The organism is Nonomuraea sp. NPDC047897 (genome assembly GCF_043204415.1).
Taxonomy (GTDB): Bacteria; Actinomycetota; Actinomycetes; order Streptosporangiales; family Streptosporangiaceae; genus Nonomuraea.
Window position 1 is genome coordinate 369,875 of the sequence record NZ_JBIDCC010000008.1, and the last position, 45,001, is coordinate 414,875.

Annotated in this window: 41 protein-coding genes (1 of these 41 only partly in view); 23 read left to right on the forward strand and 18 right to left on the reverse strand. The window is 73.6% G+C overall.

The window, feature by feature from the left end; translation table 11 throughout:
* Together ACGF0J_RS20530 and ACGF0J_RS20535 are read right to left on the reverse strand one after the other, a co-directional pair.
* A protein-coding gene (locus tag ACGF0J_RS20530; protein WP_393147977.1) for a pyridoxamine 5'-phosphate oxidase family protein crosses the window boundary here: on the reverse strand, nucleotides 1-204 show its start. It extends 270 nt beyond the left edge of the window; only the first 204 of its 474 coding nucleotides appear in the window; it begins with the start codon at nucleotides 202-204; its stop codon lies off the left edge, out of view.
* A 19-nt stretch (nucleotides 205-223) separates the two neighbouring features.
* The gene (locus tag ACGF0J_RS20535; RefSeq protein WP_393147979.1) at nucleotides 224-682 is read right to left on the reverse strand and encodes an anthrone oxygenase family protein; all 459 of its coding nucleotides are present in this window, start codon (nucleotides 680-682) and stop codon (nucleotides 224-226) included.
* Between the two features lie 192 nt (nucleotides 683-874).
* Between ACGF0J_RS20535 and ACGF0J_RS20540 the strand changes: the two genes are divergently transcribed.
* Genes ACGF0J_RS20540 through ACGF0J_RS20600 form a run of 13 tightly spaced genes read left to right on the forward strand, consistent with a single transcriptional unit; the run spans nucleotide 875 to nucleotide 10,167 of the window.
* Entirely contained in the window at nucleotides 875-1,300 is a 426-nt protein-coding gene (locus ACGF0J_RS20540; protein ID WP_393147981.1) for a cupin domain-containing protein, read from the forward strand.
* Entirely contained in the window at nucleotides 1,297-2,568 is a 1,272-nt protein-coding gene (locus ACGF0J_RS20545) for a beta-ketoacyl-[acyl-carrier-protein] synthase family protein (RefSeq protein WP_393147983.1), read from the forward strand. The genes ACGF0J_RS20540 and ACGF0J_RS20545 overlap by 4 nt, the downstream gene beginning before the upstream one ends.
* Nucleotides 2,565-3,821, forward strand: coding sequence for a ketosynthase chain-length factor (locus ACGF0J_RS20550; protein WP_393147985.1), 1,257 nt, complete (start codon nucleotides 2,565-2,567; stop codon nucleotides 3,819-3,821). Before ACGF0J_RS20545 ends, ACGF0J_RS20550 begins: the two co-directional genes overlap by 4 nt.
* The gene (locus ACGF0J_RS20555) at nucleotides 3,818-4,069 is read left to right on the forward strand and encodes an acyl carrier protein (RefSeq protein WP_393147987.1); all 252 of its coding nucleotides are present in this window, start codon (nucleotides 3,818-3,820) and stop codon (nucleotides 4,067-4,069) included. Before ACGF0J_RS20550 ends, ACGF0J_RS20555 begins: the two co-directional genes overlap by 4 nt.
* A 2-nt stretch (nucleotides 4,070-4,071) precedes the next feature.
* The gene (locus tag ACGF0J_RS20560; protein WP_393147989.1) at nucleotides 4,072-4,536 is read left to right on the forward strand and encodes an SRPBCC family protein; all 465 of its coding nucleotides are present in this window, start codon (nucleotides 4,072-4,074) and stop codon (nucleotides 4,534-4,536) included.
* Nucleotides 4,533-4,994 carry an anthrone oxygenase family protein gene (locus tag ACGF0J_RS20565; protein WP_393147991.1) on the forward strand — a complete coding sequence of 154 codons (462 nt, stop codon included), beginning with the start codon at nucleotides 4,533-4,535 and terminating at the stop codon, nucleotides 4,992-4,994. Before ACGF0J_RS20560 ends, ACGF0J_RS20565 begins: the two co-directional genes overlap by 4 nt.
* Before the next feature lie 39 nt (nucleotides 4,995-5,033).
* Nucleotides 5,034-5,771 (forward strand): SDR family NAD(P)-dependent oxidoreductase, encoded by a 738-nt coding sequence (locus ACGF0J_RS20570; RefSeq protein ID WP_393147993.1) that lies wholly within the window; start codon nucleotides 5,034-5,036, stop codon nucleotides 5,769-5,771.
* 1 nt (nucleotide 5,772) lies between these two features.
* Complete coding sequence (locus ACGF0J_RS20575; protein ID WP_393147995.1) at nucleotides 5,773-6,105, forward strand: antibiotic biosynthesis monooxygenase family protein; 333 nt, start codon at nucleotides 5,773-5,775, stop codon at nucleotides 6,103-6,105.
* Nucleotides 6,102-6,410: an antibiotic biosynthesis monooxygenase family protein gene (locus tag ACGF0J_RS20580; protein WP_393147997.1), complete on the forward strand. Its 309-nt coding sequence runs from the start codon at nucleotides 6,102-6,104 to the stop codon at nucleotides 6,408-6,410. The genes ACGF0J_RS20575 and ACGF0J_RS20580 overlap by 4 nt, the downstream gene beginning before the upstream one ends.
* Nucleotides 6,388-6,546, forward strand: coding sequence for a hypothetical protein (locus tag ACGF0J_RS20585; RefSeq protein WP_393147999.1), 159 nt, complete (start codon nucleotides 6,388-6,390; stop codon nucleotides 6,544-6,546). Before ACGF0J_RS20580 ends, ACGF0J_RS20585 begins: the two co-directional genes overlap by 23 nt.
* Entirely contained in the window at nucleotides 6,543-8,213 is a 1,671-nt protein-coding gene (locus ACGF0J_RS20590) for an acetyl-CoA carboxylase carboxyltransferase subunit alpha (protein WP_393148001.1), read from the forward strand. The genes ACGF0J_RS20585 and ACGF0J_RS20590 overlap by 4 nt, the downstream gene beginning before the upstream one ends.
* 38 nt (nucleotides 8,214-8,251) lie before the next feature.
* Complete coding sequence (accB, locus tag ACGF0J_RS20595; protein WP_393148003.1) at nucleotides 8,252-8,770, forward strand: acetyl-CoA carboxylase biotin carboxyl carrier protein; 519 nt, start codon at nucleotides 8,252-8,254, stop codon at nucleotides 8,768-8,770.
* The gene (locus ACGF0J_RS20600) at nucleotides 8,767-10,167 is read left to right on the forward strand and encodes an acetyl/propionyl/methylcrotonyl-CoA carboxylase subunit alpha (RefSeq protein ID WP_393148005.1); all 1,401 of its coding nucleotides are present in this window, start codon (nucleotides 8,767-8,769) and stop codon (nucleotides 10,165-10,167) included. Before accB ends, ACGF0J_RS20600 begins: the two co-directional genes overlap by 4 nt.
* A gap of 69 nt (nucleotides 10,168-10,236) precedes the next feature.
* Here the strand turns inward: ACGF0J_RS20600 and ACGF0J_RS20605 are convergent, their stop codons facing one another.
* The gene (locus tag ACGF0J_RS20605; protein ID WP_393148007.1) at nucleotides 10,237-11,004 is read right to left on the reverse strand and encodes a BTAD domain-containing putative transcriptional regulator; all 768 of its coding nucleotides are present in this window, start codon (nucleotides 11,002-11,004) and stop codon (nucleotides 10,237-10,239) included.
* Between the two features lie 186 nt (nucleotides 11,005-11,190).
* Nucleotides 11,191-12,726 carry a peptide MFS transporter gene (locus ACGF0J_RS20610; RefSeq protein ID WP_393148009.1) on the reverse strand — a complete coding sequence of 512 codons (1,536 nt, stop codon included), beginning with the start codon at nucleotides 12,724-12,726 and terminating at the stop codon, nucleotides 11,191-11,193.
* A 180-nt stretch (nucleotides 12,727-12,906) separates the two neighbouring features.
* On the opposite strand from ACGF0J_RS20610, the gene ACGF0J_RS20615 reads away from it, so the two are divergent.
* Both ACGF0J_RS20615 and ACGF0J_RS20620 read left to right on the forward strand, forming a co-directional pair.
* The gene (locus ACGF0J_RS20615; RefSeq protein ID WP_393148011.1) at nucleotides 12,907-13,242 is read left to right on the forward strand and encodes a TcmI family type II polyketide cyclase; all 336 of its coding nucleotides are present in this window, start codon (nucleotides 12,907-12,909) and stop codon (nucleotides 13,240-13,242) included.
* 47 nt (nucleotides 13,243-13,289) lie between these two features.
* Nucleotides 13,290-14,312 carry a methyltransferase gene (locus tag ACGF0J_RS20620; RefSeq protein ID WP_393148013.1) on the forward strand — a complete coding sequence of 341 codons (1,023 nt, stop codon included), beginning with the start codon at nucleotides 13,290-13,292 and terminating at the stop codon, nucleotides 14,310-14,312.
* Here ACGF0J_RS20620 and ACGF0J_RS20625 read toward each other — a convergent pair.
* Nucleotides 14,242-15,372 carry a glycosyltransferase gene (locus tag ACGF0J_RS20625; protein WP_393148015.1) on the reverse strand — a complete coding sequence of 377 codons (1,131 nt, stop codon included), beginning with the start codon at nucleotides 15,370-15,372 and terminating at the stop codon, nucleotides 14,242-14,244. The genes ACGF0J_RS20620 and ACGF0J_RS20625 overlap by 71 nt on opposite strands.
* Before the next feature lie 211 nt (nucleotides 15,373-15,583).
* Here ACGF0J_RS20625 and ACGF0J_RS20630 point away from each other — a divergent pair, with 211 nt between their 5' ends.
* Nucleotides 15,584-15,793 (forward strand): hypothetical protein, encoded by a 210-nt coding sequence (locus ACGF0J_RS20630; protein ID WP_393148017.1) that lies wholly within the window; start codon nucleotides 15,584-15,586, stop codon nucleotides 15,791-15,793.
* Nucleotides 15,772-16,431: a DedA family protein gene (locus tag ACGF0J_RS20635; protein WP_393148019.1), complete on the forward strand. Its 660-nt coding sequence runs from the start codon at nucleotides 15,772-15,774 to the stop codon at nucleotides 16,429-16,431. Before ACGF0J_RS20630 ends, ACGF0J_RS20635 begins: the two co-directional genes overlap by 22 nt.
* A 16-nt stretch (nucleotides 16,432-16,447) precedes the next feature.
* Here ACGF0J_RS20635 and ACGF0J_RS20640 read toward each other — a convergent pair whose 3' ends face one another.
* Genes ACGF0J_RS20640 through ACGF0J_RS20660 form a run of 5 tightly spaced genes read right to left on the reverse strand, consistent with a single transcriptional unit; the run spans nucleotide 16,448 to nucleotide 25,494 of the window.
* Nucleotides 16,448-19,933: a hypothetical protein gene (locus ACGF0J_RS20640; protein ID WP_393148021.1), complete on the reverse strand. Its 3,486-nt coding sequence runs from the start codon at nucleotides 19,931-19,933 to the stop codon at nucleotides 16,448-16,450.
* Nucleotides 19,930-20,742: a carbohydrate ABC transporter permease gene (locus ACGF0J_RS20645; protein ID WP_393148023.1), complete on the reverse strand. Its 813-nt coding sequence runs from the start codon at nucleotides 20,740-20,742 to the stop codon at nucleotides 19,930-19,932. The genes ACGF0J_RS20640 and ACGF0J_RS20645 overlap by 4 nt, the downstream gene beginning before the upstream one ends.
* Nucleotides 20,739-21,671, reverse strand: coding sequence for a carbohydrate ABC transporter permease (locus ACGF0J_RS20650; RefSeq protein WP_393148025.1), 933 nt, complete (start codon nucleotides 21,669-21,671; stop codon nucleotides 20,739-20,741). The genes ACGF0J_RS20645 and ACGF0J_RS20650 overlap by 4 nt, the downstream gene beginning before the upstream one ends.
* A complete protein-coding gene (locus ACGF0J_RS20655; protein ID WP_393148027.1) occupies nucleotides 21,668-22,972 on the reverse strand; it encodes an extracellular solute-binding protein in 1,305 nt (434 codons plus the stop codon). The genes ACGF0J_RS20650 and ACGF0J_RS20655 overlap by 4 nt, the downstream gene beginning before the upstream one ends.
* The gene (locus ACGF0J_RS20660) at nucleotides 22,969-25,494 is read right to left on the reverse strand and encodes a glycoside hydrolase family 78 protein (protein WP_393148029.1); all 2,526 of its coding nucleotides are present in this window, start codon (nucleotides 25,492-25,494) and stop codon (nucleotides 22,969-22,971) included. Before ACGF0J_RS20660 ends, ACGF0J_RS20655 begins: the two co-directional genes overlap by 4 nt.
* Before the next feature lie 183 nt (nucleotides 25,495-25,677).
* On the opposite strand from ACGF0J_RS20660, the gene ACGF0J_RS20665 reads away from it, so the two are divergent.
* Together ACGF0J_RS20665 and ACGF0J_RS20670 are read left to right on the forward strand one after the other, a co-directional pair.
* Nucleotides 25,678-26,415: a DeoR/GlpR family DNA-binding transcription regulator gene (locus tag ACGF0J_RS20665; RefSeq protein WP_393148031.1), complete on the forward strand. Its 738-nt coding sequence runs from the start codon at nucleotides 25,678-25,680 to the stop codon at nucleotides 26,413-26,415.
* A gap of 187 nt (nucleotides 26,416-26,602) precedes the next feature.
* Nucleotides 26,603-28,030, forward strand: coding sequence for an arabinose isomerase (locus tag ACGF0J_RS20670; protein WP_393148033.1), 1,428 nt, complete (start codon nucleotides 26,603-26,605; stop codon nucleotides 28,028-28,030).
* A 100-nt stretch (nucleotides 28,031-28,130) separates the two neighbouring features.
* Here the strand turns inward: ACGF0J_RS20670 and ACGF0J_RS20675 are convergent, their stop codons facing one another.
* The 3 genes from ACGF0J_RS20675 to ACGF0J_RS20685 form a co-directional block, all read right to left on the reverse strand.
* Entirely contained in the window at nucleotides 28,131-31,118 is a 2,988-nt protein-coding gene (locus tag ACGF0J_RS20675; RefSeq protein WP_393148035.1) for a BTAD domain-containing putative transcriptional regulator, read from the reverse strand.
* Nucleotides 31,119-31,433: 315 nt separating this feature from the next.
* Complete coding sequence (locus ACGF0J_RS20680; protein ID WP_393148037.1) at nucleotides 31,434-32,867, reverse strand: MFS transporter; 1,434 nt, start codon at nucleotides 32,865-32,867, stop codon at nucleotides 31,434-31,436.
* Nucleotides 32,868-32,902: 35 nt separating this feature from the next.
* Nucleotides 32,903-34,396: an aminotransferase class III-fold pyridoxal phosphate-dependent enzyme gene (locus ACGF0J_RS20685; protein ID WP_393148039.1), complete on the reverse strand. Its 1,494-nt coding sequence runs from the start codon at nucleotides 34,394-34,396 to the stop codon at nucleotides 32,903-32,905.
* Nucleotides 34,397-34,594: 198 nt separating this feature from the next.
* On the opposite strand from ACGF0J_RS20685, the gene ACGF0J_RS20690 reads away from it, so the two are divergent.
* Nucleotides 34,595-35,134 carry a GNAT family N-acetyltransferase gene (locus ACGF0J_RS20690; protein ID WP_393148041.1) on the forward strand — a complete coding sequence of 180 codons (540 nt, stop codon included), beginning with the start codon at nucleotides 34,595-34,597 and terminating at the stop codon, nucleotides 35,132-35,134.
* A gap of 55 nt (nucleotides 35,135-35,189) precedes the next feature.
* Here the strand turns inward: ACGF0J_RS20690 and ACGF0J_RS20695 are convergent, their stop codons facing one another.
* Nucleotides 35,190-35,876 (reverse strand): TetR/AcrR family transcriptional regulator, encoded by a 687-nt coding sequence (locus tag ACGF0J_RS20695; protein WP_393148043.1) that lies wholly within the window; start codon nucleotides 35,874-35,876, stop codon nucleotides 35,190-35,192.
* Nucleotides 35,877-35,999: 123 nt separating this feature from the next.
* Here ACGF0J_RS20695 and ACGF0J_RS20700 point away from each other — a divergent pair, with 123 nt between their 5' ends.
* Together ACGF0J_RS20700 and ACGF0J_RS20705 are read left to right on the forward strand one after the other, a co-directional pair.
* Nucleotides 36,000-36,701, forward strand: coding sequence for an NAD(P)-dependent oxidoreductase (locus ACGF0J_RS20700; RefSeq protein WP_393148045.1), 702 nt, complete (start codon nucleotides 36,000-36,002; stop codon nucleotides 36,699-36,701).
* Between the two features lie 118 nt (nucleotides 36,702-36,819).
* Nucleotides 36,820-37,557, forward strand: coding sequence for a LuxR C-terminal-related transcriptional regulator (locus ACGF0J_RS20705; RefSeq protein ID WP_393148047.1), 738 nt, complete (start codon nucleotides 36,820-36,822; stop codon nucleotides 37,555-37,557).
* Here the strand turns inward: ACGF0J_RS20705 and pabB are convergent.
* The 4 genes from pabB to ACGF0J_RS20725 are packed head-to-tail and all read right to left on the reverse strand — an operon-like array spanning nucleotide 37,514 to nucleotide 42,529.
* Nucleotides 37,514-39,724 carry an aminodeoxychorismate synthase component I gene (gene pabB, locus ACGF0J_RS20710; protein WP_393148049.1) on the reverse strand — a complete coding sequence of 737 codons (2,211 nt, stop codon included), beginning with the start codon at nucleotides 39,722-39,724 and terminating at the stop codon, nucleotides 37,514-37,516. The two genes, ACGF0J_RS20705 and pabB, sit on opposite strands and share 44 nt — an antisense overlap.
* A 15-nt stretch (nucleotides 39,725-39,739) precedes the next feature.
* A complete protein-coding gene (locus tag ACGF0J_RS20715; RefSeq protein WP_393148051.1) occupies nucleotides 39,740-41,281 on the reverse strand; it encodes an AMP-binding protein in 1,542 nt (513 codons plus the stop codon).
* The gene (locus ACGF0J_RS20720) at nucleotides 41,274-41,837 is read right to left on the reverse strand and encodes a hypothetical protein (RefSeq protein ID WP_393148053.1); all 564 of its coding nucleotides are present in this window, start codon (nucleotides 41,835-41,837) and stop codon (nucleotides 41,274-41,276) included. Before ACGF0J_RS20720 ends, ACGF0J_RS20715 begins: the two co-directional genes overlap by 8 nt.
* A complete protein-coding gene (locus tag ACGF0J_RS20725; RefSeq protein ID WP_393148055.1) occupies nucleotides 41,816-42,529 on the reverse strand; it encodes a Phenylacetic acid catabolic protein in 714 nt (237 codons plus the stop codon). The genes ACGF0J_RS20720 and ACGF0J_RS20725 overlap by 22 nt, the downstream gene beginning before the upstream one ends.
* 286 nt (nucleotides 42,530-42,815) lie before the next feature.
* On the opposite strand from ACGF0J_RS20725, the gene ACGF0J_RS20730 reads away from it, so the two are divergent.
* Nucleotides 42,816-45,001, forward strand: a 2,186-nt coding sequence (locus ACGF0J_RS20730) for a condensation domain-containing protein (RefSeq protein WP_393148057.1), incomplete at its 3' end; no start/stop codon positions are given.

Consider the following 45,001-nt stretch of genomic DNA (forward strand, 5'->3'; position numbering starts at 1 on the left):
CTTGTTGCCGCCGTGGGTGGCCATCACCAGGCGCGTCCCGTCCCACACGCACGCCAGCGGGATCAGGTGCGCGCCGGAGGGGCCGGCCGTCGCCAGCCAGGTGTGCCTGTCGGCCGCGAGCCGCTGCAGGACGTCGGCCTTGCGCTGGGCCGTGTCGCGGGCGGGCGGCAGGCCGACCCCCCGCGCGGCGCCGGTCACGGACATCCTGTCTCCTCTCCTGCGGTCAGCCGGCCGAGACGGCCGCCGCCGCGTTTCCCACCAGCGCGAGAACGGCGAATGTCGTACGCAGCAGATTCCATTTCCCCCAGATTCCTCTCGGGTCGTCCCAGTCGGCCGGAATGGCGTCGGGGTCGAGTGCCTTGACGCGCCGGTTGATGGGCACGTTCCGCGTCTGGGACACCACTCCGACACCGGCCAGGAAAATCGCGGAAGTCGCGTAGAGAAAACGGGACGTGGCATTTTCGGACAGCGCGAAGAGGATGACGTCCAGCACCAGTGACGTGCTCACGATGATCGGCATCATCGGGTCGTAGGCGCGGCCGAGGAGCTTGTGCGCCGCCACGTAGCGGTCCGGTGTCATGGCCTGCATCGCAGGCCAGACCCCTACCGCGTGGGTGAACAGCACGCCGGCCGCGATCCCGCTGCTGACCAGCACGACGGCGGTGAGAATGTGGGCAATCACGTGTGCCGCTCCTTGTCTCGGTCACCGCACGGAGTATCGCGGCGGCGGCTTGAGACGGACTCGAATGTAGCTGGGGAACCCTCTTCGCGGCCTTTCCGGCGCCGGGCTTCAAGCGCGATTCGAGGTCGCTTCGAGGAAGGGCGGTGATGATGACGCCCGGCGGAGGAATCCGCTTCGAGAGGAGATCTTCTAATGGCGACAGCACGATCGAAGGTCAGTGCCGGCGACATCACGCCCAACCGGCGGCGCGGTGGTGACATTCGCGTCCTGCTCGGCCCCGCCACCGTGGGATCGACCTCCGGATTCATGGGGCAGTTGACCCTTGAGCCGGGCGAGTTCGTGTCCGAGCACTACCACCCGTACTCCGAGGAGTTCCTGTACCTCGTGCGCGGGGAGCTGACGGTGCGGCTGGACGGGGAGCCCGTCGCCCTGGCCGCCGGTGACGCGCTCATGGTCCCCATCGACGTCCGGCACCGGGTCGAGAACACCGGCACGGAGCAGGCTCTGGCCGTGTTCCAGCTCGGCCCGCTGGCGCCGCGGCCGGACCTCGGCCACGTCGACACCGAGCCGCTGCCCAACGCGGCGGAGCCGTCCCTCAGCGTGGGGGACGGCCGATGACGCATCGTCGGGTGGCCGTCACCGGCATCGGGGTCGTCGCCCCGGGCGGGACGGGCCGCAAGGCGTTCTGGGAGCTGCTGACGGCGGGCCGGACGGCGACGCGGGCCGTCTCGCTGTTCGACGCCGGCGGCTTCAGGTCGCGCATCGCCGCCGAGTGCGACTTCGACCCGGCGGCGGAGGGCCTGGGCGCGCGCGAGATCCGCCGGATGGACCGCGCCGCGCAGTTCGCCGTCGTCTGCGCGCGCGAGGCGATCGCCGACAGCGGCATCGAGCTGCCGGACGTCGAGCCGTCCCGCGTCGGCGTGACGCTGGGCAGCGCGGTCGGCTGCACCATGAGCCTGGAGGAGGAGTACGCCGTCGTCAGCGACGCGGGCCGCGACTGGCTCGTCGACCACTCCTACGGCGTCCCCCACCTGTACGGGCACCTGGTGCCGAGCTCGCTGGCCGCCGAGGTGGCGTGGACGTGCGGCGCCGAGGGTCAGGTGACGCTCATCTCGACCGGCTGCACCTCGGGCCTGGACGCCGTCGGCTACGGCGCCCGGCTGATCGCGGAGGGGACGGCGGACGTCGTCCTGGCCGGCGCGACCGACGCGCCGATCTCCCCGATCACCGTGGCGTGCTTCGACGCCATCAAGGCGACCTCGCCCCGCAACGACGAGCCGGCCCGCGCGTCGCGTCCGTTCGACCGGGACCGCAACGGCTTCGTGCTGGGCGAGGGGGCGGCGGTGTTCGTCCTGGAGGACCTGGAGCGGGCCCGGCGCCGCGACGCCCACGTCTACTGCGAGGTCGCCGGCTACGCCACGCGCGGCAACGCCCACCACATGACCGGGCTGAAGCCGGACGGGCGCGAGATGGCCGAGGCCATCCGCGTGGCGCTGGACGCGGCGCGGGTGGACCCGCGCGACGTCGACTACGTCAACGCCCACGGCTCCGGCACCAAGCAGAACGACCGGCACGAGACGGCCGCCTTCAAGCGCAGCCTCGGCGACCACGCCTACCGCACGCCGGTCAGCTCGATCAAGTCGATGATCGGGCACTCGCTCGGCGCGATCGGCTCGATCGAGGTGGCCGCCTGCGCCCTGGCGATCGAGCACGGGGTGGTGCCGCCGACGGCCAACCTCGACACGCCCGACCCGGAGTGCGACCTCGACTACGTGCCGCACACGGCGCGGGAACAGCCGATCGACGTGGTGCTCAGCGTGGGCAGCGGCTTCGGCGGGTTCCAGACGGCGACCGTGCTCACCGCTCCCGGCCGGGTGACGTCGTGAGCGCGGCCGCGGTGGTCACGGGCATCGGCGTGGTCGCCCCGACCGGGCTGGGCGCGGAGGAGCACTGGGCCGCGACGCTGCGCGGGGCCGGCGCGATCGACGTGATCAGCAGGTTCGACGCGTCCTCCTACCCGGTGCGCCTGGCCGGGGAGGTGCGGGACTTCGTCGCCGCCGGGAACGTGCCCGGCCGGCTGATCCCCCAGACGGACCACTGGACCCACATGGCGCTGGTGGCGGCGGACATGGCGCTGGCCGACGCCGGCGTCGTCCCCGCCGACCTGCCGGAGTACGAGATGGGCGTCATCACGGCCAGCTCCTCCGGCGGCGTGGAGTTCGGCCAGCGGGAGATCCAGGAACTGTGGAGCAAGGGGCCGCGGCACGTCGGCGCCTACCAGTCGATCGCCTGGTTCTACGCCGCGACCACCGGCCAGATCTCCATCCGGTACGGCATGCGCGGCCCGTGCGGCGTCGTGGTCGCCGAGCAGGCGGGCGCGCTGGAGTCGCTCGCCCAGGCCCGCCGGGTCCTGGACGACGGCGCCCGCCTGGTCGTCAGCGGCGGCACCGACGCCCCGTTCAGCCCGTACGGCCTGACCTGCCAGATGGCCAACGGCCTGCTGAGCACCCGTCGTGACCCGAGGCGGGCGTACCTGCCCTTCGACGCCGACGCCAACGGGTACGTGCCCGGCGAGGGCGGCGCGATCCTCATCGTGGAGGACGCCGACAGCGCCCGGGCACGCGGCGCCCGCCGGTACGGGGTGGTCGCCGGGCACGCCGCCACCTTCGACCCGCCGCCGGGCAGCGGCCGTCCCCGCACTCTGGACCGGGCGATCCGGGGCGCGCTCGCCGACGCCGGCGTGGAACCCGGCGAGGTGGACGTGGTCTTCGCCGACGCCGCCGGCACGCCGGAGGCGGACCGGGCCGAGGCGGAGGCGATCGCGGCCGTGTTCGGCGACCACGGGGTGCCGGTCACGGCGCCCAAGACGCTGACCGGCCGGCTGTACGCCGGAGGGCCCGCCCTGGACATCGCCACGGCCCTGCTGGCCATGCGCGACTCGGTGATCCCGCCGACGGCCGGCGTCGCCGGTCCGGCGCCGGGCTGCCGGATCGACCTCGTCACGGGCGAGCCGCGGGCCGGCCGGGTGCGCACCGCGTTGGTCCTCGCCCGGGGCTACGGCGGCTTCAACGCCGCGCTCGTCCTGCGGGCCCCGACCGACCCGTCCGACCACTCCACCGACGACAGGAGCGACCGATGAAGGACTTCACCCTCGACGACCTGCGCGGCCTGATGCGGGCCAGCGCCGGCGTGGACGAGGCCGTCGACCTCGACGGCGACATCGCCGACGTCCCGTTCACCGAGATGAACTACGACTCGCTGGCGGTGCTCGAACTCGCCGGCCGCATCGAGCGGGACTGGCAGATCGTCGTCCCCGACGACGTGATCATGGAGCTGAAGACGCCGGCCGAGGTGCTCGGCTACGTCAACCGCCAGAAGGTGGCCTAGCCGTGGCCGGGCACACCGACCGGTCCGTGGTCATCGCCGCCCCGATGGAGCTGGTCTGGGACATGACCAACGACGTCGAGTCGTGGCCGGAGCTGTTCAGCGAGTACGCCAAGGCGGAGATCCTGCACCGCGACGGCGACACCGTGCGCTTCCGCCTGACGATGCACCCCGACGACGACGGCAACGCCTGGTCGTGGGTGTCGGAGCGGACCGCCGACCCGAGGACCAGGACCGTGCGGGCGCACCGCGTCGAGACCGGCTGGTTCGAGTACATGAACATCCGGTGGGAGTACCGGGAGGTGACCGGCGGCGTCGAGATGCGCTGGACGCAGGACTTCCGGATGAAGCCCGACTCGCCGGTCGACCTGGAGGCGATGACCCGGCGGATCGACGCCAACTCGCCCGTGCAGATGAACCTGATCAAGGAGAAGGTGGAGCGCGCCGCACGGGAGGCCGAGCGCGGATGACGCAGGTGCTGCTGCCGCTGGCGCTGCTCGCCAACGGGCTCGCCGCCGGCGTGCTGGTGGCGACCGTCCTCGGCGTCGTCCCGTTCTACCGGACGCTCAGCGCCGACCTGTACGTCAGGGCGCACGCCTTCGCCGTGGGCCGCTACGACCCGTTCCAGCCGGCGTGCCTGCTGGTCACCTTCGCCGCCGACACGGCGATCGTGCTGACGGAGCCGTCGGGGGCGGGCCGGGCGCTGTGCGCCGTGGCCGCCCTCACGGCCGGGTCGGTGGTGGCGGTGTCGCTGACCCGCAACGTCCCGATGAACCGCTGGATCAAGGCGCAGGACCCGCGGGCGCTGCCCGCCGGCTGGGACATGGAGGCGTTCCGCAGCCGGTGGGCGCGGTGGAACAGCACCCGCACCGCGCTGGCCGTGCTCGCCCTCGTCCTGAACGCCGCCGCGGCCGCCGTGCTGCTGTGACCGCCCGCCGACCGACGCAACCACCCACGAGGAGCAACGATGAGTTTTCAGCTTGACGGCAGGAACGCGCTGGTCACCGGCGGTACGCGGGGAATCGGCCGGGCGATCGCGCTCGGCCTGGCCCGGGAGGGGTGCAACGTCGTCGCCTGCTACCGGGGCGACGAGCAGGCCGCGCGGCGGCTCGAAGCCGACCTGGAGGGCACCCCGGGCAAGCACCGCGTCGTCCAGGCCGACGTCAGCCGGCCCGCCGACGTGGACCGGCTGCTCGACGAGTGCCGCACCGCCCTCGGCACGCTCGACGTCGTCGTGCACAACGCGGGAGCCGTCAGCCACGTGCCGTTCACCGAGCTCGAACCGGACGAGTGGCACCGGGTGATCGACACCAACCTGACCGGCATGTACCTCGTGGTGCGCGGCGCCCTGCCGCTGGCCGCCGAGGGGGCGTCGGTGGTCGTCATCGGCTCCAAGGCGGCCATGGTCGGCGTGCCGCTGCGCGCCCACTACACCGCCTCGAAGGCGGGCGTGCTCGGCCTGGCCCGCACGCTGAGCAAGGAGCTCGGCCCCCGCGGCATCCGGGTCAACGTCGTCGCGCCCGGCATCATCACCACCGACGCCGCGGCGGGCCTCAGCGAGCAGCAGGCGCAGCGCTACCGCTCGATGACCTCGCTCGGCCGGCTGGGCGAGCCGGAGGAGGTCGCCGACGTGGTGCTGTTCCTGGCGAGCGGCCGCTCCCGCTACATGACCGGCGAGACCGTGCACGTCGACGGAGGGATCTGACATGAAGAGCACGAACGCGTTCCGGGTGATGCTGCGCATGCAGATCATCCCCGGCAAGGAGCAGGACTTCGAGCGGGTCTGGTACTCCGTCGCCGACGTGGTCGGCGACAACCCGGCCAACATCGGCCAGTGGCTGCTCAGGAGCGCCGAGGAGGACGGCGTCTACTACATCATGAGCGACTGGGTGGACGAGGAGCGGTTCCGGGCGTTCGAGCGGAGCGAGGAGCACGTCGAACACCGCAAGAAGCTGCACCCGTACCGGTCGCACGGCACGATGACGACCCTGCGCGTCGTCTACGACCTCGGCCGGGAACGCGCGGAGACGCGGCGGTGATCGGGCACGTCCGCGTGCTGGTCTACTACGCCGCCCCCGAGCAGGACCAGGCCTCGGTGCTGGAGGCCTACCGGCGGGTCAGCGACGGGATGCGCGGGACGCCCGGCCTGCTGAGCAGCCAACTGCTGCGCTCGGCCCTCGACACGGGCGAGTTCGCGGTGCTCAGCGAGTGGACCGACCTGCCGCGCTTCCGCGCCTGGGAGGAGGGGACCCGGCACAAGCAGCAGACCGCCGCGCTCCGGTCGTACCGCGACGAGGGCCGGGGGAGAGGTTACGGGATCTATGAAGTGGTGGACCAGCTCTGACCGGGCGGCCGGCGTCTCGCCGGTCCGGCGGGTCGCCGGCCTGCTGGGCCGGCATCTGTGGACGGGGCTGCAGAGCATCGGCCGGGTGGGATTCGCCGACCCGTGGCCGACCGACGACAAGGAGGACCCGCGATGACCGTCCTGTCCCCACCCGGGGCCGACGTCGCCGCATGGCTCCGCTGCGCGGGCTGCGGGGAGACCGTGTACGGCAAGCGTTTCGCGCGGGAGCTCGGGGTGTGTCCCGGCTGCGGGCTGCACACCCGGCTCACCGCGTGGCAGCGGATCGGGCAGCTCTTCGACGACGGGTCGCCGGTGCCGATCGACGCGCCCGCGACCGTGGAGGACCCGCTGGGGTTCACCGACAGCCGGCCGTACCGGGAACGGCTGCGCGAGGCGCGCGGCGGCACCGGGCTGGACGAGGCGGTCGTGTGCGTGCGCGGCACGGTCGAGGGGCACGACCTCGTCGCCGCCGTCATGGACTTCCGCTTCATGGGCGGCAGCCTCGGCACCGGGGTCGGCGCCCGCATCACCGCGGCGGCCGAGACGGCGCTGGCCGACCGGGTGCCGTTCCTGCTGGTGACGGCGTCGGGCGGGGCACGCATGCAGGAGGGCGCGCTGTCGCTCATGCAGATGGCCAAGACCGCCCAGGCGCTGGCGGAGCTGGACGAGGCGGGCGTGCTCACGATCGGGGTGCTGACCGACCCGACGTACGGCGGGGTGGCGGCGTCCTACGCGACGCTGCCCGACGTCATCCTGGCCGAGCCGGGCGCCCACATCGGCTTCGCCGGGCCGCGCGTCATCCGGCAGACCATCCGGCAGGAGCTTCCGGCGGGGTTCCAGACGGCGGAGTTCCTGCGCGGCAAGGGGCTCGTCGACGGCGTCGTGCCCCGCGCCGCGCTCCGTCCGGCCATCGCCCGGCTGTGCGCGCTGCAGCGCGCCGCCGCGCCGGGGCCGGCGGGTCTGGGTGGGCGGCCGTCGCGGCTCGTCCTGCGGCCGGAGCGGCTGCCGGAGCGTGACGGCTGGACGGCCGTCCAGCTTGCCAGGCACGCCGACCGGCCGACGACCCTCGACTACGCCGGCTCGGCGCTGGAGGACTTCGTCGAGCTGCACGGGGACCGGCTGGGCGGCGACTGCCCCGCGGTCGTCGGCGGCATGGGGCGGCTGGCGGGCCGGCCGGTCGTCCTCATCGGGCACCAGAAGGGGCACGGCACACGCGAGCGGGTGGAGCGCAACTTCGGCATGCCGAGTCCGGCCGGCTACCGCAAGGCGGCGCGGCTCATGCGCCTGGCCGCCAAGCTGGGCCATCCCGTCGTGACGCTCATCGACACGCCGGGCGCCCATCCGGGTGTCGAGGCCGAGGAGAACGGCCAGGCGTGGGCGATCGCCGAGAGCCTGCGCCTGATGTCGGCGCTGCCCGTGCCGATCGTCGCCGTCGTCACCGGGGAGGGCGGCAGCGGCGGGGCGCTGGCCCTCGGCGTGGCCAACCGGGTGCTGGCCCTGTCCAACGCGGTGTACTCGGTGATCAGCCCCGAGGGGTGCGCGTCCATCCTGTGGAAGAGCCAGGAGGCGGCCGACCGGGCGGCGGCCGCGCTGCGGCTCGACGCCCGCGAGCTGCTGCTGCACGGCGTCGTGGACGGTGTGATCCCCGAACCCGGCGCGGGCGCCCACACCGACCCGGCGGCTGCCGCGCGGCGTCTCGCGGCGGCGGTGGCGGAGGCGCTCGACGAGCTGGCCATCCATGATCCGAAGAAGCTGGTGGCGGAGCGGCGGCAGCGGTTCCGCCGGTTCGGCTCGCCGCTGTGACCCCGCCAGGTGCGCGGGGGACGAGTGAGGGAGGTCCTGTGGACGACGTGACCGGTGCCGCGTCACACGCGTTGCTCGGCGAGCTGTGCCGCCGAGCCGTCGAGCTGGTCAACGCCGGCGGCGCCGGGATGCGGCGGGTACGGCTGCAGTCCGGCGACGCGGTCGTCGAGCTGGAGTGGCCCGAGCCCGCGCCGGCCGCCGCCCACCCGGGGCCCGCCGTCCCCGGCCCGCCGGGAGACGCGCCCGCCGGGTCCGCTGTGCCCGCCGGGTCCGCCGGGCAGCCGGGGGACGCGGCCGGGACGGGGACGGCGCACGAGGTGGGCGCGCCGGTGGTGGGCACCTTCTACCGGGCGCCCGAGCCGGGAGCGCCGCCGTTCGTCTCGGTCGGTGACGTCGTGGAGAAGGGACAGCAGGTCGGGATCGTGGAGGCCATGAAGCTGATGAACCCCGTGGAGGCCGACCGGTCCGGCCGCGTGCTCGCCGTCGTCGTGCCTGACGGCACCCACGTCGAGTACGGCCAGACCCTGCTCACCCTGGATCCCGAGGAAGCTCCGTGAACGCGCCCGGCCCGGCCCTGTTCTCCTCGGTGCTCATCGCCAACCGCGGCGAGATCGCGCTGCGGGTCGCCCGGACCTGCCGGGAGCTGGGCATCCGGACCGTGATGGTGTACTCCGAGGCCGACCGCGACTCGCCCGCGCTGCGCCTGGCCGACCGCACGGTGCTGATCGGGCCGGCCGCCGCGCGGCGCAGCTACCTGTATCCGCCGGCGATCCTCGAAGCGGCCCTCGGCGCCGGGGCGGAGGCCGTCCACCCCGGCTACGGGTTCCTGTCCGAGGACGCCGACTTCGCCGAGATGTGCCGGGCGGAGGGGCTGCGCTTCATCGGCCCGCCGGCGGAGGTCATCGCCGCCCTGGGCGACAAGACGCAGGCGCGCGCGCTCGCCGCGGCCGGCGGCCTGCCCGTCCTGCCCGGCAGCGCGGGCGCCCTGTCCAGTGGCCAGGCCGCCAAGGACGTCGCGGACGAGATCGGCTACCCGGTCATCATCAAGGCGGCGGCGGGCGGCGGCGGCCGTGGCATGGCCGTGGTCGACGATCCGGCGGACTTCGCGCGGGCGTTCGCCGAGACGCGGGTGAGCGCGCAGGCGGTGTTCGGCGACGCCCGCGTCTACGTGGAGAAGTACGTGCGCGGCGCCCGCCACGTCGAGGTGCAGGTGCTGGCCGACCTGCACGGCAACGTCGTGAGCCTCGGCGAGCGCGACTGCTCGGTGCAGCGGCGCAGGCAGAAGCTGATCGAGGAGTCGCCCGCGCCGGGCCTGGCGCCCGAGCTGACCGCGGCGATCGGCGAGGCGGCCGTGTCCTGCGCCCGGGCGGCGGGCTATGTCGGGGCGGGCACGTTCGAGTTCCTCGTGGACGGGGCGGGCCGGTTCTTCTTCATCGAGGCGAACTGCCGGATCCAGGTGGAGCACCCGGTGACCGAGATGGTCACCGGTGTGGACCTGGTCAGGGAGCAGCTCCGCGTCGCGGCGGGGCTGCCGCTGGACGCCGGGGCGGGCGCCGCGGCCCGCGGCGTGTCGATCGAGTGCCGGGTGAACACGGAGGACCCCGGCCGCGGCTTCCTGCCGACGGCGGGGCTGATCGAGGAGTTCGTCCCGCCCGGGGGGCCGTTCACCCGGGTCGACACGCACGGTGTGCCCGGCGTGCGGGTCGGCGCCGACTACGACTCCCTGCTGGCGAAGGTGGTCGTCTGGGCGCCCGACCGTGACCAGGCGATCAGCCGGATGGACCGGGCGCTGGAGGAGTTCCGCGTCTCGGGGCGGGGGGTGTGCACCACGATCGGGTTCCTGCGCGAGGTGCTGGCGCACCCGAGTTTCCGCCGGGCCGAGCACGACACGTCGCTGGCCGACGAGATGTCGTCCGCGCGGCAGCGGACCCTCCAGGACGCCAACCGCTCCTGACATGCCTGCTCCTGACAGCCCGGACCGCCCGTGCTGCGCCTGACGCCGGAGGTCCGTCCCGGACGCCGCTCAGCGGCCTCCGGGATGGCCGGCCGTCAGCACCGCCTGCTGCAGCCGCTGCATCTCCACGCTGGGCTCCAGGCCGAGCTCGCTGCGCAGCACGTGCCGCAGGCTGCGATAGACCTCCAGAGCCTCGTGCCGGCGGCTGGCGCGCGACAGCGCCTCCATGAGCTGCAGATGGAACCACTCGTCGAGCTGGTGCAGGGCGGTGAGCTCCTTCAGCTCCCCGATCAGCTCCTGGTAGCGGCCCATCCTCATCTGCGCCTCCACCTTGAGCTTGAGCGCGTGCAGGCGCAGCTCCTCCAGCCGGGTGGCGTAGATGGCCAGCCGCGGGCCGAGGACCACGTCGGCGAGCGCGGAGCCGTGCCACAGGCCGAGCGCCCGCCGCAGCGCCGCCGAGGCGCGCTCCACCTCGCCGTCCTCCAGGTGGTCGCGGGCCAGGCCGACCAGCTCCTCGAACTCGACGGCGTCGAGCACGCCGTCCTCCAGGGTGATCAGGTAGCCGCCGTGCTTGGTGACGAGCCGGGGGGCGCCGGGCGAGGCGTCGCCGCCACGCGAGAGCAGTTTGCGTAACTGGTAGACGTAGGTCTGCAGGGTCGTCTGGGCGCTCGCGGGCGGGTTGCCCCCCCAGAGCTCCTCCATCAGGGCCTCCGCCGGGATGACCTCTCCGGCCGAGGCGAGCAGCAGCGCCAGGACGCTGCGCTGCTTCGGCGCGCTCGGCGTGATCAGCCGTTCACCGTCCCACACTTCGAGAGTGCCCAGCACGTGAAAGTGCATGTCCCACCTGGTCCTTTTCCGCAGAGTGTCGATCGTCAGTACATATGCCTCGAATGTGCAGTATTCGTACGCATGCATTTGTACTCGACGCACCCATAGCGGGACTGTCGCCTCACTTTCGTCCATCCGGCCAGGTGAGCGGGGGTGGCGTCGCGCGGACGAAAGGACCCGGCGCGGGAGGGCGGCTCAGGACGGCCGTTCGGGCGACGGCGCCGTCGCGCCCGCGACCCCGGACAGCGCGGGCGGGGTCGGCCCCTGCGACCCGGCGGGCCGCATGACCTCGTCCAGCCGCCGGCGGGACAGCGCGAAGGCGGCGGCGGTGACGAGGGCCAGCACGGCGAGGGCCAGGTAGTACCAGGGCCGCGGCTCGCCGGAGACCAGCCGGCCGAGCATGCTGCCCAGCCCGCCGCCGACGGCGGCGAACATCCAGTACAGGCCCATGGTGCGGCCGGTGAACGCCGGCGGCGCCAGGTCCACGGCCGCGCTGAGCGCCGTGGGGCCGAGGACCACCTCGCCGACGGCCAGGGTGAACAGGACGAGCAGCAACCACACCGGCGACACCCGCGCCCCGCCGGCGGCGGCGACGGCCGACCCGCTCATCACCAGGAAACCGGCGCCGACGAGCCCGTGCCCCATGGCGATCTTGGCCGCCACGCCGAGCCGGGCTCCGCCGCGCAGCCACAACCACGCGATCAGCGGCGCGGACACCAGGATGAACAGCGGGATCGCCGACTGGAACCAGCTCGCGGGCACGAGCACCTCGCCCACCTCCCGGTCGACGTGCTCCCGCGCGAACAGGATGAGCGTCGACCCGGCCTGGATCACGAACATCCAGAACAGCGCCGAGGCGAGCAGCACCCAGCGGAACGCGGCCAGCCGCCGCAGCTCGCCGCGGTCGAGGCGGGAACGCCGCCGCAGGACCGCGAGGTACACGAACGGCGCGACCAGCGTGGCCGCGCCCACGACCCCGATCACGTGCGTGACGGCGAACGTCCCGGCCAGGACGTCGGCCAGCAGCAGCACGCCGGCCGCCGCCGCCACGGCGGCGACCCGTCTCGCCACGGTCCGCAGCTCCCGCGCGGTGGCCGGGTGCGAGGCGGCGCGGCCGGTCTCGCCGAAGTGCCGCATGCCCACCGCGTACTGGACGACCCCGAACGTCATGCCGAGCCCGGCGACGCCGAAGCCGAGGTGCCAGTTCACCCGCTCCCCGAGGAACCCGGTCACCAGCGGCGCCAGCAGCGCGCTGACCTGGATGCCGATGTAGAGCAGCGACAGGGCGGCCTCCCGCCGCTCGCTCTCCCTCGGGCCGTAGAAGCGGCCGAGCAGGGCGAGCATGTTGGGTTTCAGCAGGCCGGTGCCCACGGCGATGGCGACCAGGCCGAAGTACGCGGTCACCTGGGCCGGCACGAGCATCAGGTAGTGGCCGGCCGCGATCACGATCCCGCCGTAGAGGGTCGCCCGCTGCTCGCCCAGCAGCCGGTCACCGACCCAGCCGCCCGGCATGGACAACGCCAGGAGCAACCCGACGTACGCGCCGTACAGCGCGACCGCCGTCGAGTGCGGCAGGCCCAGCCCGCCCTCCTCGCGCGGGGCCACGGCGAACAGGATGAGGATCGCCTGCATGCCGAAGAAGCTGAACCGCTCCCACATGTCGGTCAGGAACAGCGTGACGAACCAGCGCGGCCGGGTGCGCGGCCCCGGGGAGGTGGACGGCGGCCTCATGACTCCTCCTGGACAGGTTGACCAGATCATGGACGCCCCTGCTAGAGCACGGGTGGAAGGCCGGTCGAGCTCCACCGCCCCGCCGCGCTCGAACGCGGCTCAAGCCTCCTGCGAGCACCGCCGTGCAGACTGCGAACGGCCGCCGAACCGGCCGTCACCGACCCGCCGAGGAGGACCCGAATGGAACGAATCCTGGTCGTCGCGCGCATGCGGCCGTCAGCGGAGGCGGAGGTGGCGCGGTTGTTCGCCGAGTCGGACCGTACCGAGCTGCCGCGGCTGGGCGGCGCCGTGAGCCGCAGCCTGTTCTCCTTCCAGGGGCTCTACTTCCAGCTCATGGAGGTGGAGGAGAGCGGGCAGCGGACGATGGAGGCCATCCGCGAACATCCGGAGTTCCTGCGGCTGAGCAAGGAACTGACCCGCTTCATCGAGCCCTACGACCCGCAGACCTGGCGTTCGCCCCGCGACGCCATGGCCCGGGAGTTCTACCGCTGGGAGGCGGACCAGGCACCCCGGTGACGGCCCAGCGCAACCCCTGCCCGTTACGGCGAAGAGAGACGATCATCATGAAGGACACAGCGGTGAGTCGCGAGTCGTTGCTCGCCATGATGCAGGCGTACAAGACCACCAGCCTTCTCCGGACGGGCGTGTCGATGGGCGTGTTCGACTGCCTGGCCGAGGGGCCGGTCGACGCGGACACGGCCGCCGGCCGGCTCGGCGCCGACCCCAGGGGGACGCGGATCCTGCTCAACGCCCTGGCCGCGATCGGTCTGGTGCGGGAGGACGACGGCCGGTTCGGGCTGCCCGCCGGAGCGGACGGCCTCCTGGTGAGCAAGAGCCCCGGCTATCTGGGGGACATGGTGCACGTCATGGCCAGCGACTGGGAGTGGGACGCGCTCAAGCGGCTGGACGAGGCGGTGCGGCGCGGCGGCACGGTCATGGACGTGCACGCCGAGACCCCCGGCTACGCGTACTGGGAGGACTTCGCCGCCCACGCGGTGGCGGTGGCGCGCCCGACGGCCGAGGTGGCGGCCGACGCGCTGGCGGACTGGGCGGCCGGCCGCGAGCGGCTCGACGTCCTGGACGTGGCGTGCGGTCACGGCATGTACGGCCTGACCCTGGCCCAGCGCAACCCGCAGGCGCGGGTGTGGGCGCTGGACTGGCCCAACGTGCTGCCGCTGACGGAGCAGCACGCCGAGCGCATGGGGGTCGCCGACCGCCTGCACCGGCTGCCGGGCGACATGTTCGAGGTGCCGCTCGGCGGGCCGTACGACGTCGTGCTCGTGACGAACGTCCTGCACCACTTCTCGGAGGAGAAGGCCGGTGAGCTGCTCGCCCGGCTGGCTCCGGCGGTCAAGCCGGACGGCAAGATCGTGCTGGTGGGCTTCACGCTGGGCGACGCCCCGCCGGCCGAGGACCCGGCCCCCCACCTGTTCTCGATCCTCATGCTGACGTGGACGTTCGAGGGGGAGGTGCACTCGGTTCCGGCCTATGACCGCATGCTCACCGCGGCGGGCTTCACCAGGGGCCGCCGCTACGACGTGCCGGGGCTGGCGTTCCGGGTGCTGGTGGCGGACAGGACGTCCTGAGATCCCGGAGGGGGCGCCGGCGCGCCCGGGCGAGGGAGGCGTAGATCTCCTCGAACCTGGTGACCGTGCGGACCCGGTCATGGGTGGCCGCGACGGCGCGGCAGACGGCCCCCATCGCGTCCGGCGTCTCCTCGGCGAGCACCCGGGCCAGCCGTCCGGCCAGGGCGCGGACGTCGCCCGGGGCGTACAGGTAGCCGGTCGCTCCCGGCAGCACCAGCCGGTCCAGCGCGCCGGACCCGGCGGAGACGACGGGCAGGCCGGTGGCGAGCGCCTCCAGCGCCTCCAGCGTCGCGGCGCTCCCGGCGCCGGCCGCGCCCGGCACGGCGAAGACGTCGGCCGCTGCGTAGACCAGGGGCAGCGTGTCCTCGGGGACGGGCCCCGGAAGGTGTACGCGGCCGGTCAGGCCGCACCGGCGGGCCAGCCGCTCCAGCCGGGCCCGCCGGGGGCCGCAGCCGGCGACGACGGCCTGGACGTCGAGGCGGCGGCACACGTGCGGCAGCGCCCGGATCAGGTCCTCCTGCCTCCCGCGCGCGTCCAGCCGGCCGACCGACAGGACCGTGAGACGGTCGGGCAGGCCGAGCAGCGCGCGGGCCCGGGAGCGCGGCTCCTCCGGCGGCCGGAACCGGCTGAGGTCGACGCCGCCCGGCAGCGTCTCCACCGGCCGGGTTACCACCGGGACGCCCAGCTCGCGGGCCGCGCCGAGCACCGCGCGCGCCACGGCGAAGGCGCCGTGCACGTGGGCCACGTCCGGCGCGATCCGCTCCACCAGCCGCCGCAGGGGCCCGGCGAGGAGCGGCGGCAGGCAGATCCGCCCGAAGCCCGGCAGGGGGACCGACCGCAGGCGGTACACCATGACGTCGCCGTCCCTCGCGGCCCGCGGCGGCCCGTGCCCGGACCGGCACACCACGTGGACGTCGTGGCCGCGCGCGGCCAGTTCGTGGGCCAGCGCGCGGACGGACGGCGCCGAGCCGCCCGGCTCGGGCGGGTAGGTGTCGGTGCCGATGAGCACGCGCAGCGGCGGTGGCCCGGCGGCTGCGCCGGGAGGAAAGACCGGGTGCATATCCTCTTCCTTCTGTTCCGGTAATACCGAAAAGGAGGTGAATTGGGGGAAATGGTCCCTGTCGTGGCCGGTGGACGGGCACGGAATTCGCCGTCCAGGGCAGATGATCTCGCCGGGCGGGCTCCGGCAGCGCCTGCTCCGGATCGTCTCTCACGATCGTTGACCGGGCGGGCCGGTGACAACGGGGACGGCCCCTGAGACGCCCCCGGGGATGTCCCTGAAGCGACCCTGGAAGAACCGCCGCCGTCCGGCCCGCCCGGACATCCCTGCCTATGGTGGGAGAGAAATCACCGCGCAGGAAATCACCGCGCAGGAAATCACCGCGCAGCCCGTGCCGCTCGCCACGAGACCCTCCGACATGATGGGACATCACCTGATGACGTCGTCGCCGTCGCCGGCATGGGCGGTACCCGGCACGTGACCCGGATCCTCGACTTCCTGAGCAGCCTCCACCCGATGCTGCTCTGCGCGGCCACCACGCTGTTCATGTGTGTGGAGACGTCGCTGCTCGTCGGGCTGTTCGTCCCCGGCGACGCGGTGGTCCTGCTGGCCGGGTCGGCCGCCGACACGCCCGGACGTCTCGCCCTCGTCATCGCGGCCGCCACCGCCGGCTGCCTCGCGGGGGAGACGCTCGGCTACCTGATCGGCCGCCGCTTCGGCCCGTCCGTCCGCCGCGGCCGCGCCGGCCGGCGGGTCGGCGCGGCCAACTGGGCGCGCGCCGAGAACTACCTCGTGCGTCGCGGCGGGCCGGCGGTCTTCGGCTCGCGGTTCGTCACCGTGGTGCACGCCCTCGTCCCCGTCGTCGCCGGGACGCTGGCCATGCCGTACCGGCGGTTCATCGCCTGGGCGGCGCCCGCCGCACTCGTCTGGTCGTGCCTGTACGCCGGCGCGGGGATGGCCCTCGGCGCGTCCCACCGCGAGTTCGGCTCCGGCCTCGGCGCCTGGAGCTGGCTGGTGCCGCCCGTGATCGTGGGCTGCGTGGTCGGGTGCCGGCTGCTGCTGCGGCGGCTGCGACGCCCGGCCGGCCCCGAGGCGGGCCGGCCGGGCGAGGCCCCCTGAGGGCCACGGCCGCGGCTCAGGAGGTCACATGCAGGCGGACCGGGCCGAACAGGCCGGTGCTGCGCTGGCCCGGGAAGACGAAGTGCGTCGGGCTGACCTCGTCCAGGTACGGGCCGAGGGTGCCGAGGACGAGCACCTCGACGATGTTCTCCCCGTCGTCCAGCCGGACGTCGAAGGTGTACGGCGAGCACACCCTGATCCCGCAGGGCCGCCCGTTCACCGCCACCTCGGCCGTGCCGCGGACCCGGCCGAGGTCGATCAGCCCGGCGCCCGCCGCCGCCCGCACCGTGGTGCGGTAGCGGACGCCGCCGCTGTAGCCCCACAGCCCGTTGTCCTCCCAGTCGCCGAGCCGCATGCGTCCCGGCCCGCAGGTGAACCGCACCGGACCGGACAGCGCCGCGCCCGCCCGCGCCCCGGGGGCCGTCGTCACCAGCAGTTCGCCGTCGCGGACCTCCACCGGCCCGGCCGCGTCCACCTCGACCCCGGTCACGCCAGGCGGCGGGTCGAGCAGGAACCGCTCGACCCCCGCCCGGCTGCCCGGCGCCGCGAACCCGGCGGGCAGCGCCGTCGGACGCCCGTCCAGCCAGCCCGCCCCTGGCAGCGGGTGCGGCCGCGTGCGCAGCCACAGCGCGGCCGGGTCACCGTGCTGGCGCCGCCGCACCCGGACAGCCGGGGACCAGCCGGGGCCGGAGACGGCCAGCCCGTCGGTCAGCACCCAGCCGTCCGACTCCACCCGGATCGTGTTGTCGCCCGGCCGCAGCAGGTGGGCGACGTCGTAGCGGCGCACCCGCGGGATGTCGGCCTCGGCGTACGGGTCGAAGCCGCCCTGCCGGCCCGCCTCCTCGCCGTTGACCAGCACCCGGCAGAACACGGTCGAGGCCACCTGCAGCATTTCGTACGGCGGCGCGCCCACGCGCACGGTCGTCTCCATCGGCGAGCCGCCGATCCACTCCGGCCACACCCCGTCGGCCGGATCGGCCAGCAGGCAGACGTGCGCCCGCAGGTCGTGCTCCTCGTCGGGGACGAGCAGCAGCTCCAGCGCGTACGTGCCGGGCGGCACCGGATCGCGGGAGACCGCGGCGTACCCGGCGTCGTCGAGCGGCACCTCCGCGCCGTCCAGCAGGACGGTCTTCGCGGCGCCGGCCCCGACCGCCAGCCGGCCGCCGGGGCCCGGCGGCACGGTGAGGACGCTGCGGAAGCGGGCCTGCCCGCCCGCCGCGACCCGGCCGAACGCCAGGAACTCCACCGGCACGTGCCCCTTGGGGCCGAGGGTGTCGCGATGGATCGGGTCCTTGCGCAGCCCGCGCGATACCGACCAGACGGACGGCGTCCACGGCCCGTCGTCCACCCGCTGCTCGCCGTGCGGGCCGAACGTGGCGTGCACCGGCTCGCCGTCCGGCGTGCGCAGCGTCCAGCGTTCCACGCCCGCCCCGCCGCCGAAGTCCGACCAGCCGAAGTCCGACCAGGTGTCGTCCAGGGTCGGCACCAGCTCGACGTCCCACTCCTCGCCGAGGTCGATCGCGGTCCGGTACGACGGGCGGGGCGGCGCGGGCGCTGCCTGCCCGCCCGGCCGCCCGCCCGCCTGCTCGCCGCCGAACACCAGCAGCGCGGCGGGGCCGTCGTCGAACGGGACGACCACCTCCACCGCGTCGCCGTCCACCGTGTACGGCAGCGCCCGCGTCCCGCCGTCGAAGAGACCGGCGAGCAGCGGCGTCCCGGAGACCCCCCGGACCTTGACCCGCATCTCGCGGGCGTAGCGGCCGGGGTCGAAGTCGATGGCGGCGTCCAGCCAGCCCAGCGCGACGCCGCGCTCCTCGGGCCGGCCCACGCCGATGCGGCTTGCCATGGGGAAGGTGGCCATGAGGAAGACGAGCGTGGTGTCGCCGGCCTCCCGGACCAGCGGCGGCACCGGCGCCTCGACCCGCCGGTCGAGCCCGGCCAGCGCCTCGCCCAGGTCCGCGCTCGACGCGGCGTACCGCGCGGCGCCGGTCTCGAACACGGCGCGCAGCACGGGCGCGTCCGGCAGCGCGCCCACGGCCACGAGCAGCCCGCCGCCCTGGGCGAACTCCGCGAGCCGGGCCGCGACGTCGTCGTCCAGCGTCGTGACGGCGGGCAGCACGACGGCCCGGTAGGCCTCGGTGGAGACGGCCAGCCGCCCGCCGGTCACGGCGGCGCGGCGGACCGAGTCGTCGTCGATCACGTCGGCGTCGAGGCACAGCCGGTCGAGCGCGCCGGGCGTGGTGGCGAACCACGACATGTCGCCCACGATCTCCCGGTAGACCTGCTGCGCCCGCGCCGCCGCCTCGCCTGCCGCCCCGCCCGCCGGCTCGCCCTCCGGCACGGCTCCGCTCGTGCCGGCCTGCGCGGTCGCGGTGGGCAGCAGGACGGCCACGTCGCAGGCGTGGCGGCCCAGCGACAGGGCGGCGCACAGACGGGTGACGGCGTCGGCGAAGACCCGGTGGTGCCGCCAGTACGGCTGGCGCCAGTCGGTGGACGGCGGCGCCCACTCCCACCAGCCCCGCCTGGTCGTGTAGTAGACGGCGTGCGGGTTGTACAGCGTGGCCCCCGCCCGCAGCCACGGCAGCAGCCAGTCGAGGGTCTCCTCCAGCGTGCCGCCCCAGCCGCTGGAGTGGAACGCCTCGATCCAGGTGCGCGACCCGCCGTACAGGTGGGCGAGGGAGGAGTGCAGCCGCGCGTCCCCGTGGTGGTCGGAGCCGGGTGCGCCGAACCAGCGGTGCGTCCGTGCGTAGTCGGCGTAGAGACGCACCCCGTCGACGGGAAGCCCGGCGCGGGCCGGGTCCTGCTGGTCGCAGCCGCCGATCAGGCCGTTGCGCCGGTGCCAGTCCGCCAGCGGGCGGAAGAACGCCTCCTCCGCCAGCTCGGCGCGGGTGCGCTGGTAGGCCTCCCAGTCGGGGTCGATCAGCGAGAACTCGGCGCCGCGCCGGGCCGCGTACTCCTCGGCGAACGAGGCCGACCAGGTGGGCAGGGTCGGCAGCTCGTCCTGGAACGACCCGGCGATCACCGACCCGAACCAGTGGCCGACCCGGCGCTCGAACTCGCCGTGCACCCGGTCCAGCAGCGTGGCGCACGCCTCACGCGACAGGTAGTCGAAGCCGCGCGTCGTGATCGACCCGTCCTCGGCCAGCCACTGGCCGGCGAAGCGCGGGTTCTCCTGCACCAGGCGCGCCTGCAAATCGGCGCCGGAGAAGCCGAGCTGGTCGTAGAACCACAGGAACGCGCCCAGCTCGTGCGCGTCGGCGCAGACCTGGTCCAGCAGCTCCCACCAGGCCGGCGACAGGAAGGGCGGGTCGTCGGCGTCGGAGCCGAACAGCGGGCCCGACGGCGCCAGGTTGAGGATGACGAGGTTGCGCACGCCCCCGGCCACCAGCCGCTCCATCTGCCAGCGCAGCCGCTCCCGGCGCAGCGGCTCGCCGCTCCACCACCAGATGGCCGCCGGGCTGTGCGAGGCGGGCGGCTCGCGCAGCACGTCGAAGACGTTCATCCCTTGAGCCCGCTGGAGAAGCCCTTGATGACGTAACGCTGGAGCGCCAGGAAGACCAGCACGATCGGCAGCGCGCCCAGGACCAGCCCGGCGAAGACCAGGCCGTGGTCGGAGACGTACTGGCCGACGAAGGCGAAGACGCTCACCGGGACCGTCTCGAACCCGGAGCCGCCCAGGTACAGCAGCGGCGTGAAGAAGTCGTTCCAGACGAAGACGGCGTTGAGGATGAGCACCGTGCCGGTGATCGGCCGCAGCAGCGGGAACACCACCCGGGTGAAGGCGGTCAGGTGGGAGGCCCCGTCGATCTGCGCGGCGCTGGCGTAGTCGCGGGGCAGCGCGCGGATGAAACCGGTGTAGAGGAACACGGTGAAGGGGAGCTGGATCCCGGTGTAGAAGAGGATCATGCCGGCGTGCGTGCCGAGCAGGCCGAGATCGTTCACCAGCCCGTAGAGCGGGATCATGCCGAGCTGGAACGGCAGCACGATGCCCAGCAGGAACAGGATGTACAGGCCGTAGCCCAGCCGGCTGTGCGCCCGCGCCAGGAAGTAGGCGGCGAACGAGCCGAGCGCGACCAGCGCGACCAGGCTGACCACGGTGATCACGGTGCTGTTGATCAGCGACGGGCCGAGCGCCGCGGCCGACCACGCCTTGCCGAAGTTGTCCAGCGTGGGCGGCGCGGGCAGCGCCAGCGGGGTCTGGGAGATCTGCGCGGGGTCCTTCAGCGACAGCGAGACCAGCGTGTAGACGGGGAACATGAACGCCACCGCCACCACGACCATGACGATCTCCAGCAGGAACGTCCTTCTCACGAGGCCACCTCCCGGCTGCGCAGGTAGGAGATCTGGACGAGGGAGACCGCCGCCACGAACAGCGCCAGCACCAGCGCGATCGCCGTGCTGTAGCCGAACTTGCCGAACACGAACGCCTGCTTGTACAGCACCGTGGACAGCGTCTCGGTGGCGTAGCCGGGGCCGCCGTTCGTCGCGGCGAAGACCTGGTCGAACAGCTTGAGCCCGCCGATCGTGGACAGCATCAGGTTGATCGTCAACGCGGGCGCCAGCAGGGGCCAGGTGACGTAGCGGAAGCGCTGGAAGGTGCCCGCGCCGTCGATCATCGCGGCCTCGTGCAGTTCCCTGGGCACTCCCTCCAGCCCGGCCAGGAAGATGACCATGGAGTATCCGGCGTACTGCCACACCACCATGCCGGCGATCGACCACAGCGCGACCGAGGGGTCGCCCAGCCAGTCGACCTCCAGGCCGAGCAGCCCGTTCAGGCCGGCCGACGGGTCGGGGTTGTAGACGTACTTCCACAGGAACGCCACCATGACCGGGCTGACGACCACCGGCGAGAAGAAGACCACGCGCAGCAGCGCCCGGCTGCGCAGCTTGGCGTGCACGCCGAGCGCCAGCAACAGGCCCACGCCGTTCTGCACGGCGACGATCGCCAGGGTCAGCAGCAGCGTGTTGCCGATCGAGCCCATGGCCTGCTCGTCGTCCAGCAGCGTCAGGAAGTTGGCCGCTCCGACGAAGGACATGTCCTGCCCGATGCCGCTCCAGTCGGTGAAGGCGTAGACCACCCCGCTGGCGGCCGGGTAGAGCACGACCACCGCGTAGACCAGCAGGGCGGGCGCGGCGAACAGCCAGGACGGGGAGGTGGCGCTGAAGCGCCGCAGCCGGCCCGGCCGCCCGGCGGATGCCGGGCGCGACCGGGGCGGCTTGTCGACAGTCAGGTGAGTCACTTGCGGTACGCCTCGTCCATCTTCTTCAGCGCCTCGTCGATCGTGGCCTTCCCGGCGAGCAGCTCTTGCACGACCGCGAAGTGCACCGGCTGGATCTCGGCGTTGGGCCAGCGCTGGTCCATGAACGGCACCGCCCGGTCCTTGGTGAACGGCAGGAACGACTGCACCGCCGGGTCGATGGTGGAGTCGGCGTCCTGGGTGAGCGGGATCGCGGAGATGGCCTTGGCGTAGGCGTTGATGTTCTCCTGCTTGCCGAGGAAGTCGACGAACGCCTTGGCCTCCTCGACGTTCTTGCCCTTGGCGTTGACGCCCAGCCCGACGACGACTCCGGCGGGGATCCAGACGGACGCCTCGTCGTCGGCTCCTGGCACCGGGAACATCGACAGGTCGTCCGGCGAGGAGGCCGCCTTGCGGAAGTCCGGCAGCACGGCCGACACCTGGATCGCCATGCCCGCCTTGCCGGTGGCCACCATGGAGATCTGCTGCTCGAACGTGGTGCCGTTCGGGTTGTCGTTGAAGAAGCCGCGCTTCTGCAGCTCCAGGTACATCTCCATGGCCTGGCGCCAGCCGGAGTCGGCGAAGCTGGCCTGCCCGGCGAGCTGCTTGTCGTCGAAGGTCGGGTCCTTGGCGTAGACGGTCGAGGGGACCAGCGCGTACGTGATGAGCTGTGTCACCCACGGCGTCTGCGCGCCCAGGGCGATCGGCGCCACCCCGGCCTTCTTCAGCTTGCCGCACACCTCCAGGAACTCGCTCCAGGTCTTCGGCGGCTCCTGCACGCCCGCCTTCTCGAAGACCTTCTTGTTGTAGACGGCGCCGATGACCGACGACCCGGCGGAGTAGATGTAGGTCTTGCCGCCGGACTGGAAGGCCGGCTTGAACCCGGTGGGGATGGTCGCCGCCCACGCCTGCCCGGACAGGTCGGCCAGCAGCCCCGCCTCGGCGATCTGGTTCATCGACATCGCGCTGCCGTTGCCCGGATACACCACGTGCAGGTCGGGGGCGTTGCCCGCGCCGAGCTGGGTGCGCAGGGAGGTCTGCACCTGGTCGGTCGGCGCGTAGGAGGCGTTCACCCGCACCGACGGCTTGGCCTGCTGGTAGGCGGCCACCAGGCTGTCCATCGGCGTCTTCTGGTCGGCGACGCCGACGAACTTAAGCTCGGTCACGGCCTTGCCGCCGTCGGTGGTGGCGGTGGTCTGCGGCCTGGTGGAGCAGGCGGTGGTGGCGACGGCGGCGGCGGCCAGGCCGCCCATCATGCGCAGGAAGTGGGCGCGGCTCACCCGGGCGGCGCGTAGGTCGGTCATGGTCTTGTCTCCTGGGTCGAGCGGAACAGGTGATCCCCCGAGGGCACGTGATGCGTGGGGCCGTCGGGCAGGTGGACGGTGGCGGTGGCGCCGGGCGGGACGGTCACGGCGAGCCGGAAGGCGCCTTCGGCGCGTTCCCACTCCACCGCGATCCGGCCGCGCACCGACTCGTACGAGGCTCGCGCCCAGGACAGGTCGCCGGGCAGCGGGCGGATGACCAGCTCCCGGTAGGCCACCGAGCCGGGAGCCTGGCCGATTCCGGCGACGCCGCCGTACAGCCACTCCCCGATCGAGCCGAACGCGTAGTGGTTGAAGGAGTTCATGGAGGCCGCGCCCTCGCCGTCCCAGCGCTCCCAGACCGTGGTGGCGCCGTTGCGCACCTGGTAGAGCCAGGACGGGGGGTCGGTGCGGCGCAGCAGCGCGTGTGCCAGGTCGGCGCGGCCGTGCTCGGACAGCACCGGGCAGAGCAGGTTGACGCCGAGGAAGCCGGTCTGCGGGCCGTGCTCCTCGACCAGCTCGGCCAGCCGCCGCGCGGCCGGGGCGACCTGGTCCGGAGGCAGCAGGCCGAAGGCGAGAGCCAGCAGGTAGCCGGTCTGGGTGTCGCCCGTCAGCCGGCCGGCCGGCAATAAGAACGTTTTAATGAAGGCCGTCCTGATATCCCCGGCGAGCCGGCGCATACGCTCGGTGTCGGCGGTGCGGCCGTGCACGTCGGCGGCCCGGGCGGTCAGGTCGGCGCTGCGGTGGAAGAAGGCCGTGGCCAGCAGCTCGCGGGGGGTGGCCGGGCCGGGCGCCAGCCAGTCGGCGAAGTGCGGGCCGGTCCTGGCGCGCCAGATCAGGTCGGGGTTGTGGCGGTGCACGAAGTCCACCCACGCGGCCATCGAGTCCACGTCGAGGAAGGCGGGGTCGCCGTAGACCTCGTACAGGTGCCAGGGGACGAGCACGCCGGCGTCCGCCCAGCCGGGCGCGCCCTCCTCCGCGACGCCGCTGAGCCGGGGCGCCACGTTGGGGAACCCGCCGTCCGGGGTCTGCGCGTCGCGCACGTCGCGCAGCCACTTGGCGAAGAACGCGGCGACGTCGGCGTTGAAGCAGGCGGTCGGCAGGAACACCTGCGCGTCGGCCATCCAGCCGAGCCGCTCGTCACGTTGCGGGCAGTCGGTCGGCACGCTGACGAAGTTGCCGCGCTGGCCCCACTCGATGTTCCGCCACAGCCGGTTGATCTCCGGGTCGGAGCAGGAGAACGTGCCGGTCCACGGCGTGTCGCTGTGCAGCACCACGGCCGACACCTCGCCGAGGTCCGCCGCCCCGCTGATCTCGGCGTACCGGAAGCCGTGGTAGGTGAAGGCCGGCTCGAACACCGTGGCCGGCCCCGCGCTGACGAGCACGTCGGTCGCGTCGGCCGTGCGGAGGTTGGCGGTGTCGAGACGGCCCGCGTCGTCCAGCGTCTCGGCGTGCCTGATCGTCACCCGGGCGCCGGGCCGCGACTCCGGCAGGGCCAGCCGGAGCCGGCCCGCCAGGTTCTGCCCGAAGTCGACGAGGTGGGTGTCGGGACCGAGCCGGGTGAGGGCGACGGCGGCGATCTCGCGCACCTCCCTGACCGGCTCGTCCGGCGAGGGCGCCAGGAGCGTGTGGTCGCGGCCCGTCACCACGGCCGGCCGCCAGCCGGAGTCGTCGAAGCCGGGCCGGTCCCAGCCTGGCGTGGCCGCGCGCAGGTCGTGGCACTCGCCCTTGAGCAGGTCGGCGTAGCGGACGTGGCCGCGGCCCACACGCCAGGCGGCGTCGGTGCCGACCACCTCCGCCGAGCCGTCGGCGTAGGTCAGGTGCAGCTCGGCGATGAGCTCGGGGAAGCGGCCGTAGTGGTAGCCGGGCCGGCGCGGGTCGAACCCGACGAAACCGGACCACCAGCCGTCGGCGAGCGTGACGCCCAGGACGTTCTCACCTTCGGTGATCCACCGCGTCACGTCGAGGGTCTGGTACTGGATGCGCCGTCGGTAGTCGGTCCACCCGGGGGTGAGCCGTCCGTCGCCCGCCCGGTGACCGTTGACCGCGGCCTCGTAGAGCCCCTTGGCGCTGATGTGCAGGCGGGCGGCGATCACGGGGGAGCGGGCGTGGAAGGCGCGGCGGAGCTGGGGGCACGGCTGCAGGCCGTGGTCGGGCAGCGCCAGCTCGCCCTCGGTGGGCGGGTCGACGTGCTCCACGGCGTCGGGGTCGGCCGCGATCCAGGCCGCCGACCAGGTGTCGAGGCCGGTCTCGAACCAGGAGCGGGCGGTGCCCGGGACGCCGTCGCGGCCCCAGAGCGTGACCTGCCAGTCGTACCTGGTGCCGGGGCGCAGGGGCGGCCCGTCGTACCTCACGCTGATCGCGGCGGGGTCCGTCACGCGGCCGCTGCTCCAGACTCCGTCCACGTCCACCTGGAAGGAGATCGGATCGGCTCCGCGTGCCCGCCAGGCCAGCAGGGGAAGTCCGGCCACGCCCAGCGGGGTCGTGCGATGGTCGCAACGCAGACCGTAGGGCACCGCGTTCATGCCCACCTCCGACCGTCAGGGGTTGTTAAGTTCACTAAGGCTTTGTTAAAAAGCCGGGTTGCAGGGAGGGTACGAGTCCCCGGAGAGGGGTGTCAAGGTTATGATTCGCGACTGTTCGGGCCGGATAGGGGCGCGGTGAAAACGCGGCGGCACACGTCGGACAGGTCGGCCCGGCGGCACGGCATGGCCGAGCACATCGTGCGCCAGGGCTCCGCCTCGGTCACCGACCTGGCCGAGATCTTCTCGGTCAGCGTGATGACCGTGCACCGCGACCTCGACGAGCTGGAACGCCGGGGCATGGTGCGCAAGGTCCGCGGCGGCGCCACCGCCCAGGCCTCCAACGTCTTCGAGAGCAACATCGCCTACCGGCTGAAGGCGCACACGGCCGAGAAGGACGCGATCGGCCGTCTGGTCGCGGGGCTGATCGAGCCCGGCGGGTCGATCATGCTCGACGACTCCACCACGGCGCTCGCCGTGGCCCGCCACCTGAGGGACGCGGCGCCCCTGACGGTGCTGACCAACTTCCTGGAGATCATCAGGCTGCTGGTGGACAGTCCCGGCATCCGGCTCATCGCGCTCGGCGGCGAGTATCACAGCACCCATGACTCCTTCCTCGGCCTCGGCTGCGTGGACGCGGTGGAGGCGGTGAGCGCCGACGCCGTCGTGGTGTCCACCTCGGCCGTCTCCGAGCAGTACGCCTTCCATCAGGAGCAGGAGATCGTGCTGGTCAAGCGGGCGATGCTGCGCTCGGGCAGGCGCCGCGTGCTGGCCGTCGACCACTCCAAGCTCGCCCGGGTCGCGATGCACCGGGTCGCGCCGCTGGACGGGTTCGACGACATCGTGGTCGACTCCCGGGCTCCGGCCGAGACCCTGCAGCGCCTGCGCGACCAGCATGGCAACGTCCGGGTGGCACAGATATAACGCTTTGATGTTGTATTTCTAACGCAACTCTTGTTAAGAGATTGGCTGCCTGTTACAAAGTGGGGACCCCCGCCCCCTCGCAGCCAAGGAACCGCCATGCACGGTACCTCGCGCCGGGCGTCACTCCGCTTCGGTGGCGTCATCGAGGTCGAAGCGCGATGACACAGTCGAAAGAAGGGAATCCCGCGTGAGCACACACCCCCGCGTCACCCCGAGACGCACCAAGGTCGGACTGGTGGCCGGCGGGCTCGGCGCCTACTGGCCCCAGTTCCCCGACCTGCTGCCCCAACTGCGGCGCTCGTCCGCCCGGGTCGCCGAGCGGATGGAGGCGCTGGACTGCGAGGTGGTCGACGTCGGCTTCATCTCCGACGCCCAGGAGGGCGCCGCGGCGGCCGAACGGCTGCGCGAGGCGGGCTGCGACCTCATCGTCGGCTTCCTCACCACCTACATGACCGCCACCATGCTGGTGCCCGTGGCGCAGCGCAGCGGCGCGCCCGTGCTGCTCATCAACCTGCAGCCGACCGAGTCGATGGAGCACGCCACCTTCGACACCGGGCAGTGGCTCGCCTACTGCGGCGCCTGTCCGCTGCCCGAGATGGCCAACGCCTTCACGCGCTGCGGCATCCCGTTCCGGTCGGTCTCCGGCTACCTGGAGGACGAGCGGGCGTGGCAGAAGATCGCCCGGTGGGTGCGGGCGGCGGGCGTGCGGGCCACGCTCCGGCACGGACGGCACGGCCTCATGGGCCACCTCTACCCGGGCATGCTCGACGTGGCCACCGACCTCACGCTGGTGAGCGCCAATCTCGGCGGGCACGTCGAGGTGCTGGAGTTCGACGACCTGCGCGTACGGGTGGAGGAGGTCACCGACGCCGAGGCCGAGGAGCGCACCCGGGTCGCCCGCGACGTCTTCGACCTGGCCGACTCCGTCAACGAGGACGACCTGAACTGGGCCGCCCGGGTCTCGGTCGGGCTGGACCGGCTGGTCGCCGACTTCGAACTGGACAGCCTGGCCTACTACCACCGGGGGCTGGACGGGGAGATCCACGAGCGGCTCGGCGCCGGCATGATCCTCGGCGCCTCCCTGCTCACCGCGAGGGGCGTGCCGGCCGCCGGCGAGTACGAGCTGCGCACGTCACTCGCCATGCTGATCATGGACCGGCTGGGCGGCGGCGGATCCTTCACCGAGCTGCAGGCGCTCGACTTCGCCCGGGGACACGTGGAGATGGGCCACGACGGCCCGGCCCACCTGGCGATCAGCTCGCGCCGCCCGCTGCTGCGCGGCCTCGGCGTCTACCACGGCAAGCGTGGCTGGGGCGTGTCCGTCGAGTTCGACGTCACCAGGGGCCCCGTCACCGCGTTCGGCCTGCGGCAGGCGCGCGACGGGCGCTTCGGCTTCGTCGTCTCGGAGGGCGAGGTCGTGCCCGGCCCGCTGCTGCAGATCGGCAACACCACCTCCCGGGTCGACTTCGGTTGCGATCCGGGGGAGTGGACCGACGCCTGGAGCGCCAGCGGGATCTCCCACCACTGGGCCCTCGGCACCGGTCACCGGGCGGCCGAGCTCCGGGCCGTGGCCGACCTGCTCGACGTGGACTTCGTGCCCGTCCAGCCCGCCTGACGACGTGAACTCCGGGCCCGTCCAGCCCGCCTGACGACCGGACGGGCCCGGCTCACGGGCGCCACGCGCCGACCCCACGCCAGGGGCCGGGCCCCGGCCGTCAGGCGGCGCCGCACGGATCGACCAGCACCGGATCCGGAAGCACGGGGTCGGGCAGTACGGCGGCGACCTGCAGGCCGGATCCCTGACAGGCGACGGGCGGGGGCTGGTAGCCCCCCAGCGCGGCGCGCGCCCTGGCCAGCAGGCGCGCCCCCTGCCCACGCGCCTGCGCGGCCCCCAGGTCGTCCAGCCGGACGAGCGTGGGCCGCAGGAGGTTCACGGCGTCGCGCGGACGCCCCGCCGCGAGGTGGATCTCCGCCTGCAGGCAGGCCAGCTCGGCCTCCCCGTACGCGTCGCCGAGGCGGGCGAAGATCCGCCGGCCGGTCTCGGCCAGGCCCATGGCGTCCGCGTGCCGCTCGCGCCGCAGCGCCACCGCGCCCAGCAGTTCGAGGGGGCGCGCCTCGCCGTACCGGTCGCCGACGCCGGGCAGGTCCCGCGCCTCGCGGGCCAGCGCGTGCGCCGTCTCCACGTCGCCGTCCCGCAGGCGGCACCAGCCCAGCCGGTGCAGCGCCACCGCCTCGAACCGGGTCTCGCCGAGGTCGCGGGAGCGGCCCAGCACCTCCTCGTAGACGCCCTGGGCCTGCGAGCCGTGCCCCAGGGCGAGCAGCGTGTCGGCGACGGCGGCCAGGGCCAGCGTCTCGGCGTGGGCGTCGTCGGCCGAACGGGCCAGGTCGAGGGCCTGCCGGGAGAGCTCCAGCGCCTCCTCCGGCGCGGCGCGCAACGTGGTGATGTGGGACTGCGCGGCCAGCGCGTAGGCCAGCTCCCGGTGCGCGCGCAGCCTCCTGAAGGCGGCGGCGCACCGGGCGAGCAGGCCGTGCGACTCGCCGATCCGGCCACCCCGGATCATCAGCGTGGCGCGGGCGTACTCGGCGCGCCAGCCGGTCAGCTCGTCGCCGTGATCCCAGCCGGCCTCGCGGACGGTGACGGCCGAGTGGGCCAGCTCCGTCAGGTCGTCGCGGTGCCTGGCGAGCGAGGCGACGGCCTCGACCAGCCGCGCCGCCCGCCCGTACCAGCCGTAGGCGTGACACTGCCTGACCAGGCCGAGCAGCCGGGCGCGCTCGGCGGCCAGCCACCGCCAGGGGCGCGCCTCCACGTGGGCCGTCGCGGGCGTGGGCAGGGCCACCTCGCCGCCGGTCTCCGGCGGGAGCTGGCCCACGGCCCGCGGCAGCCGCGTCATGGCCCGCACGGCGAGCCCCAGCAGGGCGTCCACGTAGCGGCCCATGGCGGCCTTGACCGCGGCCGGGCTCTCCTGCTCGGCCAGGTCGGCGGCGTACAGGGCGGACAGCGGGTGCAGGCGGTAGACGGGATCGCCCATCGCGTTCAGGCCGGCCGGTTCGAGCAGGCTGGCCTCGATCAGGCGGTCCACGGTCCGCTCGTCACCGTCGTCGGACAGCGTGGCGACCGTCCACGGCTCGATCTCGGCGTCGCGCAGCAGCCCGAGCCGGCGGAAGGCGGTGCGGGCCGGCGGGTCGAGCGCGAGGTAGCTCCGCTCCAGGCTGCGACGCATGCCGAGGTCGCCCATCTCCAGCTCGTCCAGCAGCCGCCGGTCGGTCAGCCGGTCGGCGAAGGCCGTCAGGCTCATGGCGGGCTGGGCGGCGAGCCGCGCGCCGGCGATCCGCAGGGCCAGCGGCAGGTGACCGCACGCGGCGGCGACGCGGCGGGCGGCCTCCGGCTCCCTGGTGATCCGCCTGACGCCCACCAGGTTCAGCAGCAGCCGGTGGGATTCGGGCTCCTCCAGGCTCGTCAGCCGGACGGCGAAGGCGCCCGCCAGGGTGGACAGCAGCCGCCTGCTGGTGATCACCACGGCGCATCCGGGGGAGCCGGGCAGGAGGGGCCGGACCTGCTCGGCGTCGAGAGCGTCGTCGAGCACGAGCAGCACGCGCCGGTCGGCCAGGCGGGAGCGGAACATGGCGGCGCGCTGTTCGGGGCCGTCCGGGATGGTCGACGGGCTCGCGCCCGTCGCCTGCAGCAGCTCGGCCAGCACCTCCGCGGCGTCGCGCGGCCGGTCACCGGTCCCGCCGAGCCGCGCGTAGAGCTGGCCGTCGGGGAAGCGGCCCTGGACGCGGTGCGCGAGCTGCACGGCAAGCGCGGTCTTGCCGACCCCGGGCGGGCCGGTCACGGCGACGATCGCCGTCGCCGTCGGGCGTTCGTGGGCGAGGAAGTCGTCGGCCGCGCCGAGCAGGGCGTCCCGCCCGACGAAGTCGCCGGCCCCGCCGGGGAGCTGGCGCGGCACCGTCCACAGCGCGACCGCCCCGAGCGGTTCGACGGCGAGGTCGTAGCGGACGGGCCGGGTGGCGAGGGCCGGGTCGCCGGTCAGCACCGCGTGGTGCAGCCTCCTCAGCTCGTCGCCCGCGTCGAGGCCGTACTCGCGCCGCAGCACAGCCGAGACGGACGCGTAGGCGTTCAGCGCCTCCACCTGCCGGCCGCACCGGAACAGCGCCACCATCAGCTGTCCGCACAGGTGCTCGCGCAGCGGGTACTTGAGCACCAGGCGGCGCAGGTCCGGGACGATCTGGGCGTGGTTGCCCAGGGTGAGCTCGATGTCGAAGCGCCGGTGCAGCGCCCGGAACCACTCCTCGGTGAGCTGCGGGACCTCGTCGCGCTGCAGGGAGTCGGACAGCACGTCCGCCAGCGGCGCGCCCCGCCACAGCTCCAGCCCCCGCTGGAGCAGGCAGAGCTCCGTCAGGAGGTCTCCGGCGGCCTCCGCGTGGGCCACGCGCTCCATCAGGGCCCGGTGCTGGAGAAGGTCGAGCTCCTCGACGGTGACCTCGATGAGGTAGCCCCCGGGGGTCGTGTGGATGATCCGGCGCTCGCTGGAGTAGTCGCCCAGGGCGCTGCGCAGCCGGGCCATGTGCGTCTGCAGGGAGGCGCGGGTGTAGCGGGGCATCCGGTCCTGCCAGAGCAGCTCGGTGAGCTCGTCGGCCAGGACGACCTGGTTGGCGGACAGCAGAAGTTTCGCCAGGATTATCCTCTGCTTCGTGGCGTTCACTGTGATGTTGTGATTTCCGCGCCGTGCGTGCAGCGGTCCCAGAATTCCGAACCGTGTTGCCATCTCCATGTGAAGAAACCCCCGGGTTCGGCTCGTGTGCCGGCTCCTGAGCAGGACTCATATGAGCATCAGGTATTCCCCCCTTTCGGTTGTGCGGATACGCGGCGGGACTCGCGCCATGATCGGAAGGACGTCCGCGAGGAATCCTAACCGTTGAATGCGTCTTTTGCATGAATGAATTCAGTTGACAGAACAAGCATTTTTCGGGCAAACGGAATTCGCCGCATAAGGGGCCCCGAATAGCGCGACGGAAAGTCACCGGTCGACAGCCGGCGGCTCCCCGGAGCGGGTTCTCCTGGGCAGCAGCGGGACCAGCAGGAGGGCGGCGAAGAACACCGCCGGGACGTAGCCGAGCGAACGCCACGCGGCCTCCACCCAGACGGGCGGGTCCGGCGCTCCGGTGCCCGCCAGCCCGAAGAACAGCGCGCCGATGATCGCCACCCCGGCGGCCCCGCCGAGCTGGATCGTCGCGTTGGCCACCCCCGATCCGGCGCCCGCGTCCGCCGCCGGCACCTCGGCCAGGACGAGGTCCACCAGGATGGGCACCAGAAGGCCCATGCCGAGCCCGGCGACGGCGAGGCAGGCGAAGACCTGCCACGGGGCCGTCGTGGAGCCCTGCTGCCTGATCACCAGGACCAGGGCCGACATGCCGGCGCCCATCAGACCGAGGCCGCCGCCGACCAGCCGGCGCCCCATGCGCGGCCCGTGCTTGACGGCCAGGTTCGCGGTGACGCCGAGGCCGACCGTCCAGCCGAGGCCGGTCAGCGCCATCCGCAGCGGGCTCCAGCCGTGCGCGATCTGGAACCCCCACACCAGCACGAGGAAGTACGCGGTGACGCCCGAGAAGACGAGCATCAACAGCACGGACCCGGCCGCGAAGGAACGGTTGGCCAGCAGCGCCGGCGGCACCAGCGGCGAGTCGTCGCCGCGCCGGCGCTGGTGCAGGCCGAACAGCGCGAACAGCGGCACCGAGCCGGCCATCGACCACAGGGACCAGGCGGGCCAGCCGAGCTCCCGGCCCTGCACGAGAGGGAACATCAGCGCCACCGAGGCGAGGCCGAGCAGCAGCACGCCCCCCAGGTCCAGGCGGAGCGGGCGGTCGGACCTCGACTCGGGCAGCACCCGGGCGGCTCCGGCGAGGGCGAGCACGCCGAGGGGGACGTTCACCCAGAAGATCCAGCGCCAGCCGGGCCCCGCCGTCAGCAGGGCGCCCGCGAGCGGCCCCATGACGGCGGCGACCGGGATGACGACGCCGAACAGGCCCATCGCCTTGACCCGCTCGCGGACCGGGAACATCACCTGGATGACCGACAGCGCCTGGGGCACCATCAGCGCGGCGAAGGCCCCCTGCAGGGACCGCGCGGCGACCATCATCTCCCCGCTCCGGGCGAGGCCGGCCAGGGCCGAGGCGAGGGTGAAGCCGGCCACACCCACCAGGAACACCTTCCTGTGCCCGGCGATGTCCCCCAGCCGGCCGCCGGTGACCAGCAGCAGCGCGAAGGCGAGGGCGTAGCCGCCGACCACCCACTGCCCGATCGAGTAGCCCGCGCCGACGTCCCGCTGGATGTCCGGCAGCGCCACGTTGACGATCGTCACGTCGAGCTGGTCCATGAACGTGGCCGCCAGCACGATGAACAGGGCCAGCCAGCGGCGCGGATGCGCGCCGGCCCGCCCCTGCGTGCGTGACACCGCCTGCGTCCGTGACGCCGCCCCCGAGCGGTCGGTCACCGGGCCGCCGCTCCCGCGGTGAGGTCGAGCGGGAAGCCGTTGCTCCGCATCGTCAGCATGCTGTCGGTGACCGCGGCCAGCACCGCCTCGACGTCCGCCTTGTCGTGCGCGCCGCCGGTGAAGAACACCGGGGAGTTCAGCGTGTAGACGCCGCGGACCCGCAGCATCAGGCCGAGCAGGGACAGGGCCGGATTGACCGCCCCGGCGTACTCCCGGTAGTCGGTGAAGGACTCCTTGGGCAGGAGCTGGAAGCCGCCCATGAAGTCGCCGAACCCGGTCAGCCACAGGGGGATGCCGTGCTCGGCGCGGAAGGCGGCGAGCCGATCACGGATGAGCGCCACCTTGGCCCGGGTCTCGGTGTAGTACTCCTCGCCCTTGTCCCGCAGCAGGCTCAGAGTCGCGTACGAGGCGCACAGCGCCAGGTGGTTGGCGGTGTGCGTGCCCGCCACGGACACCTTGGCGCCGAGGTCCGTGGCGTACCGGCCGCTCGTCCGCGCGCGGTCCATGATCTCCGCCCGGCCCCCGACGGCGGAGATCGGGATGGCCAGCCCGCTCATGACCTTGCCGTAGCAGTACAGGTCCGCGGGGATGTCGAACGCCCGCGCCGCGCCGCCGGGACCGAACCGGAAACCCGTCAGCACCTCGTCGAGGACGACCGGGACGCCCAGCCGCCGGCCGGCGAGCGCGACCGCCTTCGTCGTCGGGACGGTGACCTCCGGGAAGGGGAACGCCGACAGCGCCGGCTCGGCCAGGACGCAGGCCAGCTCGTCCGCGTGCCGTTCGACCAGCTCCACGGCGGCGGCCGGGTCGTTGGGCAGGACGAGCAGGTCGTCCGGGCCGGCCGGCGGCACTCCGGGCTCGAACGGCGTCCGCCCGACGCCGTCCGGGCCGATCGGTGGGAAGGGGACGGTGGGGTGGCCGTGGTACCAGAAGGCGCTGTTGTGCACCGCCAGGTCGTAGGAACCGTGGACGGCCCCCTCGAACTTGGCGACCTTCCGGCGGCCGGTGTGGGCGCGGGCGAGCTTGACGGCGGTGCGCACCGCCTCCGTGCCCGAGTTGAGGAACGCGAACTCCTCGCAGTGCGGGACGAACTCCCGCATCAGCCGGGCCAGGTCGCGTTCCAGCGGGTGCAGGTTGCCGTTGCCGACGTTGGTCCGCATCCGGTCCCGCACGTAGGACACGACCGGCTCGGGGTTGTGGCCGTGCAGCGACTGGGTGCTGAAGCCCAGATGGCAGTCGATGTACTCGTTGCCGTCGACGTCGACGATCCGGCCCCCGCTCGCCTCGGCCATCGCGGGAGGGAACTGGGGCGACAGGAAGGGCCGCAGCATGTGGCTCGCCGGGTGCAGCGAGCGCACCTCCTCCACCACCGCGGCGGAGCCGGGCTGACGGGCGCGCACCTCCCGGAAGAGGTCCTTGACCCACTGGCGGCCGAGCAGGTCGTGCATGGCGTGCCGGACCTGGGACGCGGCGTCCAGGTTTGCGCTCATGGGACTCCTAGCTTGTCGCGACGCGGTGCCGCCGTCATGGTCACCCGGCGGCCTAGAGCCCGGCTCAAGTGCCACTGGTGGGACGGAAACGAGATGCCGACGGTCCGCGGGCGCTGCTACGGTCAGCCCTGTGACGACGGTCAGCCGTGTGACGACGGTCGGGGCCGGGGGCGCGGCGTCCCTCACCCGGAGGCCCTCATGACGTTCACCTGGCGCCGGCTCGGCGAGGCCGACTTCCCGCTGCTGCGCAGGTGGCTGGAGCAGCCGCACGTGGCCCGGTGGTGGTTCCACGAGACCTCGGCCGAGGCGGTGGCGCGTGACTTCGGCGCCGCCGCCAGGGGCGAGGAGCCGTCGGAGGATCTGCTCGTGCACCTCGACGGCCGCCCTCTCGGCCTGGTGCAGCGGTGCCGCCTGGCCGACTATCCCGGCTACCGCGACGAGCTGGCCGCCGTCACGGCGGTGCCCGACGGGGCGGTGACCGTCGACTACCTCATCGGCGAGCCCGAACGGACGGGGCGCGGCCTCGGGCCGGCGATGATCCGCGCCGTGGTCGAGCGGACGTGGGAGGAGTTGCCGGACGCCACCTGCGTGCTGGTGCCCGTGCCGGTCGCCAACCGCGCGTCGTGGCGGGCGCTGGAGAAGGCCGGGCTGCGCCGCGTCGCGGAAGGGGAGCTGGAGCCCGACAATCCTGCCGACGACCGGGCTCACTACCTGTACCGGGTGGACCGGCCGGCGTAGCGCCGGACAGGGCTGTCGTGCCCCCGGTGCGAGGGCGCCGGACCGTCCGCGCGTCTCACCGCGCGGCCCGCACCTCGGGGAGGTGCCTCTCCAGGCCGTCGAGGACCAGGTCCAGGCCGAACGCGAACTCCTCCGCGTAGGAGTAGCCGGGTTGCAGGGCGTGGTCGGCCATCATCTCGGCGAGGTGGGGATACACGCCCGCGGGCATGTGCCGGCCCATCGTCTCCACCACGTCCTCCAGTTCCTCGGGCGTGCCGAACGGGAGGTTCGACTCCTGCAGGACGAACCCGTAGACGTAGCTGTCGAGGACGGAGAAGGCGTGGGCGGCCATCGCGATGGTGAACCCCGCGGCTCGTAGGCTGCCGATCACGGCGTCGTGGTGCCGGAGCGTCGCCGGACCGGGGTTGCGTCGCGACTCCATCAGCCCGAGCGCCCAGGGGTGGCGGGAGAGCACCTCGCGGGCGGAGGCCGCGCGCCGGCGCATGGCGGTCTTCCAGTCGGTCCCGCCGGGGGGCAGCTCGATCTCGGCGAAGACGAGGTCGACGATCCCGTCCAGGATCTCGTCCTTGTTGGCCACGTGGTGGTAGAGCGACATCGCCTCCACCTCCAGGTGCTCGGCCACCTTGCGCATCGTGACCGAGGCGACGCCCCGCTCGTCGGCGACCCGCGCGGCCGCTTGGAGGACGCGTTCCCTGCTCAGTGAGGTGCGGGGGGCGCGTGGGCGGGTGGGGCGCGATGGCATGTGCGGCTCCTGGTGCTCCCTGACGTCGGCGACGTACCGGGCTTGACTGCCTTACGTTCGTAAGGATAGCGTCCAGGTGTACCTTACGCCCGTAAGGCGCAGGCGTGGGGAAGAGGAGGGCACGTGGACGTGCACGGGAAGAGAATCTGCGTCGTCGGGGCGTCCGGGAAGCTCGGGCGCTACATGATCCGGCACGCCCTGGACCGGGGGTACGAGGTCGTGGGCGTGTGCCGTGAGCAGAGCGTCGGGAAGCTCGCGGACTTCGCGGGACGCATCACGATCGTGCCGGGGGCGACCGACGACCGAGAGGTCATCAGACGGGCGGTCGCCGGATGCGACGGCGTGCTCACCGTGCTGGTGCCCTGGGGCGTCCGGGGCTACTCCTCCGGCACGGCCCAGGCGGTGCTGGACCACGCACCTCCCGGGGCGCGGCTGGTGTTCTCGTGCGGGTGGCACATCACGCGCGACGGGCAGGACGTCTACCCGCTAAGGTTCCGGGCGTTCGTCAAGACCTTCAGCCTGCTCGGCCGGCTCGCCCGCGTCGTCGACATCGACGACCAGGTGGAGGCCTGCCGGCGGGTGTTCGCCAGCGACACCCGCTGGACCGTCGTGCGGGGCAGCGACCTGGAGGAGGGCGAGAGCCAGGGGCTGCCGGTGTGGAGCCGGCACGTCGGCGACCCGATCCTCCGCAGCAACGTCACCCGGCGGGTGGACTACGCGCTGTTCATGGTGGAGGCGCTCGTCGCCGACGAACTGGTCCACGAGGCGCCGGCGATCGTCGGCTGCCGCACCCCTTCCGCCCTGGCCCACGCCGGTCGCACCTGACCCGCCCGCGATCACCTCCAGAATTGGTTCGCGCCGCTATCCAATGAAGCGATTGGCCGGACGGTTTCCGGGTAGGGGAGGCCGCTGGCGCCTCTCAGGCTCGGACGGCGGAGTGATGATGAGCACGAAACGGCAGAGTGCACGGGGGATCGGCGGATCGGACGGGGTCGCTCTGGTCGCCCTGGGAAGCGAACTGGTCCGCTGCGGGCTGGCCACCATGCTCAGGGATCTCGGCGCCTTCCGGGAGGTGCTCGACAGCGGCGACTTCGACCACAGCATGGAACTGCTGCACTCCGGCCGGCCCGAAGTGCTCGTGGTGAGCGCGCCGGTGGAGCAGGACAAGGCCGAGAAACTCGCGCGGACGGCCGCCGACCACGACGTACGGGTGCTGCTGCTGTTACGCACGGCCTGCGACCAGACGCTGGAACGGGTGGCGGCCATGCCGGCCGACGGCTACCTGCTGGAAGGCGAACTGACGCCGGAGACGCTGCGCAGCACCCTCACCGACCTGGACAGCGGGCTGGTGCCGGTGCCGCAGCCGGTGGCGCGCAGGCTGCTGGCCAAGATCCGCCCCGCGTTCGCGAAGACCGGGACGGCCGCCCTCGACGGACCGGCCCCGGTGGACGGCGACCGGGCCGCGTCGCCGCTCACCTCACGCGAGCAGCAGACCCTGGCCCTCATGGCCGAAGGGCTGAGCAACAAGCAGATCGCCCGGCGACTGGGCATCTCCGAGCACGGCGCCAAACGGCACGTCGCCAACATCCTGGCCAAGCTCAACTGCTCGAACAGGACGCTGGCGACGGCGGTGGCGCTCAGACGCGGCCTGGTGTCCCCGCCGGGGAGACGCCCCCGCTGACCGGCCCCCGGCCGGCCGCTTCAGCCACCCGAGCCGTCCCGGCGTCGCCCGGCGCCGCGTACACGCAGCCGGGACGACTGCAGCCGGGACCACCGCAGCCGGGACGACAGCAGCCGGGGCGACGGCAGCCCGCCGGGGCGGGCAGGCCACGCAACGGGGCCCTGGCCTTCAGCAGCATCTCCGCGTACTCCTCCGCCGGGTCCGACCCGAGCACGATCGCCCCGCCGGCGCCCACCGTGAGCGTCCCCTCGCAGGCGACGGCCGTGCGGATGACGATGTTCAGGTCGGCCGTGCCGTCCAGGCCGAAGAAGCCGATGGCGCCGGAGTACACGCCACGCGCCCGCCCCTCCAGCCGGTCGATGATCTCCATGGTGCGCAGCTTCGGCGCCCCCGTCATCGAGCCGCCGGGGAAGCACGCCCGCGCCGCCTGGACGGCGCTCACCCCGTCCTGGAGCTTGCCCCGCACCGTGGACACGAGCTGGTGCACGGTCGCGTACGACTCCACGGCCATGAACCGCGGCACCTCCACGGTGCCGATGGCGCTGATGCGGCCCAGGTCGTTGCGGAGCAGGTCCACGATCATGAGGTTCTCGGCACGGGTCTTCGGTGAGGTGGCCAGTTCGTGCCTGAGCGAGGAGTCGCGCAGCGGCTCGGCGGCACGCGGCGCGGTGCCCTTGATGGGCTTGGACTCGGCGACGTGGTCCCGGTCCACCTTGAGGAAGCGTTCGGGGGAGGAGCAGAGCACCTCCATCCCGCCCAGACGCAGGTAGGCGGCGTAGGGGGCGGGGTTGAGCCGCCGCTGGCGCAGGTAGAGATCGCGCGCCGCACCGTCGAAGGGGATCTCCGCCGTGTCGGTCAGGCAGATCTCGTAACTCTCGCCGGCCCGCAGCAGCCGCAGGCACTCCTCGATGTCGGCCAGGTAGCGATCGCGCGGGCGCACCAGCCACGGTTCGGGGTCGAAGCCGGCCTCCGCACCGGGCTCGCGCGGCGGCCGCTCGCCCACGCGGCGGCAGACGCCGGCCGCGTGCGCCACCCAAGCGCGGGCGGCGGCGCGGCTGTCCGGCTCCCCGTCGGTGAGCGCCACCGCCCACGTCGCGCCCGCCAGGTGGTCCACCGCGACGAACCGGGTCGCCGACATCCACACGGCGTCGGGGAACGGCGAGACGTGCGGCGACGGGGCGCCGCAGTCGCGCTTGAGCTCGTAACCGAAGTAGCCGACGTACCCGCCGTTCAGGTCGAACGGCAGGGCCGGATCGGACGGCATCGACCGGTCCCTGACCCGGTCGTCCAGCACGTCGAAGACGGAGGCGAAGACAGCCGACTCGTGGCCGGCGGAGTCGTGCACGAGCACGCTGCCGGCTCCGGGGCGGCAGGTCAGCACCTCGCCGTGCGGGCCGCCCGCGTCGCCGAGGAACGAGAACCGGGCCAGCCCCTGCTCGACGCGGCTGCTGTCCAGCCAGAACGCGTACTCCCGGTCGCCGAACAACTCGGCGAAGACCGTCTCCGTGTCGGCCGCGCCGTACACCTGCTCCACCTCCAGCGACCAGCGCGGCCCGCACGGCGCCGGCAGCGCGGCGGCCGGCGCGGCCGACTCCAGGGCCAGCTCGCGGAAGGTGCGCAGCAGCGTCGGCCCGTGCTCGGTGGAGATCGACTCCGGGTGGAACTGCACGCCCCACCAGGGCATCGTCCGGTGCCGTAACCCCATGACGACCGAGTCGGCCGTCCACGCCGTGACCTCCAGGTCGCCGGGGGCGGGCGTGGCCACGCACAGGGAGTGGTAGCGCACCGCGTGGAATCCCTGGGGCAGATTGCGGAACAGGTCGTGGCCGCAATGGTGGATCTCCTCGACCTGGCCGTGGATCGGCGCCGGCGCGGGCACCACGTCGGCGCCCGACAGCCAGCCCAGCGCCTGGTGGCCCAGGCAGACACCGAGCACCGGCAGCCCCGACTCGCGGATCACGTCCAGGGTGGCGCCGACGTCGCGCTCCACCTGCGGGCGGCCCGGCCCCGGCGAGATGACCAGGGCGTCGAAGCGCCGCAGGTCCACCTCGGCCCAGCCGGGATCGTCGTTCGTCAGCACGACCGGCTCGACGCCGTAGGACTCGGCGATGAGCTGGTAGAGGTTGTAGGTGTAGGAGTCGTAGTTGTCGATGATCAGGGTGCGCACGGCGGTTTCCTCACCTCAGCGGACTGGTCCGGCCGCCGCGCCGTCGCGCAGGGCGAAGCGGCGCAGCTTGCCGGTGGGGGTGCGCGGCAGCGCGCGCAGCAGCTCGACACCGCGCGGCACCTTGTACGGGGCCAGCCTGCGGCGTGCCATCGCGATCAGCTCACTCTCCAGCCGCCGCCCGTCGACGCCCGGCGCGGCGGGCACCACGAACGCCCGCAGCTTGCGCGCCCCCCGCTCGTCGGCCACGGCCGCGACGGCCACCTCGGCCACCTCGGGATGCTCGGCCAGCACCTTCTCCACCTCCAGCGGAGACATCGTGATGCCGCCCACCATCTCCAGGTCGTCCCGCCTGCCCCGGTGCACGTACGCTCCCGAGGCGGTGCGCACGGCCAGGTCGCCGGTACGCAGCCAGCCGTCCGAGAGCGCGCGGGCCGTCTCCTCGGGCCGGTTGAGGTACTCCGGCAGCACGGACGCGCCGCGCACCCACAGCTCGCCCTCGCCCTCGGTGACCGGGCGGCCGTCGTCGCCGCGCAGCTCCAGCTCGTAGCCGGGCAGCGCCCGGCCGATCGTGCCGGGTTCGTCCCGGGCGGCGGTGTTGGCGCAGAAGGCGTGGCCCACCTCGGTGGAGCCGAGCTGGTCGAGCACCGGCGCGCCGAGCAGGTCGCGGGCCCGCTCCCCGAGGGCGGGGTTCAGCGGCTCCCCGGCCGACACCGCGAGGCGTACCGAGCCGAACGAGCCGGGCGCGCACTCGGCCAGCAGGTTGGCGTAGGCGGACGGCACCGCGTACAGCAGGGTGACGCCGTACCGCCCGACCGCCTCGGCGACGTCGGCGGGTGTGGGCCGGTGCGGCAGCAGCACGGCCGACGAGCCGGAGAACAGCGGGAAGACGAAGGTGTTGCCGAGCCCGTAGGCGAAGAACATCTTCGACACCGACAGCGTCACGTCCTCGGGGCGCGCGCGGACGACGCCGACGCCGGCGGCGCGGTGGTACCGGGCCGGGTCGGCGTGGCGGTGCAGCGCGGCCTTGGGGGTCCCCGTGGTGCCCGAGGTGTACTGCGCGTACAGCGGGGCGTCGGGGGCGACGTTCGCCGAGGGCGCCCGGGGGGCGCGTTCGGCGAGGCGGAGCAGCCGGTCGCCGGTCAGGACGGGCAGCCCGGCGAAGCGGTCGTCGGCACGGCCGGTGGCACGGTCGGTGGTGCGGTCCGCGAGGTCGCCGGAGGTGATGACCAGCGAGGCCGCGCAGTCGGCGGCCATGAAGGCGTGGTCGTCCGCCGTGAGGCCGGGGTTGACCGGCACGGCGGTGACGCCGAGACGGGCGGCGGCGAGGAACGCCGCCACCCACGCGATGTCGTCGCCGAGCGCGATGAGCATCCGGGCGCCGGGCCGGACGCCGTGGTCGAGGAGGACGGAGGCGGCGCGGGCCGCCAGGTCGTGCACCTCGCCATGGCTCCAGGTGCGGGCGGGCGTGTGGAAGGCGGGCCGGTCGCGCCAGCCGGACCGGCCGGCCAACTCGTCGAGGTACCGGGCGACGTTGCCGGTGGCGACCGTGTCAGCCATGGCGGGCCACCGCGCCGGAGCGGGAGCCGGAGCCGGTGCGGGCGAGGGCGACGGGCGCGACGAGGAAGGCGCCGTCCACGGGGCCGACCGGCCACCAGCCCCGCCCGAGCAGGTCGGCGAGCAGGTCGTCCGCGTCCTCCGCCAGCGCGGTCGCGACGAGCGTGCCTACCAGCCACAGGACGGCGCCCGAGACGGCGCGGGCGTCGGCGTCGTCCGGGTCGGCCGGTTCCAGCAGCGGCGTGGTGAGCAGCATCGCGACGTGCTCGCCGAGTTCGAGCCGGTCGTCCCGGCCGGCGGCACGGAGGGCGGCGCGGGCGGCGTGACGGCGTCGCTCCAGACCGGCCAGCCAGCGGGCGTCGACCCGGTCCATGAGGCAGGCCGGCACCCGTGACAGCGCCCGCACCGGCAGCGTGCCGACCAGTGCCGGCAGGGCCGAGCGGGCCGGCTCGCCCGCCCCGGCCAGGCCCCTCAGCAGCCGGTCCACGCGGTCGCCGCCGGGGCCGAGGTCGGCGGCCAGGCCGTCGGGCGGAGCGCTCAACTCGTAGTGCCGCGCCATCGCGGGTCCACCTCCGGGTAGTCGAGCCCCAGGTCGTCGCAGAGCAGCGCGCGGGTGCGCCGGATGAACTCCGCGCGGCACTCGTCGTTCGTCAGCCGCTTGATCCCCCACCTGCGGAACAGCTCGTTGTTGGGCGAGTCGCCGCGCCCGAAGAACGGCAGCGTCATCGTGACGAGGTGGTGGGCCGCCGCGCGCACCTCCTGCCGGGTGGCCGGGTCGGCCGCCAGCCGGCGGGCCGTGGTGGCGCCGAACCGGACGTGGAAGCGCTCCTCCGGCATCAGCGACCGGCACAGCCGGGCCAGCGGCTGGTAGGAGCACTCGCACAGGTCCTCCATCAGCACGATCTCGGCCAGGTCGACGATCGCCTTCGTCATGACGTACTCGGTCCAGCTCCGCACCTCGAAGTCGAACACCGAAAGCGGCGGACGCGTGTGCGGATCCTCCAGGCCGAGTTGTGCCGCGAGTTTGTTGAATTTCAGGTGATGGCCGTATTCCTCCATGGCCATGCGGCAGGCGAGCCATTTCTCACGCGGCGTCGGGGCGAGCGAAATGGACGGCTCGTCGAAGACCGCCGCGCCCGCCGCCTCGTTGCGCACGTGACTGTTGATGATCTTTCCGACGGCGGTGACGTACTCGTCGCCGAGCGCGCGGGCCTCGTCGGCTCCGGCGACGGTCTCCAGCGTAGGGGACACTCCGCCTCCCTTCCTCGGCGCTACCGACGCAAGCTAGGCGGCCTGCCGGAGGCGGGCAAGTGCCCGGACGGGCACCTCGAAAGAGGTGCCCGCGAGTTCGCCTCCCGATTTTCCGCCGGGCCGGACGGGCACGTTCGGCGAAGAGCCGCAGAATATGCCGCACCGGTCGGGTAATAAGGTTAGGCACACTTAATCGCCGGATGGGCAGGCGGCCGGGCCGCCGCACCGGCCGCGAATTGCTTTTCGCGTTTGCGGGCCGGTCACCGGCCATGTCAGCTTGGGGGTCATGTGGGAAACGGCGACGTTTCACGATGAGCTGGAGCGCACGGTCACCGAGCTGACCGGCGGCCCCTGCCGTGCCGTGCGGCCCGTCCACGGCCACGGCCTGACGCTGCTCGTGGAGGCCGGTGCCGACGCGTGGCCGGCGGACCGGGTGCGCGGCGCGGTCATCGACGCGCACCGCGAGGTCGTGGAGACCGTGGTGCACGTGCGGCCCGGCTCGCTGGCCGGGCGCTGCGAGGCGGAGCTGCTGACCGCGTACCGGCGCGGCGGGCTGGAGGTCGTCCACACCGACGAGCTGACCCCCGCCGCGCTGCCCGCGACCCCCGCCGTGTCCGCCGTGTCCGCCGCGTCCGCCGCCCCCGCCATGCCCGCCGCGTCCGCCGCGTCCGGCGCGTCGGCGTTCACCCTGGACGAGGTACGGCAGGCCGCCGCCGCGCTCGTCGGCCTGCCCGCCGGGGAACTGGACCCCGACGACGACCTGATCCGCCACGGCGTCGACTCCATCCGCATCATGCAGCTCGCCAACGACTGGCAGCGGCAGGGCATCCGGGTGAAGTTCGCCGACCTGGCCGAGACGCCCACCGTGGCCGCCTGGCACGCGCTGCTCTCGTCCCGCGCCGCGACCCCCGCTCCCGGTTCCGGTCCGCTGCCGGAGGTGGACCGTGCCGCGCCGTTCGCGCTCACCCCGGTCCAGCACGCCTACTGGTTCGGCCGCCGCGACGGCCAGGTGCTCGGCGGGGTCGGCTGCCACTTCTACGTCGAGTTCGACGGCCGGGGCGTGGACGCCGCCGCCCTGGAGAACGCCGTCCGCGCCCTGTTCGACCGGCACGAGCTGCTGCGCACCCGGTTCACCGACGACGGCGCGCAGCGCATCCTGCCGCGCAGCCCGTGGCCGGGACTCACCGTGCACGACCTGCGCGACCGGCCGGCCCAGGAGGTCGCCGAGTGCCTGGCCGGGCTGCGGGAGCGGCTGTCGCACCGCAGGCTCGACGTGGGCCGGGCCGAGGTGCTCGACCTCACCCTGTCGCTGCTGCCGGACGGCGCGCACCGGCTGCACGTCAACATCGACCTGCTCGTCGCCGACGTCCGCAGCATCCAGATCCTCCTGGACGACCTCGCGGCCCTGTACGCCGCGCCGGGCGAGCCGCTGCCGCCGATCGGCTGCACCTTCCCCGCCTACCTCGCCGAGCGCGAACGCCGCCTGAAGGACGAACGCGAGGCCGACCGCCGCTACTGGGCGGAGCGGCTGCCCGACCTGCCCGGCGGACCCCGGCTGCCGCTGGCCGTCGAACCAGAACGGCTCGACCGGGTGCGCGTCGTACGCCGCGACCTGCGGCTCGACCCCGAGCGGCGGAGCCGCCTGGCCGAGCGGGCCCGCGCCCACGGCGTCACCCTGCCGATGGCCCTCGCCACGGCCCTGGCCGAGGTGATCGGGGCCTGGAGCGACTCGCCCCGGTTCCTGCTGAACATGCCGCTGTTCGACCGGCGGACGCTGAACCCCGACGTGCCGCGCATGGTGGCCGACTTCACGAACCTCCTCCTGCTGGAGGTGGACCTCACCGAGCCGGCGTCGTTCGCCGGGCGGGCCGCCGCCCTGCAGCGCCGGTTCCAGGCCGACGCGGCGCACTCGGCGTACTCCGGCGTCGAGGTGCTGCGCGACCTCAACCGGGGCGGCCGCGCCGACCAGGTGACCGCGCCCGTGGTGTTCACCAGCGCCTTCGGCATGGGCGACCTGGTAGGGGCCGAGGTGCAGCGGCACCTGGGCAGGCTCGGCTGGATGCTCTCCCAGACGCCGCAGGTGTGGCTGGACCACCAGGTGGTGGAGGTGGACGGCGGGCTGCTGTTCAACTGGGACGCGGTGGAGGAGCTGTTCGCGCCGGGCGTGCTCGACGGGATGGCCGGGGCCTTCGCGCGGCTGCTGGACTGGATGGTCGAGCACGACTGGGACGCCGCCCCGCCGGACCTGCTGCCCGCCGGGCAGTTCGCCGTCCGGGCCGCCGCCAACGACACGGCGGGTGTGCTGCCTGCCGGGACGTTGCATGGGGGGTTCTTCGCGGTGGCGGGGCGTGAGCCGGGGCGGGTGGCGTTGGTGTCGGGCGGGGTGCGGGTGTCGTACGGGGAGTTGGCTGGTCGGGCGTTGCGGGTGGCGGGGTTCCTGCGTGGGCGGGGTGTGGGTGTGGGGGATGCGGT

Bases quoted from the DNA above. Each gene is read 5' to 3' on its own strand.
- ACGF0J_RS20540 (WP_393147981.1), top strand. From the start codon at position 875: ATGGCGACAGCACGATCGAAGGTCAGTGCCGGCGACATCACGCCCAAC.
- ACGF0J_RS20545 (WP_393147983.1), top strand. From the start codon at position 1,297: ATGACGCATCGTCGGGTGGCCGTCACCGGCATCGGGGTCGTCGCCCCG.
- ACGF0J_RS20555 (WP_393147987.1), top strand. From the start codon at position 3,818: ATGAAGGACTTCACCCTCGACGACCTGCGCGGCCTGATGCGGGCCAGC.
- ACGF0J_RS20565 (WP_393147991.1), top strand. From the start codon at position 4,533: ATGACGCAGGTGCTGCTGCCGCTGGCGCTGCTCGCCAACGGGCTCGCC.
- ACGF0J_RS20570 (WP_393147993.1), top strand. From the start codon at position 5,034: ATGAGTTTTCAGCTTGACGGCAGGAACGCGCTGGTCACCGGCGGTACG.
- ACGF0J_RS20575 (WP_393147995.1), top strand. From the start codon at position 5,773: ATGAAGAGCACGAACGCGTTCCGGGTGATGCTGCGCATGCAGATCATC.
- ACGF0J_RS20585 (WP_393147999.1), top strand. From the start codon at position 6,388: ATGAAGTGGTGGACCAGCTCTGACCGGGCGGCCGGCGTCTCGCCGGTC.
- ACGF0J_RS20590 (WP_393148001.1), top strand. From the start codon at position 6,543: ATGACCGTCCTGTCCCCACCCGGGGCCGACGTCGCCGCATGGCTCCGC.
- ACGF0J_RS20605 (WP_393148007.1), bottom strand. From the start codon at position 11,004: ATGCACTTTCACGTGCTGGGCACTCTCGAAGTGTGGGACGGTGAACGG.
- ACGF0J_RS20610 (WP_393148009.1), bottom strand. From the start codon at position 12,726: ATGAGGCCGCCGTCCACCTCCCCGGGGCCGCGCACCCGGCCGCGCTGG.
- ACGF0J_RS20615 (WP_393148011.1), top strand. From the start codon at position 12,907: ATGGAACGAATCCTGGTCGTCGCGCGCATGCGGCCGTCAGCGGAGGCG.
- ACGF0J_RS20620 (WP_393148013.1), top strand. From the start codon at position 13,290: ATGAAGGACACAGCGGTGAGTCGCGAGTCGTTGCTCGCCATGATGCAG.
- ACGF0J_RS20625 (WP_393148015.1), bottom strand. From the start codon at position 15,372: ATGCACCCGGTCTTTCCTCCCGGCGCAGCCGCCGGGCCACCGCCGCTG.
- ACGF0J_RS20630 (WP_393148017.1), top strand. From the start codon at position 15,584: ATGTCCCTGAAGCGACCCTGGAAGAACCGCCGCCGTCCGGCCCGCCCG.
- ACGF0J_RS20635 (WP_393148019.1), top strand. From the start codon at position 15,772: ATGGGCGGTACCCGGCACGTGACCCGGATCCTCGACTTCCTGAGCAGC.
- ACGF0J_RS20640 (WP_393148021.1), bottom strand. From the start codon at position 19,933: ATGAACGTCTTCGACGTGCTGCGCGAGCCGCCCGCCTCGCACAGCCCG.
- ACGF0J_RS20655 (WP_393148027.1), bottom strand. From the start codon at position 22,972: ATGACCGACCTACGCGCCGCCCGGGTGAGCCGCGCCCACTTCCTGCGC.
- ACGF0J_RS20660 (WP_393148029.1), bottom strand. From the start codon at position 25,494: ATGAACGCGGTGCCCTACGGTCTGCGTTGCGACCATCGCACGACCCCG.
- ACGF0J_RS20665 (WP_393148031.1), top strand. From the start codon at position 25,678: ATGGCCGAGCACATCGTGCGCCAGGGCTCCGCCTCGGTCACCGACCTG.
- ACGF0J_RS20685 (WP_393148039.1), bottom strand. From the start codon at position 34,396: ATGAGCGCAAACCTGGACGCCGCGTCCCAGGTCCGGCACGCCATGCAC.
- ACGF0J_RS20690 (WP_393148041.1), top strand. From the start codon at position 34,595: ATGACGTTCACCTGGCGCCGGCTCGGCGAGGCCGACTTCCCGCTGCTG.
- ACGF0J_RS20695 (WP_393148043.1), bottom strand. From the start codon at position 35,876: ATGCCATCGCGCCCCACCCGCCCACGCGCCCCCCGCACCTCACTGAGC.
- ACGF0J_RS20705 (WP_393148047.1), top strand. From the start codon at position 36,820: ATGAGCACGAAACGGCAGAGTGCACGGGGGATCGGCGGATCGGACGGG.
- ACGF0J_RS20715 (WP_393148051.1), bottom strand. From the start codon at position 41,281: ATGGCTGACACGGTCGCCACCGGCAACGTCGCCCGGTACCTCGACGAG.
- ACGF0J_RS20720 (WP_393148053.1), bottom strand. From the start codon at position 41,837: ATGGCGCGGCACTACGAGTTGAGCGCTCCGCCCGACGGCCTGGCCGCC.